47 protein-coding genes and 2 tRNA genes are annotated in these 57,451 nt (G+C 71.9%); 33 read left to right on the forward strand and 16 right to left on the reverse strand.

Annotated elements, in window-relative coordinates; genetic code table 11:
• Together AC529_RS14900 and AC529_RS14905 are read left to right on the forward strand one after the other, a co-directional pair.
• The coding region (locus tag AC529_RS14900) for a CDP-glycerol glycerophosphotransferase family protein (RefSeq protein ID WP_198156443.1) at positions 1 to 1,552 on the forward strand (1,552 nt) is incomplete at its 5' end.
• Positions 1,549 to 2,694: a glycosyltransferase gene (locus AC529_RS14905; RefSeq protein ID WP_068757759.1), complete on the forward strand. Its 1,146-nt coding sequence runs from the start codon at positions 1,549 to 1,551 to the stop codon at positions 2,692 to 2,694. The genes AC529_RS14900 and AC529_RS14905, both read left to right, overlap by 4 nt.
• A 58-nt stretch (positions 2,695 to 2,752) precedes the next feature.
• On the opposite strand, the gene AC529_RS14910 is transcribed toward AC529_RS14905, so the two are convergent.
• Positions 2,753 to 5,650, reverse strand: a complete 2,898-nt coding sequence (locus tag AC529_RS14910) for a glycoside hydrolase family 9 protein (protein ID WP_068757761.1) — start codon at positions 5,648 to 5,650, stop codon at positions 2,753 to 2,755.
• A 557-nt stretch (positions 5,651 to 6,207) separates the two neighbouring features.
• On the opposite strand from AC529_RS14910, the gene AC529_RS14920 reads away from it, so the two are divergent.
• From AC529_RS14920 to AC529_RS14930, 3 genes are all read left to right on the forward strand, one after another.
• Positions 6,208 to 7,464: a glutamate-5-semialdehyde dehydrogenase gene (locus AC529_RS14920; RefSeq protein ID WP_068757765.1), complete on the forward strand. Its 1,257-nt coding sequence runs from the start codon at positions 6,208 to 6,210 to the stop codon at positions 7,462 to 7,464.
• A gap of 80 nt (positions 7,465 to 7,544) precedes the next feature.
• The gene (locus AC529_RS14925) at positions 7,545 to 8,324 is read left to right on the forward strand and encodes an endo alpha-1,4 polygalactosaminidase (protein ID WP_269745551.1); all 780 of its coding nucleotides are present in this window, start codon (positions 7,545 to 7,547) and stop codon (positions 8,322 to 8,324) included.
• A gap of 115 nt (positions 8,325 to 8,439) precedes the next feature.
• Positions 8,440 to 9,039, forward strand: coding sequence for a DUF1349 domain-containing protein (locus tag AC529_RS14930; RefSeq protein WP_068757767.1), 600 nt, complete (start codon positions 8,440 to 8,442; stop codon positions 9,037 to 9,039).
• A gap of 33 nt (positions 9,040 to 9,072) precedes the next feature.
• Here AC529_RS14930 and AC529_RS14935 read toward each other — a convergent pair whose 3' ends face one another.
• The gene (locus AC529_RS14935; RefSeq protein WP_232306760.1) at positions 9,073 to 11,070 is read right to left on the reverse strand and encodes a glycosyltransferase family 2 protein; all 1,998 of its coding nucleotides are present in this window, start codon (positions 11,068 to 11,070) and stop codon (positions 9,073 to 9,075) included.
• A 461-nt stretch (positions 11,071 to 11,531) separates the two neighbouring features.
• Complete coding sequence (locus tag AC529_RS14940; protein ID WP_068757774.1) at positions 11,532 to 12,572, reverse strand: M48 family metallopeptidase; 1,041 nt, start codon at positions 12,570 to 12,572, stop codon at positions 11,532 to 11,534.
• Positions 12,573 to 12,740: 168 nt separating this feature from the next.
• Here AC529_RS14940 and nadD point away from each other — a divergent pair, with 168 nt between their 5' ends.
• The 6 genes from nadD to AC529_RS14970 all read left to right on the forward strand — a co-directional run bounded on the left by nadD (position 12,741) and on the right by AC529_RS14970 (position 17,672).
• On the forward strand, positions 12,741 to 13,400 hold the full coding sequence (gene nadD / locus AC529_RS14945; protein WP_068757776.1) for a nicotinate-nucleotide adenylyltransferase: 660 nt from the start codon (positions 12,741 to 12,743) through the stop codon (positions 13,398 to 13,400).
• A gap of 26 nt (positions 13,401 to 13,426) precedes the next feature.
• Positions 13,427 to 13,822, forward strand: a complete 396-nt coding sequence (rsfS, locus tag AC529_RS14950) for a ribosome silencing factor (protein ID WP_068757777.1) — start codon at positions 13,427 to 13,429, stop codon at positions 13,820 to 13,822.
• A gap of 43 nt (positions 13,823 to 13,865) precedes the next feature.
• Entirely contained in the window at positions 13,866 to 14,492 is a 627-nt protein-coding gene (locus AC529_RS14955; protein WP_068757779.1) for a histidine phosphatase family protein, read from the forward strand.
• 72 nt (positions 14,493 to 14,564) lie between these two features.
• A tRNA-Ala gene (locus AC529_RS14960) sits at positions 14,565 to 14,637 on the forward strand.
• Positions 14,638 to 15,005: 368 nt separating this feature from the next.
• Positions 15,006 to 15,078: transfer RNA gene (locus AC529_RS14965), tRNA-Ala, on the forward strand.
• Positions 15,079 to 15,638: 560 nt separating this feature from the next.
• Positions 15,639 to 17,672 (forward strand): ATP-dependent DNA helicase, encoded by a 2,034-nt coding sequence (locus tag AC529_RS14970; RefSeq protein WP_068757782.1) that lies wholly within the window; start codon positions 15,639 to 15,641, stop codon positions 17,670 to 17,672.
• A 13-nt stretch (positions 17,673 to 17,685) separates the two neighbouring features.
• Here AC529_RS14970 and AC529_RS14975 read toward each other — a convergent pair whose 3' ends face one another.
• From AC529_RS14975 to AC529_RS14985, 3 genes are all read right to left on the reverse strand, one after another.
• Positions 17,686 to 18,207: a DUF6315 family protein gene (locus tag AC529_RS14975; RefSeq protein WP_068757788.1), complete on the reverse strand. Its 522-nt coding sequence runs from the start codon at positions 18,205 to 18,207 to the stop codon at positions 17,686 to 17,688.
• 198 nt (positions 18,208 to 18,405) lie between these two features.
• Entirely contained in the window at positions 18,406 to 19,563 is a 1,158-nt protein-coding gene (locus tag AC529_RS14980) for an AI-2E family transporter (protein WP_068757790.1), read from the reverse strand.
• Between the two features lie 107 nt (positions 19,564 to 19,670).
• On the reverse strand, positions 19,671 to 20,021 hold the full coding sequence (locus tag AC529_RS14985; protein WP_068757792.1) for a hypothetical protein: 351 nt from the start codon (positions 20,019 to 20,021) through the stop codon (positions 19,671 to 19,673).
• Between the two features lie 160 nt (positions 20,022 to 20,181).
• Here AC529_RS14985 and AC529_RS14990 point away from each other — a divergent pair, with 160 nt between their 5' ends.
• Complete coding sequence (locus AC529_RS14990) at positions 20,182 to 21,603, forward strand: hypothetical protein (protein WP_068757794.1); 1,422 nt, start codon at positions 20,182 to 20,184, stop codon at positions 21,601 to 21,603.
• Between the two features lie 3 nt (positions 21,604 to 21,606).
• On the opposite strand, the gene AC529_RS14995 is transcribed toward AC529_RS14990, so the two are convergent.
• Both AC529_RS14995 and AC529_RS15000 read right to left on the reverse strand, forming a co-directional pair.
• Entirely contained in the window at positions 21,607 to 21,882 is a 276-nt protein-coding gene (locus AC529_RS14995) for a VOC family protein (RefSeq protein ID WP_068757795.1), read from the reverse strand.
• A complete protein-coding gene (locus AC529_RS15000) occupies positions 21,879 to 22,649 on the reverse strand; it encodes a glutamate racemase (protein WP_068757797.1) in 771 nt (256 codons plus the stop codon). Before AC529_RS15000 ends, AC529_RS14995 begins: the two co-directional genes overlap by 4 nt.
• A 171-nt stretch (positions 22,650 to 22,820) precedes the next feature.
• Between AC529_RS15000 and AC529_RS15005 the strand changes: the two genes are divergently transcribed.
• From AC529_RS15005 to AC529_RS15020, 4 genes are all read left to right on the forward strand, one after another.
• Positions 22,821 to 24,236 carry an FAD-binding oxidoreductase gene (locus AC529_RS15005; protein ID WP_068757799.1) on the forward strand — a complete coding sequence of 472 codons (1,416 nt, stop codon included), beginning with the start codon at positions 22,821 to 22,823 and terminating at the stop codon, positions 24,234 to 24,236.
• Between the two features lie 15 nt (positions 24,237 to 24,251).
• Positions 24,252 to 25,523 carry an SAM-dependent methyltransferase gene (locus AC529_RS15010; protein ID WP_068757801.1) on the forward strand — a complete coding sequence of 424 codons (1,272 nt, stop codon included), beginning with the start codon at positions 24,252 to 24,254 and terminating at the stop codon, positions 25,521 to 25,523.
• 53 nt (positions 25,524 to 25,576) lie between these two features.
• Positions 25,577 to 26,029, forward strand: a complete 453-nt coding sequence (locus AC529_RS15015; RefSeq protein ID WP_068757803.1) for a hypothetical protein — start codon at positions 25,577 to 25,579, stop codon at positions 26,027 to 26,029.
• 83 nt (positions 26,030 to 26,112) lie between these two features.
• Positions 26,113 to 26,340, forward strand: coding sequence for a hypothetical protein (locus tag AC529_RS15020; RefSeq protein ID WP_068758054.1), 228 nt, complete (start codon positions 26,113 to 26,115; stop codon positions 26,338 to 26,340).
• Positions 26,341 to 26,461: 121 nt separating this feature from the next.
• On the opposite strand, the gene AC529_RS15025 is transcribed toward AC529_RS15020, so the two are convergent.
• Both AC529_RS15025 and AC529_RS15030 read right to left on the reverse strand, forming a co-directional pair.
• The gene (locus AC529_RS15025) at positions 26,462 to 28,009 is read right to left on the reverse strand and encodes a long-chain-fatty-acid--CoA ligase (RefSeq protein WP_068757805.1); all 1,548 of its coding nucleotides are present in this window, start codon (positions 28,007 to 28,009) and stop codon (positions 26,462 to 26,464) included.
• Positions 28,010 to 28,106: 97 nt separating this feature from the next.
• Complete coding sequence (locus AC529_RS15030) at positions 28,107 to 28,502, reverse strand: DUF6406 domain-containing protein (protein WP_232306768.1); 396 nt, start codon at positions 28,500 to 28,502, stop codon at positions 28,107 to 28,109.
• Positions 28,503 to 28,995: 493 nt separating this feature from the next.
• On the opposite strand from AC529_RS15030, the gene leuS reads away from it, so the two are divergent.
• The 4 genes from leuS to AC529_RS15050 all read left to right on the forward strand — a co-directional run bounded on the left by leuS (position 28,996) and on the right by AC529_RS15050 (position 33,928).
• A complete protein-coding gene (gene leuS, locus AC529_RS15035; RefSeq protein WP_068757809.1) occupies positions 28,996 to 31,491 on the forward strand; it encodes a leucine--tRNA ligase in 2,496 nt (831 codons plus the stop codon).
• A 104-nt stretch (positions 31,492 to 31,595) separates the two neighbouring features.
• Entirely contained in the window at positions 31,596 to 32,168 is a 573-nt protein-coding gene (locus AC529_RS15040; protein ID WP_068757811.1) for a hypothetical protein, read from the forward strand.
• 212 nt (positions 32,169 to 32,380) lie between these two features.
• Positions 32,381 to 33,037, forward strand: a complete 657-nt coding sequence (locus AC529_RS15045) for a hypothetical protein (protein WP_068757813.1) — start codon at positions 32,381 to 32,383, stop codon at positions 33,035 to 33,037.
• 93 nt (positions 33,038 to 33,130) lie between these two features.
• The gene (locus AC529_RS15050; protein ID WP_068757815.1) at positions 33,131 to 33,928 is read left to right on the forward strand and encodes a hypothetical protein; all 798 of its coding nucleotides are present in this window, start codon (positions 33,131 to 33,133) and stop codon (positions 33,926 to 33,928) included.
• Between the two features lie 182 nt (positions 33,929 to 34,110).
• Here the strand turns inward: AC529_RS15050 and lexA are convergent, their stop codons facing one another.
• Positions 34,111 to 34,875 (reverse strand): transcriptional repressor LexA, encoded by a 765-nt coding sequence (gene lexA, locus AC529_RS15055; protein ID WP_068757817.1) that lies wholly within the window; start codon positions 34,873 to 34,875, stop codon positions 34,111 to 34,113.
• 251 nt (positions 34,876 to 35,126) lie between these two features.
• Here lexA and AC529_RS15060 point away from each other — a divergent pair, with 251 nt between their 5' ends.
• From AC529_RS15060 to AC529_RS15090, 7 genes are all read left to right on the forward strand, one after another.
• On the forward strand, positions 35,127 to 35,639 hold the full coding sequence (locus AC529_RS15060; protein ID WP_068757819.1) for a LysM peptidoglycan-binding domain-containing protein: 513 nt from the start codon (positions 35,127 to 35,129) through the stop codon (positions 35,637 to 35,639).
• 229 nt (positions 35,640 to 35,868) lie between these two features.
• Positions 35,869 to 36,330, forward strand: a complete 462-nt coding sequence (gene nrdR, locus AC529_RS15065; RefSeq protein ID WP_068757821.1) for a transcriptional regulator NrdR — start codon at positions 35,869 to 35,871, stop codon at positions 36,328 to 36,330.
• 124 nt (positions 36,331 to 36,454) lie between these two features.
• On the forward strand, positions 36,455 to 39,271 hold the full coding sequence (locus AC529_RS15070; RefSeq protein ID WP_068757824.1) for a vitamin B12-dependent ribonucleotide reductase: 2,817 nt from the start codon (positions 36,455 to 36,457) through the stop codon (positions 39,269 to 39,271).
• 140 nt (positions 39,272 to 39,411) lie between these two features.
• Positions 39,412 to 39,819 (forward strand): hypothetical protein, encoded by a 408-nt coding sequence (locus AC529_RS20580; protein WP_068757826.1) that lies wholly within the window; start codon positions 39,412 to 39,414, stop codon positions 39,817 to 39,819.
• On the forward strand, positions 39,801 to 40,235 hold the full coding sequence (locus AC529_RS15080; protein WP_157080222.1) for a type II toxin-antitoxin system VapC family toxin: 435 nt from the start codon (positions 39,801 to 39,803) through the stop codon (positions 40,233 to 40,235). The genes AC529_RS20580 and AC529_RS15080 overlap by 19 nt, the downstream gene beginning before the upstream one ends.
• Before the next feature lie 219 nt (positions 40,236 to 40,454).
• Positions 40,455 to 42,059: an SPFH domain-containing protein gene (locus AC529_RS15085; RefSeq protein ID WP_068757828.1), complete on the forward strand. Its 1,605-nt coding sequence runs from the start codon at positions 40,455 to 40,457 to the stop codon at positions 42,057 to 42,059.
• Positions 42,059 to 43,429, forward strand: a complete 1,371-nt coding sequence (locus AC529_RS15090) for an SPFH domain-containing protein (RefSeq protein WP_068757830.1) — start codon at positions 42,059 to 42,061, stop codon at positions 43,427 to 43,429. The genes AC529_RS15085 and AC529_RS15090 overlap by 1 nt, the downstream gene beginning before the upstream one ends.
• A 79-nt stretch (positions 43,430 to 43,508) precedes the next feature.
• Here the strand turns inward: AC529_RS15090 and AC529_RS15095 are convergent, their stop codons facing one another.
• Entirely contained in the window at positions 43,509 to 44,198 is a 690-nt protein-coding gene (locus AC529_RS15095) for a hypothetical protein (RefSeq protein WP_068757831.1), read from the reverse strand.
• A 185-nt stretch (positions 44,199 to 44,383) separates the two neighbouring features.
• Here AC529_RS15095 and AC529_RS15100 point away from each other — a divergent pair, with 185 nt between their 5' ends.
• The 3 genes from AC529_RS15100 (at position 44,384) to AC529_RS15110 (ending at position 48,420) form a co-directional block, all read left to right on the forward strand.
• Complete coding sequence (locus AC529_RS15100) at positions 44,384 to 45,079, forward strand: ribonuclease HII (protein WP_068757832.1); 696 nt, start codon at positions 44,384 to 44,386, stop codon at positions 45,077 to 45,079.
• 139 nt (positions 45,080 to 45,218) lie between these two features.
• Positions 45,219 to 47,618: an AAA family ATPase gene (locus AC529_RS15105; RefSeq protein ID WP_068757833.1), complete on the forward strand. Its 2,400-nt coding sequence runs from the start codon at positions 45,219 to 45,221 to the stop codon at positions 47,616 to 47,618.
• Between the two features lie 79 nt (positions 47,619 to 47,697).
• On the forward strand, positions 47,698 to 48,420 hold the full coding sequence (locus tag AC529_RS15110; RefSeq protein ID WP_068758058.1) for a nucleotidyltransferase family protein: 723 nt from the start codon (positions 47,698 to 47,700) through the stop codon (positions 48,418 to 48,420).
• 35 nt (positions 48,421 to 48,455) lie between these two features.
• Here the strand turns inward: AC529_RS15110 and AC529_RS15115 are convergent, their stop codons facing one another.
• Entirely contained in the window at positions 48,456 to 50,051 is a 1,596-nt protein-coding gene (locus tag AC529_RS15115) for a hypothetical protein (protein ID WP_232306761.1), read from the reverse strand.
• A 107-nt stretch (positions 50,052 to 50,158) separates the two neighbouring features.
• Positions 50,159 to 50,392 carry a hypothetical protein gene (locus tag AC529_RS15120; protein WP_068757834.1) on the reverse strand — a complete coding sequence of 78 codons (234 nt, stop codon included), beginning with the start codon at positions 50,390 to 50,392 and terminating at the stop codon, positions 50,159 to 50,161.
• A gap of 622 nt (positions 50,393 to 51,014) precedes the next feature.
• Between AC529_RS15120 and AC529_RS15125 the strand changes: the two genes are divergently transcribed.
• Complete coding sequence (locus AC529_RS15125) at positions 51,015 to 53,084, forward strand: SpoIIE family protein phosphatase (protein ID WP_068757836.1); 2,070 nt, start codon at positions 51,015 to 51,017, stop codon at positions 53,082 to 53,084.
• A gap of 385 nt (positions 53,085 to 53,469) precedes the next feature.
• Entirely contained in the window at positions 53,470 to 55,086 is a 1,617-nt protein-coding gene (locus AC529_RS15130; protein ID WP_083948325.1) for an RNA polymerase sigma factor, read from the forward strand.
• A 257-nt stretch (positions 55,087 to 55,343) separates the two neighbouring features.
• On the opposite strand, the gene yaaA is transcribed toward AC529_RS15130, so the two are convergent.
• Positions 55,344 to 56,138, reverse strand: a complete 795-nt coding sequence (gene yaaA / locus AC529_RS15135; RefSeq protein WP_068757838.1) for a peroxide stress protein YaaA — start codon at positions 56,136 to 56,138, stop codon at positions 55,344 to 55,346.
• Between yaaA and AC529_RS15140 the strand changes: the two genes are divergently transcribed.
• Positions 56,131 to 56,919, forward strand: a complete 789-nt coding sequence (locus AC529_RS15140; RefSeq protein ID WP_232306762.1) for a GNAT family N-acetyltransferase — start codon at positions 56,131 to 56,133, stop codon at positions 56,917 to 56,919. The genes yaaA and AC529_RS15140 overlap by 8 nt on opposite strands.
• Before the next feature lie 75 nt (positions 56,920 to 56,994).
• Here AC529_RS15140 and AC529_RS15145 read toward each other — a convergent pair whose 3' ends face one another.
• A complete protein-coding gene (locus AC529_RS15145; RefSeq protein ID WP_068757840.1) occupies positions 56,995 to 57,219 on the reverse strand; it encodes a DUF7455 domain-containing protein in 225 nt (74 codons plus the stop codon).
• Positions 57,220 to 57,451 lie beyond the last annotated feature (232 nt).

The following is a 57,451-nucleotide window of genomic DNA, read 5'->3' on the forward strand; positions in this document are numbered from 1 at the left end:
GCTGCGGCGGCTCGTCCACCGCGGCGACCACCTCGCCTGGACGGCCGAACTGGACCTGGGCCGCCGCTTCCACCCCCTCGGCGTCGTCGACGACGTGTGGGACCTGCGCCTGGTCCTGGACGTCGCCGGGACCCGGGTGCCCACCCGCCTCACCGTGGACCGCCCCTGCCTCGACACCGCCCCGCTGCCGGTACGGCCGCTGCTGCCGGGCGGCGCGGACCGGGCAGCAGCGGAGGTCTCCGCCAGGGGGCACCTCGCCCTGCACGTCACGGCGTCCACCGCCGCCCGGCGCCGCCTGCGCGCGGCCCTGGCCGCGGCCGCGTCCAGCCGGATCGGCCGCCGCGGCCGCGCCCTGCTCTCCGCCGCCCGCCGGGCGCCCCGCACCCTCGCCTCGGAGCGGAACAAGCGGCGGCTCTACCACACCGTGCTGTGCCGGCTGCCGAAACGCCGGGGACTCGTCGTGTTCGAGAGCCACCTGGGGCGCAGCTACGCCGACAGCCCGCGCGCGGTCTACGAGGAGCTGCGCCGCCGCGGCGCCCCCGTCCGGGCCGTGTGGTCCTACGACCGCAGCCCCGACGGCTTCCCCCGCGACGCGGTGCTGGTGCGCCGCTGGAGCCTGCGCTACCTGCTGGCGCTGGCCCGCGCCGAGTACTGGATCGACAACCAGGGCTTCCCCTCCGGACTGCGCAAACCGGCGCACACCACCTACATCCAGACCTGGCACGGCAGCGCGCTCAAACGGATGGGGTTCGACGAGGTCGCGGTGAAGCTGCGCAGCCGGGAGGCCCGGGCCCGGCTCCAGGCGGACCTCGACCGGTTCGACGCGTTCTGCGTGCGCTCCCGGCACGACATGGACACCCTCGTCCGGGCGTTCCGCCTCGACCCGTCGGTGGCGCTGCCCGTGGGGTATCCGCGCAACGACGCCCTGGTGCAGCAGCGGAGGCGGGAGGAGCGGACCGGCCGCCGCGAGCACCCGGTGATCGCCACGGCACCGCACCTGCCCGACGGCAGGGGCGTGCTGCTGTACGCTCCGACCTTCCGCGGCCGCCCCCGGCGGCGCCGGACGCCGGTCCGGCCGCTGTTCGACCTGGCGGCCTTCGCCCGCGAGTTCGGCGACCGCTACGTGCTGCTGGTGCGCGCGCACTACCTGGAGCGCATGGTGCTGCCGCCGTCGGCGGCCGGCACGGTGATCGACGTCTCCGCCGAGCACGACGCCACCCCGCTGCTCGCGGCGGCCGACGGACTCGTCACCGACTACTCCTCGGTGATGTTCGACTACGCGCTGCTGGACCGCCCGATGGTCTTCTACGTGCCCGACCTCGACGACTACGCCCGCACCCGGGGCACCTACCTCGACCTGGCGGAGACGGCCCCCGGCCCGCTGGCCCGCACCGAGGAGGAGCTGTTCGCCGCGCTCCGGGAGCTGAAGGCCGTCGAGGCCGACTACGCCGAGGCCCGCCGCGCCTTCGCCGCGCGCTTCGCCGCCCACGACACCGGGACGGCCGCGCGCGCCGTCGCCGACCGCATCCTGGCACCGGGGAGCCGCGGATGAGCGGCGGACGCGACCTCGTCCTCGTCGCCAACAGCGTCGACGAACTGGGCGGGGTGACGAGCTGGACGCACCGGATGGCGCGCCTGTTCACCGAACGCGGCCACCGGGTCCGCGTGGTGGGCATCGCCCCCGCCCGGACGGCCCAGGAGATCGGGGCGACGCCCTACCCGGTCACCACGCTCTACGCCAGGCGGCCGCCCCCCGCCTGGCGTCCCCGCCGCCTGCGGGACCGGTTCGACGTGGCCGCGCGGCTGCGGCAGGCCCGGTGGGAGGCGGAGCGGCGCGAGCGCGCGCACGCGCTGTCGGGGCTGCTGCGCAGCGCCGCGCCCGGCGGGGTCGTCATCGTCACCCAGGTGTGGGCGATGGAGTGGGTGGCCCTGGCCGACACCGCCGGGCTGCACGTCGTCGGAATGACCCACGAGTCGTTCGAGGAGTCCCGCCGCACCTCCAGGTTCGCCCGGGTCCGGCGGTACTTCCGCGACGTCGACCGGCTGCTCGCCCTCACCCGCGAGGACGCCGACCGGTGGATCAACCAAGGGCTCAACAACCTCGACGTCATGCCCAACCCGCTGCCGTGGCTGCCCGCGCAGACCTCGCCGCGCACCGCGAGGACGGTGGTCAGCATCGGCAGGCTCGACGAGCAGAAGCGCGTCGACCTGCTGCTGGAGGCGTGGGCCGCGGTGGCGCCCCGCTTCCCCGACTGGACGCTGCGCGTCTACGGCACCGGCGCCGAGGAGCAGGAGCTGCGCGCCTACTGCCGCGGAGCAGGGCTGGACTCCTCGGTGGAGTGGCGGGGGACCACCTCCGACGTGCCCGGCGCGCTGCGGGACGCCTCAGTCCTCGTCCAGTCCTCGCGGGGGGAGGGCTTCCCGCTGGTGCTGCTGGAGGCGATGGCCTGCGCGGTGCCGTGCGTGGCCTTCGACTGCGCGCCGGGGGTGCGCGAGATCGTCACCGACGGCGAGGACGGGCTGCTGGCCCCGCCCGGCGACACCTGGGCGCTGGCGGAGCGGCTCGCCCGGGTCATGGCCGACCGGGAACTCCGCGACAGGCTGGGGGAGCAGGCCCGGCGCTCCGTGCTCCGCTACTCCCCCGAGCGGATCGTGCGCCGCTGGGAGGAGCTGTTCGCGTTCCTGGACCGCTAGCGCCGGACACGGCGCCGCGGCCGCCCGCGCACGGCGGACGGCCGCGGCCGTCGGGAGGTCAGGCGGCGTTGCAGCGCTCGCCGTTGAGGGTGAACTCGGTCGGGTGGGGGTTGGAGCCGCTCCAGGAGCCGTTGAAGCCGACCTCGACGGTCGCCCCGGGCGCCAGGGAGCTGTTCCAGGACATCGGGGTGACGGTGACGTCGGCCCCGCTCTGGTTCCACGTGGCGTTCCAGCCGTGGGTGATCTGCTGTCCCGCCGGGAAGGAGAAGGCGAGCCGCCACGAGGAGAGCGTGGAGGTCCCGGTGTTGGTGATCCGGACCGTTCCGGTGAAGCCGCCGGTCCAGTCGTTGGTGCGGTACTCCACCACGCACGAGGAGCTGCTGCCGCTGTCGGCCAGGGTGGTGAAGGAGACGGTGGCCGGACCGGAGCGGTTGCCGTCGTTGTCCCGGGCCTCCACCCGGTAGGTGTAGGCGGTGGCCGCACTCAGGCCGGTCAACCGGTAGCTGGTCTGCGTGGTCGAGCCGACCAGGACCGCCTGGCCGCCGTCCACCCGGTAGACGTCGTACCCGGCCAGTCCGCTGCCGCTGTGGTCGGTGGAGGGGTTCCACGTCAGGACCGCGCCGGTGGCGCTGATGTCCGTGGCGGTCAGGCCGGTCGGGACGCTCGGCGCGTCGGCGGCGTTGGCGGTGCGGAAGGTGACGGAGCGGCTCTGCTCGGAGACGTTGCCCGCGTTGTCCCGGGCCACGACGTAGGCGGTGTAGGTGGTCGCGGGCTCCAGGCCGGTCAACTGGTAGCTGGTCTGCGTGGTCGAGCCGACCAGGACCGCCTGGCCGCCGTCGACCAGGTAGACGTCGTACCCGGCCAGTCCGCTGCCGCCGGAGTCGGTGGACGCCGGCCAGGTCAGCACGGCGCTGGTGGAGGTGGTGTCCTGCACGGTTGGGAAGCCGGGGGCGGTCGGCGGGGTCCGGTCCTCGACGGGCTCGCCCGGGTCCTCGCCGCCCTCCGGGGCGTTGCCCCACACGGGTTCGCCCGCGTCGTAGAGGACGATGTTGGGGGCGGGGGCGAGCTCGGTGCCGATCCCCTGGAAGGACCAGTCGTTGGAGGGGTCCCAGCCCGGTCCGCCGGCGATGCGGAACTGCACCTCGCGGCGGTGCTGGGACTGGCCGCCGGGGAAGATCTTCTCGCCGGTGCAGTCGATCTCCACGTAGTACAGGTCGCCGGAGACGTGGTGGGCGCCGTCGGGGGTCGAGCACTGGTTGTAGGCGGAGGTGACCACGATGTCGTCGGGGCCGACCCCCTCGTCGAGGGTGAACCAGTACCGGAAGGTGCCCTTGTCCAGCATCCGGGCGGGCCAGGCCGACCGGTTGCGGACCATCGCCTTGATCTCGGTGAACGTGGTGCCCGGGGTGTTGATCTGGGCCTCGACGAACATCTCGGGGCCGTCGGGCTCCTCCTCCGGCGGGAAGTTCGCCAGCGGGGTGCCGCCGTACTCGGCGACCAGCATGGCCAGGGCGCTGGAGAACCCGGCGTTGTAGTCGGTGGCGACCTCGTTGGCGATGTAGTCCTGCCGGCTGTCGGTGTAGGCGTCGTTGGCGGAGCCGGGGCCGCCCACCAGGGCTCCGTAGAGCACGTGCCGGTTGTCGGCGGGGGAGGTGATGCTGTCGGTCCAGGAGCCGTGCGCGGTGCGGTGGTGGGGGTTGCGCGGCGGGTTGTTGCCGAAACCCACCACGTAGCTGGAGTTGCGCGGGTTGTCGCCCAGCGCGTAGTTGATCTGGCGGACGCCGAAGTCGTGGTAGCGCTGGCTGCGCACCGGGTCGTCGTCGACCGTCCTGGCGTGCACCAGCGCGGCGAAGGCGGTGTTGGCGGCGTAGCGCAGCGAGCCCCAGGTGTCGAGCACGGCCTGCCCGCCGGGGGAGTAGGGCACCCGCTGGCCGTTCACGCCGACCGTCCAGTAGTCGAGCCACCGGTTGGCGTCGTCGATGTACTTCTGCTTGCCGGTCTCCTGGGCCAGCAGCACGTAGGCGCCGTAGGACTTGTCGTCCCAGGCGATCGTCCAGCGGTAGCTGCGGATGTCGGTCTGCTGCTCGGTGGACAGGAAGTCGTACTCGTACTCGGCCTTGGCCAGGTAGGAGGCGTCCCCGGTGGCCCGGTACAGCCAGTAGGCGCCCCAGACCAGCTCGTCCTGGTAGCCGGACCAGGAGTTGTAGAAGGAGCCGACGGGCACGCAGTCGGAGTACTTGCCGCGGTAGGTGTCGGCGAAGTTGTAGAGCTGCCTGGCGTGCGTCACCAGGGTGGCGGCGTAGGCCGGGTCGTCGTCGGCGAAGACGATGGAGGAGGCGGCCATCGCCGCGGCGGTCTCGGCAGCCACCTCGCTGCCCGGGCAGGAGGGGTCGACCTTGAAGCTGGGGCGCTCCATCGGCATGACCTCGGCCGGACCCCACCACTTGTGGTCGGCGTCGCCGTCGCCGACCTGGACGTAGAGCACGTTGGGGGAGGGGTGGGCCTTGATGAAGTAGTCGTTGACCCAGCGCAGGTTGTCCTTGAGGTAGGGCATCTGGCCGGAGCGCGTGTACCCCTCGGGGCTCTCGATCGCGCCCCAGGCGAGCATGGTGGCGGTGAAGGCCATGGGAAGGCCGAACTTGACGTGGTCGCCCGCGTCGTACCAGCCGCCGGTCAGGTCCAGTCCGACGTCCGCGCCGTCGGTGAGCCCGGAGTCGCCGCGCCAGGAGACCCGGTTGTCCTCGGGGAGCTTCCCGGAGCGCTGGGCCTCGTAGAAGAACATGGACTTCTGTAGCGCCTCGGCGTAGTTGAAGGCCGGTGCGGCGTGCGCGGTTCCGGTGGCCGGCAGGACGGTCAGCGAGCCCGCGAACAGGGCCACGGCGGCGCCCAGCGCGGTGGAGAGGCGGCGCACCGGTCCGCGACGGGGGGATCGGGGCGGGGGGTCGGTGACGGGCATGGGGTCTCCAGACAGGGGGATTTCGAGTCTGTTACTTGGGAGCGCTCCCATTTCTGGGCCGGTTTCCGGCAGGTGACGTCTCAAGAATGGTGCGACGGGGTGACCCCGTGCGTCAATGGGTCAACACAAAGTAGCCGAACCCGCTCTGAAGTGGTCGGACCAGCGGCCCGCCGCCCCGCGGACCGTGCCCGGGGAGGCCGCTGGGAAACCGGCGCGCGGTGTCCGCCGACGGCGGACCGCGCACTACTGTGGAGGCAAGAGCGCGTGGGGCTCCGGAGGCCCGGGAGACTCCGGGGACCCGCCACCGCCCAGCCGGTTCCGAGGAGAGGGACAGTGGACGCCACCGACAGCACGCGGCGGACGGGCAACCGCAGCGGCTCCCGGCGCGGCAACCGTGCCCGGAACGCCGATACCGTTGTTGTGCACGGGGCGGCGGTACGCGACGCGCACGACCGCCGCCCGGGGCGGCCGGACTTCTCCGGACCGGAGTGGACCGCCTCCACCCACGCCGTCCGGTGCGGCGTGATCGACCGATGACTGCAGAAAGCGAAGACACCATGACTGACATCGAGCGGGACGTCCGCGAGGTTGCTGAGCGCGCTCGGGATGCCGCCGCAGACCTCGCCCCGCTCAGCCGGGACGCCAAGGACGAAGCGCTCAACGCCATCGCCGACGCCCTCGTCGCGCGGGCCGAGGAGATCGTCGCGGCCAACGCCGAGGACGTCGCCCGCGCCCGGGAGAACGGCATCAGCGAGGCCATGATTGACCGCCTCACCCTCACCCCCGACCGCATCACCGCGATCGCGGGCGCGGTCCGCGAGGTCGTCGAACTCCCCGACCCGGTGGGCGAGGTCGTCCGCGGCAAGACCCTGCCCAACGGCCTGGAACTGCGCCAGATCCGGGTCCCGCTCGGTGTCGTCGGCATCATCTACGAGGGCCGCCCCAACGTCACCGTCGACGCCGCCGTGCTCTGCCTCAAGAGCGGCAACGCCGCCCTGCTGCGCGGCTCCTCCTCGGCGTACTCCTCCAATACGGTGCTCATCGACGTGATCCGGGGGGCGCTGGCCGGGACCCGGGTGCCGGTGGACGCCGTGCAGATGGTGCCCGGGATGAGCCGCGAGTCGGTCAAGCACCTGATGCGGGCGCGCGGCCTGGTGGACGTGCTGATCCCGCGCGGCGGCGCCTCGCTCATCCAGACCGTGGTGAACGAGTCCACCGTCCCCGTCATCGAGACCGGCACCGGCAACTGCCACGTGTACGTGGACGAGGCGGCCGACCTCGACCGGGCCCTGGACATCGTGCTCAACAGCAAGATCCAGCGGTGCTCGGTGTGCAACGCGGCCGAGACCCTGCTGGTCCACGCGGGGATCGCGGACGCCTTCCTGCCGAAGGCGCTGGCGGCGCTGCACGAGGCAGGGGTCACCGTGCACGGCGACGAGCGGGTCCGCGCCTACAGCGACGACGTCGTCCCCGCCACCGAGGAGGACTGGACCACCGAGTACCTCTCCCTCGACCTGGCCGCCCGCGTCGTCGACTCCCTCGACGAGGCCGTGGCGCACATCCGCGCCTACTCCTCGGCGCACACCGAGGCCATCGTCACCGACTCCCAGTCGGCGGCCCGCCGCTTCGTCTCCCTGGTGGACTCCGCGGCCGTCATGGTCAACGCCTCCACCCGGTTCACCGACGGCGGCGAGTTCGGCTTCGGCGCCGAGATCGGCATCTCCACCCAGAAGCTGCACGCCCGCGGTCCCATGGGCCTGCCGGAGATGACGTCCACCAAGTACGTCGTCACCGGCGAGGGGCACGTCCGCTGACCCGGACGGGAGCGCGGCGGCCCGGCCCCGCAGGGCGGGTACCCGCCGCGCTCCGCGCCGCGCTGGCAGGAAGCGCGCTCCTGGCCGCCGCGTGCACGCCCGCCGCGGGAGGCGGTGCGGCCCCCGCCGCGGCTCCCCCGCCGGTCGGCGCGCGGTTCGACTACCAACTGGGCGGCGCCTACGACCCCGGCGAGGGGGTCGCCGTGGTCGTCCGCGACAGCACCGCGCAACCCGCCCGGGGGCGCTACTCGGTCTGCTACGTCAACGGCTTCCAGACCCAGCCGCAGGAACGCGACCGCTGGCTCCGCGACCACCCCGACCTGCTGCTGCGGGACGGCAGCGGAGAGGTGCTGGTCGACCCGGCCTGGCCCGACGAGATGCTGCTGGACACCTCCACCCCGCAGCGGCGCACCCGCGTCGTCGAGGCCGTCGCCGGGACCGTCGAGGAGTGCGCGGCCAAGGGGTTCGACGCGGTCGAGTTCGACAACCTCGACTCCTACACCCGCTCCGGGGGCGCGCTCACCGCGGAGGACAACGCCGAGACCGCTCGGCGGTACGTGGACCTCGCCCACGGGCTCGGGCTGGCCGCCGCCCAGAAGAACACCGCGGAGCTGGCGGAGGTCGGCCGCACCGAGATCGGTTTCGACTTCGCGATCGTGGAGGAGTGCGCCCGCTACGCCGAGTGCGCGCAGTACACGCGCGTCTACGGCGACCGCGTCCTGGACGTCGAGTACGCCGACGGGCCCGCCCCCTCCTTCGAGGAGGTCTGCGCCGATGCGGACACCCCGGCCTCGACCGTCCTGCGCGACCGGGAACTGCTGCCCGCCGACGCCGCGGGACACGTCCGCGACCACTGCTGAACCGCGCCGGACCGCGGAGGCGGGGCGTCCACCGCCCACCACGGAGGGTCTTGCGCCCCTCACGGAAACCGGGACAGGATCAGGGGGACCAAACGCAGACCCCGAGGAGCCCCCCATGGCCGAACCGATCTCCCTCCCCGCCGTTCCCGCGCCGCTGACCTGGTGGAACACGCCGGTGAGCCACGCGGTGGAACCCCCCGACCGGCTCACCATCGGCGCCGGTCCGGCCACCGACGTGTTCGGCGACCCGGGAGGGACGGCCCGGACCGCCAACGCGCCCGCCCTGCTGGCCGAACTCGCCGGGGACTTCACCCTCGCCGCGCGGGTCGAGCTCGACTTCCGCACCACCTACGACGCCGGGGTGCTGTTCCTCCACGTCGACGGGGACAACCACGCCAAGCTGTGCCTGGAGCTGTCGCCGCAGGGACGGCCGACGATCGTGTCGGTGGTGACCCGCGGCGGGGTCTCCGACGACTGCAACTCCTTCACCGTCGACAGCGGCGCCCGGCTGCGGATCACCCGCATCGGCGGAGCCTACGCCTTCCACGCCGACACCGGGGACGGCTTCTGGCACCTGGTCCGCTACTTCGCGCTGCCCAGCCCCGCACGGGTCGGCTTCCTCGCCCAGTCGCCCCTGGGCGAGGGGCAGACCGTGCGGTTCACGGAGATCGCCCACACCACCGCCCCGCCCGAGGACCTGCGCGGCGGGCAGTGAACCCGAACGGGGCGGAGAGGCGCCGGGACGGGGCTAGCGGCGGAGCCCCACCGCGCGCGCCACGCGGCCCGCGCGACGGCGCAGGGCGCGGTAGACGCGGCCCGCCCGACGGCGCAGGGCGCGGTAGACGCGGCGCGCGAAGGTGCGCAGCCGGGGCGGCCGCTGCACCGTCACGGACCAGCGGACCAGGCCCCGGGAGAGGTGGATGGGCAGCGGGACGGGGTGGTCCGCGGAGCCCACGGCGACCTGCCAGCGGCCCCGCCTGGGGACCGAGGGGATCTCGGCGGTCAGCACCGCGCGGGGCCGGGCGGCGTCGGTCGGCTGCACGCTCCCGGTGCTCTCCACGCTCGTCCCCTCGCTGACCAGCCGCAGCGACAGGCTGTTCTCCTCGCCGCCGGTGTACAGGGAGAGCGGGACGCGCAGCCGCAGGCTGTCGCTCTCCCGCACCAGGGCGGGCCGCTCGTTCCGGGGGACGAGCGAGGCCAGTTCCTTCCAGGAGGGGTCGACCGTGAGGACCAGGTGCTCCTTGCGGTTGTAGGTGGTGGTCGCCAGGACCGACGTCTCCTCGTCCAGGTGCACGAGCGCGGGAACGCAGCCCGCCTCCGCCTCGGGGGAGCGGTTCGGGCCGGGAATCTGGTCGCAACTGATACCGCAGTACTCCACCCGGGAGACGAACCACCAACTGCCCAGCAGCGGCGAGCCCAGGTTGGCGCGGGTCAGGTCGAGCTTGACGGTCCCGGTCAGCCGTATGGTGAACCGGTCCTGCCCCGTCGGCTCCTCGGTGGAGGTGAACGAGGTCGGCACCGTCACGTCCGCGCCGATCTCCTTGCAGCGCGCGAACGTCTGTAGCTTGATCTTCCGGAGCGGGGCGCTGATCTCCGCAGCGGCCCGCACCCGGGAGTCGGCGAGCGCCTCGGAGGGCAGGTCCCAGTAGACCGAGTCACCCGACCGCACGAACTCCAGCGGCTGCTTGGTGCTCTTGCGCACCAGGGCGCTCTCGATGTCCACGTACAGCGTCGTGCCGTCCCACCGGTAGCCGTTCACCGTGACCCGGTGGGTCAGGTCGAGTTCGAACTCGGTGATCTGGCGGATGAGCGCGAAGTTCCCGCTCCGCAGCGCTGCGGCGCGCAGCCGGGCGAAGGGGTTGAGCTTGGCGTCCAGCCGCTCGGGGACGCGGCGCTCCGCCAGCGAGTAGGCCTCGCTGTGCAGGGTGTCGACGGCCTCCGGCGGGAGATTCAGGTACTTGGCGCCCTGGAACTGGCCCAGCACCTTCCCCCGGTACCACTGCGCGATCAGGGCGTCCTGGAACTCGCCGGGCTCGGTCTCGGCCTCGATGATGTCGAAGATCCGCTCGACGCTGCCGAGGTAGTCCTTGAAGTCGGGGGTGGCGAAGGAGATGTTGCCGAAGTTCTTGTGCCGCACCCAGTAGTAGCAGGTGTAGTCGTGCACCACCGAGATCGAGCGGGCGCGCAGGTAGGCGGGGAGCATGAACATGTGGTCCTCGAGACGGACCTTCCCCTCGGGGAAGCGCAGCCCGTTGGCCCGCACGAACTCGGTGCGGAAGAGCTTGTGCACCGTGAGCGTGCTGAGGAGCACGCGGTGGGTGCGGAGGGTGGCGCCGGAGAGGGGCTTCTGGAAGAGCTCCCGGGGCGCCTTGCGGCCGATGCCCGCCATCCGGCCGATGACGATGTCGGCGGAGTCCTCGCGGGCCTTGGCGACCAGGCGCTCCAGGGCTTCGGCGCCGAGGTGGTCGTCGTCGTCCACGAAGAAGAGGAACTCGCCGCGGGCGCGGTCCATGCCGATGTTGCGGGGGCGGCCCGGCCAGCCGGAGTTCTCGATGTGCACCACCGAGAAGTTCTCCTCGTCGGCCAGCTCGGCGTCGAGCAGCGCGCCGGTCTCGTCGGTGGAGCCGTCATCGACGTAGATGACCTCGAAACGGGAGCGCGGCAGGGTCTGGGCGCGCAGCGACTCCAGGCCCTCCAGCACTCCGCGTCCGGTGTTGTGGACCGGAATGATGACGGTCACGTCCATGGGCATTGATCCCTCGATGGGTGTGGTCCGGCGGAATCCGTCGCTGCGAACACGGTGTCGCCGACGGAGATCGGACGGACCGGTCCCCGCGCCGCGTTCGGGCCGCCGCGATCGTCGCCGGGTTCGTGGTTGATCCGGACTACGGCGAGACCGGTCGCGCGGACGCGCGCGGACCGGCTCGTGTGGGCTGCACTGGGGACTGCTGGGAGGCCGGAGAGGGGATGCCCCGAGCGTCTGTCCCCGAAACGGATGGCGGGGTGGTTCAGAACTCTAATGGGAGTACCGAGTAGTTTGTGCCTTAAATACCCATCAATGTGGAGATTCTCACACAGAAAGGAGGGGTGATATTATTTGAATTTTATTTAACTGATTCTTAGAGTTCTATTTTTTGGGCAAAATGGGCAGCCGGACGGCGGAGGACCGCTGCCCGCCCGTCGGACAGCCCTGGACGGGGCGGCGCCTCAGCCCGAGCGGCGGGCCGACGAGCCGTTCCGCCACCGCTCGGCCACCGTGTCGAAGATCTTGCCGCCGGTGCTCGCCGCGGTTCCCACGACGTCGCGCAGCGTGCCCACCAGGGGGTCGGAGGTGCGCTCCCACGCCTCGCGGTAGGACTGGGCGGCCCTGCGGGCCTCCTCGCCGATCCGGGCGTCGGTGTCGGTGTCGCGGCGCGGGTAGTCCCCGTCGAGGATGCGCCGGTAGTCGCCGTCGCTGATCCAGCGGTCCAGCTCGGCGAGCCGGATCACCGCGAACGGATGGGTGTGCCCCTGGGTGATGAGGAGCTTGAGGAAGCCGTCGCGCACGTCCTCGGCCGCGTCGTACTCCCGGGCCTGCTCCAGGAACGCGTCGACGTTCATCTCGGCCAGGCGCGAGCCCCCGGCCATCTTCATCAGCGCCCGCTTGGCGGCCTCCGGGTTCTGCGAGGCCAGCAGCCCGGCGCGGTCGCAGGAGAGCTCGGACTTGCGGTACCACTCCTCCAGCGCGGCGACGATCGCGCGCAGGCCGACGTAGCCCAGCGGGATCCACGCGACCCGCGCGGCCAGCCGGATCAGCGCCAGCAGCATCGTGCGGTACACGGCGTGCCCGGACAGGATGTGGCCCACCTCGTGGCCCACGACGAACCGCTGCTCCTCGGCGTCGAGCAGGTCGAACAGCCCGGTGGTCATGACGATGAAGGGGCGGCTGCTGCCGATCGCCATGGCGTTGGGCTGCGGGTTCATCTGGATGTACAGCTCGGGCACCCGGTCGAGGTCCAGGACGTAGGCGGCGTCGCGCACGTAGTCGTGGACGTCGGGGAACTGGCGCTCGTTCACCCGCACGGCGCCGGCGAGGAACATCAGCCGCAGCGCCCGCTCGTTGAACAGGCCGGACAGGCGCTTGAAGACCTCGTCGAAGCCCCGCAGCGACCGCAACGCGACCAGTGCACCGCGATCCGCCGGGTGCTCGTAGGCTCGGGAGGAGATGCTGCGGAGTCGGATGCGGGCACGGTCCGGAGTAGTCGACATGTCTGCATGCTATGTGCGGCCATCCCGCAAATCCACGCCTTGTGCGTGAGCCGGTGCGACGCGCCCTTCGGAAGGGCCGCACGCGGCGGCCGGATCCGCGCCGACTACTCTCGAAACCGGAAGGACCCGCCCCGACCGCGGGGCCGAGCCGAGACGAGAGCCTGGACCGTGCCCGAGGAGAAGAGCACCACGTGGGGAAGGGTGCTGCGGCGCCCCTCCTCGCCGCGCCGTATCGGCATCATGGGCGGCACCTTCGATCCCATCCACCACGGACACCTGGTGGCCGGCAGCGAGGTCGCCCACCTGTTCAACCTCGACGAAGTCATCTTCGTCCCCGCCGGGCACCCCTGGCAGAAGCAGCGGAAGGGGGCCCGGGTCACCCCGGCCGAGCACCGCTACCTGATGACCGTGATCGCCACCGCGGAGAACCCCCAGTTCCGGGTGAGCCGGATCGAGATCGACCGGGAAGGCCCCACCTACACCATCGACACCCTGCGTCAGATGCGCCGGCAGTACGGCCCTGACGTGGAGTTGTTCTTCATCACCGGAGCGGACGCGCTGGGCGCTATTCTGAGCTGGCACAACGCGGATGAACTCTTCGAACTTGCGCATTTCGTAGGCTGTAACCGACCGGGGCACCAGCTCGCCGACCCCGGTCTGCCCGAGGGCAAGGTCTCCCTGGTGGAGATCCCGGCCCTGGCCATCTCCTCGACCGAGTGTCGGGAGCGTGTCCGCAAGGGCGAGCCCATCTGGTACCTGGTGCCCGATGGCATTGTCCGCTACATCAACAAGACCGGGCTCTACCTCGATGATCAGGAGGCGGGGTAGCGGCCCACGAGAGGCAGCTAGCACCTGTGACCGCTACGGACCGGACTGTTGAACTCGTCAACATCGCTGCCGCTGCCGCGGCCGACAAACTGGCCCGGGACATCGTCGCCTACGATGTCAGCGACCAGCTCGTGATCACCGACGCCTTCCTGCTGTGCTCCGCGCCCAACGACCGCCAGGTCAGGGCGATCGTCGACGAGGTCGAGGAGCGGCTGCTGCGCCAGGCCGGCGCCAAGCCGGTGCGCCGCGAGGGCGAACGCGACGGTCGCTGGGTCCTGCTGGACTACGTCGACCTCGTCGTGCACATCCAGCACGAGGAGGAGCGCAGCTACTACGGTTTGGAACGGCTGTGGAAGGACTGCCCGGAGATCGCGCTTCCGGAGGGCGCCCGGGGAGTCGAGCACGTGGCAGACGGCACCTGACCGTCCCCGGTTTGCCGCCCTTTCCCCGGACAGGAGTGACCCTGTGACCGAGACCCGCCGTGTGATCTGCTGGCGTCACGGACAGACCGACTGGAACGTCGAGAACCGCTTCCAGGGGCAGCTCGACATCCCCCTGAACACGACGGGCGTCGCCCAGGCCGAACGGGCAGCCCGACTGCTGGCCCAACTGCGACCCGATGCGATCATCGCCTCCGACCTGCAACGGGCCTCCGACACCGCGCACGCCCTGGCCCGGCTCACCGGGCTGACGGTGACCCACGACCCGGCCCTGCGCGAACGCTTCGGCGGCCCGTGGGAGGGCCTGTCCCACGCCGAGATCGCGGCGGGCTGGCCCGAACAGTTGAAGACTATGGACATCCCCGGCGGCGAGGACATGCCCACCGTCGGGGCGCGGGTGGCCGAGGCCATCGCCCGCGGTCTGGAGAAGGTGCCCGAAGGAGGCACGCTCGTCGTCGCCAGCCACGGGGCGGCCCTGCGTGCGGGCATCCACACCATGCTCGGCCTGCCCCCGGAGCACCTGGAGGCCCTGGGCTCGCTGAGCAACTGCTGCTGGTCGGTGCTCGGCCCCCGACGCCTCGGCGGCTGGCGGCTGCTGGAACACAACGCCGGCAGCCTCCCCGAGGACCGGGTGCTGGGCGACGACCGCTGAACCGTTTCGACTAACGCGTCGTTTTCCGCTATCGTTCTGGGAGTCGGCGGGCAGCGCCCGCAGGCTCCACACGGGGCTATGGCGCAGTTGGTAGCGCGCTTCCATGGCATGGAAGAGGTCTGGGGTTCGAATCCCCATAGCTCCACCGGAAAGAAACCGCCCCGCCAGCAGGCGGGGCGGTTCTGTGTTCACGGCCTGTTGCTGCCCGCGGGGACCGGAAGGCGCCGGGAGGCCCGCAGACCGGTGCCGATCCGGGACGGCCGCACGGCGCCGCCTCTGGTCGGGAACCGGCGCACACCCCGGACGGCACGGCGGTCGGCCCTCCCCCTCCGACGACCGGTGCGCTGCGGTGGGAACCGCGGCGGCCCCGCCGGGGGAGCCGACGGCGTCAGAAAGCGTTTTCATGGGTTTGCGGTGGAGATCGGTGCACCGGACGGCGGCCCCCTGACGCCCCGGCCGGGGCGGGATGTACGGAGCACCCCCCAAGATCCGGTAGAGTTGTTCCTGCCGCAAGGGGCTATGGCGCAGTTGGTAGCGCGCTTCCATGGCATGGAAGAGGTCTGGGGTTCGAATCCCCATAGCTCCACGCCGGGGCCCGCAGGGCGAGGACCTCTCCTCACCTGCGGGCCCGTTCCTTTTCCGGGGTGCGCCCGCCGTGCCGCCTGGAGCCGCGGAGCACTCCGGTCCCCGCGCCGCGGCGTCGGTCCGGAAGCGGACTGGGCTGCGGGCAGGACCCGCGGACGGTGCGCAGATCCTGCCCGACCCCTCCGCCCGTCCCCGGCTGCGGTGTCCGGATGCGACGGGGGCACGAGGTGCGGCCGGGCGCCCCGCCCCGGATGCGCGTCCGGGGCGGACCCCTGGAGTGGAAATCGCTTTCCCAGGGGCCTCGGTGCTTGTCCTCTGCTTCCCCGGCCCGAACGGCACCCCGCGGGTCGCGGATCCCGGAACCTGTGCCCACTGGCCGCCGGACGACGGCGACACCGGAACGGCCCGCCGGAGCGGGAACGTGACCGGACCCCTGCCAGGGGCAGCCCTGGAGGGCCGACCGCCGGGGCCGCCTCCGCGTCCGGCAGGCCGACGGCCTCCCCGGCCCCCGCTGTGGACAACCGGCGGTGCCGAACGCGGGAGACCGGTACTGTCGGGTGCGTGTCTGATCTTCCCGACGTCGAAACCCTTCTCGACGCCGCCGTGCGCGCGCTCAACGGCACCCGGCGCGACGGCCAGGTGGCGATGGCCCGGGCGGTGGCCGAGGCGGTCGAGTCCGGCGAACACCTCGTCGTGCAGGCCGGCACCGGGACCGGAAAGTCCCTCGGCTACCTGGTCCCGGCGCTGCGCCACGCCGTCGCCGAGAACGCCACGGTCGTGGTCTCCACCGCCACGATCGCCCTGCAGAACCAGCTCATCGGACGCGACCTGCCCCGCCTGACCGAGGCCCTGGAGCCGCTGCTGGGCCGCAGGCCCTCCTTCGCCATCCTCAAGGGGCGGCGCAACTACCTGTGCCGGCACCGGCTGGAGGGGGCCGCGGCAGACCCCGACGAGGCCGAGCTGTTCGACCCGCACGTGCTGTCCTCGCTCGGCCGCCAGGTGCGCCGCCTGCACGAGTGGGCCGAGGAGACCCTCACCGGCGACCGCGACGACCTGGTCCCGGGAGTCAGCGACCTGGCCTGGCGGCAGGTGTCCGTGGGCGCGAACGAGTGCATGGGGGCGCAGATGTGCCCCTTCGGCGACGACTGCTTCGCCGAACTCGCGCGCGCCGAGACCGTCGGGGCCGACGTGGTCGTCACCAACCACGCCCTGCTGGCCATCGACGCGGTCCAGGGCTACCGTCTGCTGCCCGAGCACGACCTGCTGCTCGTCGACGAGGCCCACGAACTCGTCGACCGGGTCACCTCGGTGGCCACCGGGGTCCTCAGCGTCCGGGCCGTCAGCGTCGCGGCGCGGCGGGCCGCCCGGCTCTGCGACGTCGACCTCACCGAGCGGCTTGCCGAGACCGCCGACGGGCTGGCGCTGATGGTCGACGACACCCCGCCCGGCCGGCTCGACCACCTCCCCGACGCGCTGGCCACCGCCGTCGCCGCGGTCCGGGACGCCGCGCACGCCTGCCTCTCCGCCCTGGCCGAGCGCCCCAAGGACGACGACGCTGGTGCGCGCAGGCTCGCGCTGGCCGCGCTGGAGGAGGTGCACCGCACCGCCGAGCGGATCCTCGCCTGCGCACAGCAGCCCCTCCGCGAACGGCAGGACGTGGTCTGGCTCGCCCGGGGAGCCCGGCAGACCCCCGGGCTGCGCGTCGCCCCGCTCGCCGTCAACCGGGTGCTGCGCCAGGCGCTGTTCACCGACCGCACCACCATGCTCACCTCCGCCACCCTGGCGCTCGGCGGCTCCTTCGACCTCATGGCGCAGCAGTGGGGGCTCGACCTTCCCGCCGGGACGGACGCCGACGCGCCCCCGGAGGGGACCGGGGCGCCCGCCGAGCAGGCGGCGGAGGAGGGAGAACGGCCGCGCTGGCGCGCCCTCGACGTGGGGTCGCCGTTCGACCACGCGCGCAGCGGGATCCTGTACGTCGCCAAGCACCTGCCCCCGCCCGGACGCGACGGCCTGCACCCCGCCTACCTCGACGAGCTCGCCGAACTCATCGACGCCGCCGGAGGGCGCACCCTCGGCCTGTTCTCCTCCACCCGCGCGGCCGTCCAGGCCGCCGAGGAGCTGCGAGAGCGGCTGGACCACCCGATCCTGTGCCAGGGAGACGACGCCACCGGACAACTGGTCAAGGAGTTCGCCGAGAACGAGGCCGCCTGCCTGTTCGGCACGCTCTCGCTGTGGCAGGGGGTCGACGTCCCGGGGCCGTCGCTGCAACTGGTCGTCGTCGACCGCATCCCCTTCCCGCGTCCCGACGACCCGCTGGCCTCGGCCCGCCAGCGCGCGATCGGCGCGGAGGGCGGGAACGGGTTCCTCGCGGTCGCGGCCACCCACGCGGCGCTGCTGCTGGCCCAGGGGGCCGGGCGGCTGCTGCGCTCCGTGCACGACAGGGGGGTGGTGGCGGTGCTCGACCCGCGGCTGGCCACCGCCCGCTACGGCGCGTTCCTGCGGGCCTCGCTGCCGCCGTACTGGGGGACCACCGATCCGGAGGTGGTCCGCGCGGCCCTGCGCCGACTGGACCGGGCGGCGTCGCAGGCGGCCTGAGGCCGCGCCGCGGTCAGCGCGACGAGCGGAAGCCGAACAGCCGGACCGCGTAGTCCGGGCCGTCGTCGGAGGAGTGGACGTACCAGCGGTCGCCGTGCTCGCCGGTGGTCAGCTCGTACCACGCCAGGTCGATGAGCTTGAGCCGGGCCACGACCGAGGAGTGGGGGTCCAGCACGACGGAGTACAGCCGGTCGCTCAGGCGCTGGGTGAGCATGCCGACGGGCTGGCCGTCCCAGATCGCGGGAACGGGGGCGTGGGCGACCTCCACACCGCACCGGCGCAACTGCTCGACCTCCTCGTCCAGCGCCTCGGCGGCCAGCGCGTCGTCCAGCCGCAGCGCGTCCTCCAGCTCGTCGCGGTCCTCGTCGTTGCGCATGTAGGCGTGGTAGGTCCGCCGACCGCAGGAGCGGCACAGCCGCCACACCACGCACCGGGCCGTGCCGTAGGCGGACTGGGCCTCACCGATGCCCCGGTGCGCGCTGACCCGGCGGATCGCTCCGCAGTCGCAGCACAGGGCGGTCAACTCCTGTTTCATCCTCACGATCCCCCCTCCCACGAGTGAGTATGCGTCGCGCCTTCACCACGGGGGAACCGATTTCACCGGGGGTTTTCTCCAAACTGTCCTCACCGGTGCCCAAAGATTCCCTCTCGTCCCCAATGTCGGGTTGTTGGGCTTGCACCACGGTGCCGCGGAGAGTAGATTGCCGCCCCTCCGCGCGCCGCCCGGCAGCGGTCACTCCGGTTCGTCCCGGTCCGCGCCGGAGGCGGAGGAGCCGCCCTCCGGGCCCGGCGCCCCGGCGGCCGGGGCCGGAGCGGGCCGCACTTCCTCCGCGGGCTCCGTGCCGCCCAGCAGCGGGTGCTCGGCCACCTCGTAGCGCTTGATGTAGAGGCCGAGGAAGGTCTGTAGGCTCGCCCCGGCGGGCAGGGCCAGCAGCGCTCCGGGAGCGCCCAGGATCGCAGCACCCGCGAGCACCGACCCGAACGCCACGGCCGGATGCATGTCCAGGGTCCTGGCGGTGATCCGCGGTTGCAGGAGGTAGTTCTCGAACTGCTGGTAGACGGTGACGAACAGCAGCACCCACACCGCCGGCCACAGCCCGTCGAGCAGGGCCACCAGCACCGGGAGCGCCCCGCCGATGTAGGTGCCGACCGTCGGGATGAACTGCGACAGCACCCCGATCCACAGGGCCAGCGCGAACGCGAACGGGATGTCCAGCGCCACCAGCAGCACGTAGTGGGCGAAGGCGCAGATGAGCGCGAGCAGCGCCCGGGAGTAGATGTAGCCGCCGGTCTTCTCGATGGCGATCTCCCAGGCGCGCAGCACCTCCCGCTGCGTGTGCGGGGGCAGCACCGAGCAGATCGTGCGCCGGAACCGGGGGCCGTCGGCGCACAGGTAGAAGGTGAACAGTGTGACCGTCAGCCCGTCGAACAGCAGCGCCAGCACCGTGGAGCCGGCCCCCACCACGTTGCCCGCGAGCTGCGAGAGGTAGTCCTCCGCCAGCCCGCTGACGCTCGTCAGCTCGCTCAGCAGCGTCGTGGGGGAGAAGTCGGTCCGGAAGGTGCTGTTGGCCCAGGCCAGCAGCGACCGGATCATCCGGGGCAGCTCCGTGACGAACGCGGCGACCTGGCCGACCAGCATCGACCCCAGCACCGTCAGGAACAGCCCCAGCAGCCCGGCGGCCACCAGCATCACCGTGCCGGTGGCCAGCCCGCGCGGCCAGCGGTGCCGGTGCAGCCAGTTCACCGCGGGCTCCAGCGCCAGCGCCAGGAACAGCGAGATCAGCAGCAGGAGCAGCAGCCCCTGCAACTGCACGAACAGCCACCACGCGAGGGCGGCGAGCGTCACCACCCACGCCGCCATCAGCAGCGCGCGCAGCAGCCACGACGGCATCGGTACCTCGGAACGAGGGGCCGTCCCGGGGGGACCGGGCCGTACGGGTCCGGGCTCGGAGGCACTCATCGGGTGACGCCATCCTCCGTTTCACAGAGTGGGGGAGGCTAGTCCTCGAGGGACAGCCGACGCTTGTTGCGGGCGGTCCACTCCCGCATGCGCTTGGGATAACCGACGATGTTCACGTCGTAGGCGGGAAGAGCGAGCCGGTGCGCGACTCTGCGGATCACCTCGGGCGAACCGACGCGGCGGCGGATCCACTCCCCGTCGTGGGCCACCGCCACGGCCGTGGTCCCGGTGGCGAAGGTCTCGGGCTCGACGTAGAACTCCACTCCCGTGCGGCTCTTCGCGAACTCGATCAGCGCCTTGACGTCGGAATCCTCAGCCAGGCGGTCGTACCGCGCCTTCCTGCCCCGGCGCTGCGCCTTGCGCAGTCCGAAGCGGTCCAGCCAACCCATACCGTACTTCTCCCGTCGGTGTCTGCGACAACTTTCCCCGAACTCCCCCCACGTTCCAGTGCTGTCGACTCTACAAGGACACTGTCAAGCCCCTCCGTGTCCACCGGGATCCACGGTGGCCGCGCTGCTACTTTCGGTGACGACGGGGAGGGAGTACCGCATGACACTGTGGGTATGGGCGGAGGAGACCGCTGACAAGGCGCGGGCGGACGGGCACGGCAGGCTGGCCGCCGCTCTGGTACGGCTGCCGGAGCTGGCCGTACTGGGCGACGCCGACCGTATCGCCGCCGAACTGCCCGAGGCGCTGCGCGCCGCCGCAGAACCCGGACCGCCTCCCTGGGTCGCGCCCTACCTGCGGCACTGGCACCTCACCGCCCGGGTCGTCCACCGGCAGGAGGGGACGAGCGCGCTGCCCGAGGCCGTCGAGCTGGCCCGCGCCGCGCACGCCTCCCCTGGCCACTGCCCGCCGGGCGCCTGCCCCTCGGTGACCGCGGCCGCCTGCTACGCCAACGTCGACGGCCCCGGCCACACCGTGGAACGCGAGCTGCTGCTCACCGTGGCGTCGGAGCACGTCCGCCCCGGCACCCCCGCGCACCCGCCGCTGGTCGCGGCCTTCGCCGACCTGCTCGTGGACCTGGGCCGCCCCCGCGAGGCCCTCGACCACCTGGACGCCCAGGACCAGCGGGTGCGCTCCGCACCGGAGTGCCTCCTGGCGCGGGTGCGCGTGCTGCGCCGCCTGGACCGCGACGAGGAGGCGCTGGCCGTACTGGACCGGCTGGACGCCGAGGCCACCGTCCTGTGCGGCCCCGAGACGGCCCGGGAGGAGATGCGCACCCGGGTCCGCTTCGAGCAGGCCAGGCTGCTCGCCTGGCTGGCCCGTGCCGGGCGCCGCCCCGTGGACGCCGCCGCGGCGGCCCTGCCGCCGCCCGAGCAGGCCCAGGCCCGCCCGTCCCTGCGGCCGCTGTGGGCGGAGGCGGTCGAGGACCTCGACGCGGTGGGGGCGGCGGGCAACGACTGGCGGCTCGGCGTCCGGCTCACCGGCTGGGTCCGCCACCTGGAGCGGACCGGAGCGCACCGCCCCCGGGCGGAACTGGCGCTGCGCGCGGCCCGGCTGGCACTGCGCCGCGGCGCCCGCTGGATCGCGCTCGGCATGGTGGCGCAGGCCCAGGCGGCAGCGGCGCACCTGCGCGACGACGACGAACTGGCGGCCGACCTGGCCGAGGTCCGCGGCGGCGTCCGCGCCCTCGGCGTCCCGGTCCCCCCGGTCCCCGCGCCGCGGCTGGGCTCCTGGCTGTGGACCGAGCAGGGAAGGGAGCTCGACCCGGAGCGGCGGGCGGACCTGGTCCTGGCCGCGCTGGAGGAGTCCCCGCACGACACGGTGCTCCTCGACGACCTGGGCCGACTGGGGCGGCAGCTCGACTTCGCCCGCAGCGCGGCCCGGGAGCAGTGGGCCAGGGTGCGCGTCCGGCCCGCCGACCGCGACGCGGCCCTGGGACTGCTGGAGTCGCTGCTGCACTCCGGGGACGCCGAGGGCGTGCGGGAGCTGGTCCGCCTCCTGGCCGACACGGCGGCGGACGCCTGAGCGTCAGACGCCGTTGACCACCACGGTGCGCCCGTCCGGGTCGCGCACGGTCCGCGACTGCGCCCCCGCGACGGAGAGCCCCAGGCGGAGCCGACCGGTCGGCGGGCGGTCCCCGGCCGGGTAGAACTCGATGACGGCGCCGTCGGCGAGGACCGCCGCGTAGTGCTCGGGGCCGTCGCCGTGCTTCTCCGCGACCAGGTCCAGCCCCAGCTCCGAGTAGAAGTCGCGGCACTCCGCCAGGCGGTCGGTGTAGACCACCAGCAGGTTCAGCGCGGTCATGCCGCCACACCCTCCGCCAGCAGCGCACCGGCCCGGTAGGACAGCGCCGCCTCCGGAAGCTGCGCGGGCCGGCCGCTGGCGTACACCCGCAGCACTCCGGTCCGGGGCGCGTCGGGACGGGGAGCCTCCCCCAGCCGCCGCAGGGCCTGCGCGGCGACCGCGTCGGCGGCGGTGAACAGCGTCACCTGCTCGCCCAGCGCCGCCGTGACGGCCTCGCTCACCAGGTCGTAGTGGGTGCAGCCGAGCACGACCGCCGACACGTCGGAGGGGGTGCGCGCGGCGGCACGGCCCACGGCCTCCTCCACCGCGTCCCGGTCGGCGCGCTCCACCGCGTCGGCCAGCCCTGGGCAGGCCACCGGGGTCACCGCGACCCCGCGCGCGAACCGGTCGATGAGGTCGCGCTGGTAGGGACTGCCGGTGGTGGCCGGGGTCGCCCAGATCGCGAACGGCGCGCCCCGGTCCGCGGCGGGTTTGACCGCCGGGACGGTGCCGACCACGGGAATACGCGGCTCCAGTTCGTCGCGCAGCGGCTGGAGCGCGTGCACCGACGCGGTGTTGCACGCCACCACGACCGCGTCGGGGCCCTCGTCGAGCACCGCCCGCGCTCCCGCCAGCGCCCGCGCGACGATCTCCGGCACGCTGCGCGGCCCCCACGGCATGTGGTCGGGGTCCATGGAGAGGATCAGGTCCGCGTCCGGGCGGAGCCTCCGCAGCGCGGCTGCGGTGGAGAGCAGACCGATCCCCGAGTCGACTAATGCGATGCGCACGCCAGCCGATGATATGCGCAAAATCGGGAAACGCCGTGCAATGTCCCTGATGCCGCCGTGGCGCGGGGCTAGGGTTGCCCCCAGACCGGCGCCACGGACGCCGCGGGGCGGGCCGGAGCCCGGACCGCACGGTTTCCCGCGGGCAGGCGGGTGAGAAGTGGGTGAACAGCGATGCGTCAGCCTTCCGTGTCCAACCTCGCCGACCACATGAAGGCGGTGCACGAACTGCGCCGCGCCTACACGGCCCTGCCGGAGGACGTGCCGGTACGCCTGGCCAAACCGACCTCCAACCTCTTCCGCTTCGGCCGCGGCGGCAACGCCCACCGGCTCGACGTCAGTGCCTTCACCTCGGTGATCAGCATCGACCCCGACGCCCGGACCGCCGAGGTCGGGGGCATGACCACCTACGAGGACCTGGTCGCCGTCACCCTGCGGCATGGGCTCATGCCGCTGGTGGTGCCGCAGTTGCGCACCATCACCCTGGGCGGGGCCGTCACCGGCCTGGGCATCGAGTCCTCGTCCTTCCGCAACGGGCTGCCGCACGAGTCGGTGGAGGAGATGGAGATCCTCACCGGCAACGGCGAGGTGGTGGTGGCCCGGCGCGACAACGAGCACCGCGACCTGTTCCGCGGCTTCCCCAACTCCTACGGCACCCTCGGCTACGCCCTGCGGCTGCGCATCCGACTCGAACCGGTCCTCCCCTACGTCCACCTCCGCCACCTGCGCTTCGGCAGCGCCGAGGAGGCCATGGCGGCCCTGGAGCGGATCTGCGCGGAGCAGCGCTACGAGGACGAGGCGGTCGACTTCGTCGACGGGGTGGTCTTCGGGCGCGACGAGCTGTACCTGACGCTGGCGTCCTTCGCCGACCGCGCCCCCTGGACCAGCGACTACGGCGGGTCCGACATCTACTACCGGTCGATCCCCCGCTACGCGGGACCCGGCCCCGGCGACTACCTGACCGTGCACGACTACCTGTGGCGGTGGGACACCGACTGGTTCTGGTGCTCGGCCGCCTTCGGGGTGCAGCACCCGGTGGTGCGCCGGCTGTGGCCGCGCTCCCTGAAGCGCTCCGACGTCTACCGCAGGCTCGTCGCCCTGGACCGGCGCACCGACTTCAGCCGCCTGCTCGCCTACTACCGGGGGCAGCTCCCCAGGGAGCCGGTGATCCAGGACATCGAGGTCGAGGTGGGCCGCGGCGCGGAGTTCCTCGACTTCTTCCACTCCGAGATCGGCATGTCCCCGGTGTGGCTGTGCCCGCTGCGGCTGCGTGAGGCCCCGGGCGGGGAGGGGGACGCGGAGCCGGTCTGGCCGCTCTACCCCCTCAGGGCCGGGCGCCTGTATGTCAACTTCGGCTTCTGGGGCATGGTTCCCGTCCGCCCCGGAAAGGGCAGGAACTACCACAACCGAGCGGTCGAGCAGGAGGTGACCCGCCTGGGCGGCCACAAGTCGCTCTACTCGGACGCCTTCTACAGCGAGGACGAGTTCTGGCGGCTCTACAACGGCGAGGCCTACCGCAAGCTCAAGGCCGCCTACGACCCGGACCACCGGCTGCTCGACCTGTACGCCAAGTGCGTCGGCAACAGGTGAGATGAGGGGAGAGCCATGCGACTGGCGGAGATGTTCGAGCGGCTCGCCGGAGCCGACGCGCCCGTCCGGTTCCGCGCCTACGACGGCAGCACCGCGGGGGACCCCGACAGCGAGGTCGCCGTGGTCGTCCGCCATCCCGCGGCGCTGAACCACATCGCCCAGGCGCCCGGGGCCCTCGGGCTGACCCGGGCGTACGTGGCCGGGTACATCGACGTGGAGGGCGACATGTACACCGCCCTGCGCGCCCTGGCCGACCTGGTGCTCAGCGACAGGCCCACGCTCTCCGCCGGGGAGATGCTGCGGATCGTCCGGGACATCGGCTGGGTCAAGTTCGTCAACCGGCTGCCGCCCCCGCCGCAGGAGGTGCGCCGTTCCCGGCTCGCCTCCCTGGGGCTGCGCCACTCCAGGAAGCGCGACGCCGAGGCCATCCACCACCACTACGACGTCTCCAACGCCTTCTACGAACTGGTGCTGGGCGAGTCGATGACCTACACCTGTGCGGTCTACCCGACCCCGCAGGCCACCCTGGAGCAGGCCCAGTTCCACAAGCACGAGCTGGTCGCCCGCAAGCTCGGGCTCGCCCCGGGCAAGCGGCTGCTGGACGTGGGCTGCGGCTGGGGCGGCATGGTCATCCACGCGGCCCGGGAGCACGGCGTCAAGGCCCTGGGCGTGACCCTGTCCAAGGAGCAGGCCGAGTGGGCGCAGAAGCGGATCGCCCAGGAGGGGCTGGGCGACCTGGCCGAGGTGCGCCACATGGACTACCGCGACGTGCCCGACGGGGAGTACGACGCGATCAGCTCGATCGGGCTGACCGAGCACGTCGGCAAGAAGAACGTCCCCGCCTACTTCGCGGCGCTGTACGACAAGCTCGTCCCGGGCGGGCGGCTGCTCAACCACTGCATCACCCGGCCCCGCAACGACCTGCCGCCGTTCAAGCACAACGGGGTCATCAACCGCTACGTCTTCCCCGACGGGGAACTGGAGGGGCCCGGCTGGTTGCAGACGGCGATGAACGACGCCGGGTTCGAGATCCGCCACCAGGAGAACCTGCGGGAGCACTACGCGCGGACGCTGCGGGACTGGTCGGCCAACCTGGACCGCAACTGGGACGCCGCGGTGCGGGAGGTCGGCGAGGGCACCGCCCGGGTGTGGCGGCTCTACATGGCGGGATGCGTGCTGGGCTTCGAGCGGAACGTGGTGCAGTTGCACCAGATCCTGGGGGTGAAGCTCGACGGGACCGACGCGCACATGCCGCTGCGGCCCGACTTCGAGCCTCCCGCCCTCTGAACCGGACGGCGCGGCCGGGGTGTGGACTCCGACCGGTGGGCATGATGAGGGGCATGGCTGCGACAGACGACACCCGGCACCACAAGGCCGTCGCCCTCGACCTCATCGACGCGTACGCGCACGCCGACCGCCGACTGGTCCGCGAGCGCTCCGCGGGGATCAGCACCGAGGCGGGGGAGCGGATCGCCTCCGAACTGAAGGTGTTCGCGGCCTTCCTCTCCCGCCGGGTGCAGGACACCGGGGTGCCGTGGCGTCCCGCCGACACGCGGGAGGCGGTCTCCCGGACCGTCGCGGACCTGCTGGACCCCGAGGTGGAGCTGGCGGTCGTCACGACCTGGGAGGCGTACGCGGTGGGGGAGCACGAGGCCGCCCGTGTCCGGGCCCAGGGCGACCCGCTGGTCTTCGTGCACATGCTGGCCGCGTTCTCCGCGGCCGTCGGGACGGCCGTCTACGGCAGGGAGGAGCTGCTGCCCACCCTGCGCGCGGCCGCGGAGCTCTCCGACTGACACGCCCCGCGGCGCGGAAACCGCCCCGGCCGGGGCGGCCCCGGCCTAGAGTGGACGGAACCACCGGCCGCGGGGAGGCAGTGATGGACCACCAGGCGGACGACCACCTCGTCGAACCGGACGACCCCTGGCCGCCCAGTCCGACCGGCGTGCCGATCCGCTGCAACGTGTGCCTGGACGTGCGGGTCTTCGAGGACCGGCACGCCCTGCACCTCGACGAGTTCGGGCCCGGGCCGTACTGCCGCACCTGCGGCAAGCCCATCGAGTTCCGCTGCACGGTCTGCGACGGGCAGTGGCAGCCGTCGCCCTGAGCCGACCGCCCCGGTCCACTGGGCGGACCGCCGTCGAGCGCCCCGCGCGTCCGCCGGGCGGGAGGGGCCTGCCCGTGCCGGGCCGCGGGCACCGCCCGGCACGGGCGCTCCGGACGGCGCGTCAGCGCAGTTCGCGCTTGAGGATCTTGCCGGTGGCGGTCATCGGCAGTTCGGAGCGGAACTCCACCAGCCGGGGGTACTTGTAGGCGGCCAGCCGCTCCTTGGACCAGTCGATCAGCTCCTGCTCGGTGATCGTGGCGTCCTCGGTGGGGATCACGAACGCCTTGATCTCCTCGCCGTGCGTGTCGTGTGGGACGCCCACGACGGCGGCCAGGCTCACCTGGGGGTGCGTCATCAGCACCTCCTCGATCTCCCGCGGGTAGACGTTGTAGCCGCCGCGGATGATCATGTCCTTGGAGCGGTCGATGATGAAGTAGAAGCCCTCCTCGTCGCGGCGGGCGATGTCGCCGGTGCGGAACCAGCCGTCGCGCATGGCCTGTGCGTTGGCCTCGGGACGGTTGTGGTAGCCCTTCATCACGCAGTGGCCGCGCACCGCGATCTCCCCCGGCCCCTCGCCCTCGACGGTCTCGAAGTTCTCGTCGACGAGCTTCATCTCCACACCCCAGATCGGCAGGCCGATCGAGCCCGGCTTGGCCTTGCGCTTGGGGTTGTTGAAGGACACCACCGGGGAGGTCTCGGACAGGCCGTAGCCCTCCAGGATGCCGATGCCGAACTTCTCCCTGATCCGGCGGGAGACCTCGGCGGGCAGGGGCGCGCCGCCGGACACCGCGGTGTGCAGGGTGCGGGAGATCTTCTCGATGTCGTGCTCGCCCCTGGCGTTGAGCAGCCCCCAGTACATGGTCGGCACCCCGGCGAAGAGGGTGACGCCCTCCCGCTCCATCAGCGACAGCGCCTCGTCGCCGTCGAAGCGCGGCATCAGCACCATCGTGCCGTGCCGGTACAGCGCGGCGTTCATCATCGTGGTCTGCCCGAAGATGTGGAACAGCGGCAGCACGGTGAGGAACACGTCGTGCCCGTCGGGGGCCTGGTCGAACATCGCGCTGGAGGAGACCGCGTTGAACAGCAGGTTGTTGTGGGTGAGCTGGGCACCCTTGGGCTGGCCGGTGGTGCCGCTGGTGTAGATGATCACCGCGGTGTCGTCCGCCTCGGTGCGCACCGACTCGAACTCGCCGGGCTGGCCGGCCAGTGCGGCCCAGAAGGTCTCGGCGCCCTCGATCGCGGACTCGGTGGCCCCGGCCGTGGCGGGCAGGTCGACGTACACCTCGCACTCGGCGACCTCGTGGAACGCCTTCCACGCGCGTTCGCCCAGCGGCAGTTCCGGGGTGCCGGTGAAGGCGAACAGCGCCTTGGCCCCGGAGTCGCGCAGGTGGTACTCGATCTCCCGCGGGGTGAGCAGGACGTTCAGCGGGACCACGACCGCGCCCGCCTTGAGCGCACCGAAGTAGACGAAGGGAAAGTACGGGACGTTGGGACAGGCGATCGCGACTCTGTCCCCCGGCCGGACACCCCGGGACACCAGCAGGTTGGCCACCTGGTTGGCGATCATGTCGACCAGGGCGTAGTTCAGCCGCATGTCGCCGAAGACGATCGCGTCGCGCTCGGGCTGGTTGCGTGCGCCGTCCTCCAGCAGAACCGAGAGATTGAGCATCCTGCCTCCTCCGGAAATGTCGCCCATAGTGTCCTACTGCACAGTAACTTATGGGAGGAGGCAGCGACCAGGAGCCCTCTGCCCAGGAAGCGGGCGGTTATTCCGCCCTGGTGAGCGTCACCGAGCCGGGCATCGACTCGCTGAAGCCCAGCTCCGAGACGTGCCAGGAGACTCCGCCCACCTCCAGCTCCTCGCCGAGCTCCAGGGACTGCTCCTCGCCCCGGCCCCCGTCCGGGGTCACGCTGATGACCACGCTCGGCTTCGCGTCGTCGTACCCGGTGATCTCCAGGACGAAGGAGTCGCCCTCCTCGGTCGTGAGGGTGTAGGGGGTCCCTTCGACCAGTTGGATGCGGTTGTCGTAGTCGCCCAGCACCGGGGCCTGGCTCTGCTCGGCCACCGTCTCGGCGGGGACCTCCTCGCCCTGCGTCGAACAGGCGGCCAGCGCCGCGCCCGCGGCGACGGCCAGCACGGTGGACAGCAGCGTCCGGAACACAGTGCGCAAACGGGACAGGGTCATCTCGATCGGTCTCTCCACTGAACAGACAGCCGCGCGCCGGTGGCCTCGCACCGCACGCGCCTTCGGACGGCGGGCCCGGCCCTCGCGGAGGGCTGCTCCCTCCGGCGCCTCGGCGCCGGTGTGGGGCCGGGCGCCGGCGCACCGGCGGGGCGACGCCCGGGGGACCGGAGCCTTCCCGCGTGGCATCCACGGTAGTGGGTTACCGTACCGTCACGTGGGGTCCGAGGTTTTCCGCGCGGGCCGCACGGCCCGTCGCCCGCCCCCCGACCAGCCCGGGCGCCCCCCGTGGCGGTGCCCGCCGAACGGATGGCGCCGCGGGCGTGTCGCCGCGCGCTAACCTTGAGAGACAGGCACTCGGAGCGGCGGCCCCAGGGACCGCCGACGAGCCGGGAGCGGCTGGTCCACCAGCAGCAGGGCGCCAGATCGGAACCTGTCCCCAGGGCAACACCGGTAGAGGAACCATCCAACGATGACAGCGGTTAGCGGCGAGCAGACGACGAGCGACTCCTACGACGCCCGGGCACTGCAGGAGAAGTGGCAGGCCCGGTGGGCGAAGGAGAACCCCTTCACCGCCAGTGAGGACCCGGCCGACACCCGTCCCCGGCGCTATGTGCTCGACATGTTCCCCTACCCCTCGGGCGACCTCCACATGGGCCACGCCGAGGCGTTCGCGATCGGCGACGTCATCGCGCGCTACCACTTCGCGCGCGGGGAGAACGTGCTGCACCCGATCGGCTGGGACTCCTTCGGACTGCCCGCGGAGAACGCCGCCATCAAGCGCGACTCCCACCCCGCCGAGTGGACCTACGCCAACATCGAGACCCAGGCCGAGTCCTTCCGGCGCTACGGCATCTCCCTGGACTGGTCCCGTCGCCTGCACACCAGCGACCCCGAGTACTACCGCTGGAACCAGTGGTTCTTCCTCCGGTTCTACGAACGCGGCCTGGCCTACCGCAAGGACGGCCTGGTCAACTGGTGCCCGCAGGACCAGACCGTGCTCGCCAACGAGCAGGTCGTGCAGGGCAGGTGTGAGCGCTGCCACACCGAGGTCGAGCGGCGCGCGCTCAACCAGTGGTACTTCAAGATCACCGACTACGCCCAGCGGCTGCTGGACGACATGGAGCAGTTGGAGGGCGGCTGGCCGGAGCGCGTGCTCACCATGCAGCGCAACTGGATCGGCCGCTCCGAGGGCGCCGACGTCGACTTCGTGATCGAGGGCCGCGACGAGCCGGTCACCGTCTTCACCACCCGTCCCGACACCCTGTACGGGGCCACCTTCTTCGTGGTGGCCGCCGACGCCCCGCTGGCCGACGAGCTGTGCGCGCCCGAGCAGCGCGAGGCGTTCGAGGCCTACCGCGTCCAGGTCAGCAAGCTCAGCGACATCGAGCGCCAGTCCACCGAACGGGAGAAGACCGGCGTCTTCCTGGGGCGCTACGCGATCAACCCGGTCAACGGCGAGCGCATCCCGGTGTGGGCCGCCGACTACGTGCTGGCCGACTACGGTCACGGCGCGATCATGGCGGTGCCCGCCCACGACCAGCGTGACCTGGACTTCGCCCGCACCTTCGGCCTGCCGGTGCGGGTCGTGGTCGACACCGGCGAACCCGACCCGGCCGAGACCGGGATCGCCACCCCCGGCGAGGGCGTCCTGGTCAACTCCGGCCCGCTGAACGGGCTGAGCAAGAGCGAGGCCATCCCGCGCATCATCGAGATCCTCACCGAGCGCGGCACCGGCAAGGCCGCCGTCAACTACCGGCTGCGCGACTGGCTGCTGTCCCGCCAGCGCTACTGGGGCACCCCCATCCCGATCATCCACTGCCCCGACTGCGGCGAGGTCCCCGTCCCCGACTCCGACCTGCCGGTGCGGCTGCCCGAGAACCTGCGCGGCGCCGACCTGGCCCCCAAGGGGATCTCCCCGCTGGCCGCGGCCACCGACTGGGTCAACGTGTCCTGCCCCCGCTGCGGCGGGGCCGCCAAGCGGGACACCGACACCATGGACACCTTCGTCGACTCCTCCTGGTACTACCTGCGGTACTGCTCGCCGAACCTGGACACCGCGCCGTTCGACGTGGAGAAGGTCGAGAAGTGGGGGCCCATCGACCAGTACGTCGGCGGCGTCGAGCACGCGATCCTGCACCTGCTGTACAGCCGCTTCTTCACCAAGGTGCTCTACGACATGGGCCTGGTGTCCTTCACCGAGCCCTTCGTCCGGCTGCTCAACCAGGGCCAGGTCATCAACCAGGGCAAGGCGATGTCCAAGTCGCTGGGCAACGGCGTGGACCTGGGCAAGGAGATCGACCGCTACGGCGTCGACGCGGTCCGGCTGACCGTGGTCTTCGCCGGCCCGCCGGAGGAGGACATCGACTGGGCCGACGTCTCCCCGGGCGCCTCCCTGAAGTTCCTCAACCGCGCCTACCGGGTGATGGCCCAGGCCGGAGCCGCCTCCGCGCCGGGCGTCGACCCGGCGACCGGCGACCAGGCCCTGCGCCGGGTCACCCACCAGACCCTGGCGAAGGTGACCGACGCCATCGAGGCGCAGCGGTTCAATGTGGCGATCGCGCGCATCATGGAGCTGGTCACCGCGACCCGCCGGGCGATCGACTCCGGCCCCGGCGCCGCCGACCCGGCCGTGCGCGAGGCCGCCGAGGTCATCGCGATCACGCTCGGGCTGTTCGCGCCCTACGTCGCGGAGGAGGGCTGGGAGCTGCTCGGCCACTCCGGCTCGGTGGCCGTGGGCACCTGGCGCGAGCCCGACCCCGCGCTGCTGGTGCAGGAGAGCGTGACCTGCGTGGTCCAGGTGGCCAGCAAGGTCCGCGACAAGCTGGAGGTGTCGCCGGACATCTCCGCGGAGGAGCTGGAGAGGCTGGCCCTGGCCTCGCAGAAGGTGCAGGGCTTCATCGCCGGGCGCGAGATCCGCAAGATCGTCGTGCGCGAACCCAAACTGGTCAACATCGTGGTCGCCTAGCGGTTCTGCCCGCCGACCCCCGCGGGGCCGCGGCTCGACCGGCCGCGGCCCCGCGGTGTGCGGGGAACAGCCGGGCGTCGCGGCGGAGGAGAGAGGCTGCGGACATGGGCGAGGCGAGACGGCGGACGCTGCTGCGCTGGGTCGCCGCGGTGGGCGGGGTCGCCGTGGTGAGCACCGGGGCCGTCGTCGGCGGGCTGCTGTGGGACGCGCGCGGTCCCGCGGTCGAGGCCACGGAGGCGGACACCTACCCGCAGCCGCCCGACTGCGCGTCGGTGCCGACTACGGCGGTGGAGGCCGTGGTCCCCTCGGCGGTGCTGGAGAGCGACACGGCCGGGCCGCTGTCCCAGTCCGCCGAGCGGTCGTGCGTGTGGTCCTCCCTGGACGCGTCCGGTGCCGACGCCCGGGTCCTCGTCGTCTCCTTCCGCGCCCACTTCGGGGACGGCGACGGTTCGGTGAGCGGGGCGGACCGGGCCGCGGCGGAGCTGGAGGCGCTGAGCGGCGACGCCGCGGAGCCCGTCGAGGAAGCAGTGGTGCGCGCGGCGTCCGTCGGCGACGGCGCCGAGGCGGTCCTGCGGGCCGACAACCTCACGGTCCGGGTCTGGTACGGCGGAGTGCCCGCGCAGGAGGCCCGCAGCGCAGCGGCCACGGTGGCCGCGGAGGTGGCCGCGGCCCTGTGACGGCATCCCGGCGCCGACGCCGGGGCGCGGGCCGGGCCGCCGGGAAAAAGGTCTTCGATCATCGCGAACTTTGTGGCGGGAAGCGGCTTCTCACTCGGTAGAACGGGACGACCGGACCACCTGACGCCGCCACCGGCCGGGTGGCTCCCGACTAGTAGCGTTGGCACGTCGTACCACCCCCGCCCCGGTCCGGGACAGACGAAGGGAAGCCCATGGTCCAGCCGCCCCCCTACGGCGGATTCGCCCCCCAGCAGGAGACGCCGCCCAAGAGCGGCCGCGGTTGCGCGACGGTGCTCCTGGCCGGTGCGGTGCTGGGCCTGGCACTGCTGGTCCTCGGAGGGATCGGCTTCCTCGTCTGGCTGCGTGGGCCGGGTGGGGACTACGAGGCGGCCCCCGAGTGCGCCGTGGTGGAGGAGAGCGGGGTGCTCGACCGCTTCGTCAAGGGACACGTGGCCGACCTCGACAGCCCGATCGACACCGGGGACGCCGACTGGTGGGACGGCACCCAGTGCCGCTGGACGACCACGGAGGACTCCTCCGGGCTGCCCGCCAGCGTGAGCGTGGCGTTCATCCGCAGCGGCAACCGCCTCGGCTACGGCGGAGAGGCGTCGGCCCGGGCCGACCTGAGGAGCGAACCCGGGGGGAACACCGCGGTCGCCGTGGACGACCTCGGCGACGAGGCGGTCCGGTGGTACGACGCCACCACGCTGCACGGGTGTGTGGCGGTACGGAAGTCCAACCTCATGATCTCCACCTGCTACGAGTCCAGCACCGATTTCGCGGCCAGTCGGGAGATCTCCGCGGCGGAAGCCATGGAGGGCGCCCTGACCGTGGCCAGGGAGATCGTCGCCGAACTCGAAGCGGAATAGACCCCCAGGGACCGGGCAGGCGCTCTGCGCCGACACCGGTCGTCCCCATCCCCGATCACGCGGATCACCCGCCAGTACTCAGCGAGGAACCTGATGACGCAGCCGCCTCCCAACGGACCGCAACCTCCCTACGGCCAGCCCTACGGGACTCCCCAGCCCTCCTACGGCCAGCAGTTCACCCCCCAGTACGGGGCCGGATACCCGACGCCTCCGCAGCGGAAGAGCAACGGCTGTCTGATCGCCGGCGTGCTCGTGGGCGCGTTCGTGGTCCTGGCCGTGGCGGGGATCATCGTGTTCTTCGCCCTGAGCGGCGGCAACGAGGCGCCGTCGGCCGGTGGTTCGGGCAACGTGGCCGAGAGCCCCCAGTCCGGCGGGGAGGAGCCCCAGGGGCCCGACGAGACGCCTTCGCCGCAGGGGGAGTTCGTCGTACTGCCGGCCTGTGAGGAGATCGCTCCCGACGAACTGGACACGCTCATGCCCGGGTACAGCCTGGAGGTCGAGGACGTCGACACCGGTGCCCAGGAGTGGTGGGAGGGCTACCACTGCTCCTGGAACAACGCCGTCACCTGGGAGGAGGGGAGCTACTACTTCCTCACGGTCGTGCTCAACGACCCCGAGGAGGCGTACGACACCGCCGACGACCTGGAGCTGTACGCCGAGGACTACGACACGACCCCGGTGAGCGGGCTCGGCGAGGGCGCCCTGTCCTGGTACGACTCCACCAACGAGGTCGGCTGCGTGGCCACCTACGTGGAGAACCTGTCGTTCTCGGCCTGCTACGACGAGATGAGCGGCGGAGAGCCGCTGCCCGAGGACGAGGCGATCGCGCAGGCCGAGGAGCTGGCCCACTCCACCCTGGCGAAGATCGAGAGCGGCGACTACCGCGAATAGCGGAGCCCGGGCGGCGCTCCGCAGCGGGAGCGTCGCCCCCGTGCCGCCCGGGGCGGTCGTGTCTTTCCGGCACGGGAGACCGCGCGGACGGCGGCGGAGGCGTCCACGGCGGGGGCGGAGACGGGGTGCGGGGCCGTCAGGAGGCGCGGATTACGGCGCCGTACCGAAACGACGCGGAGTTGTTACACCTTACGGAGAACGGTGACCACCTTGCCCAGAATGGTCGCGGAATCGCCGTTGATCGGCTCGTAGGCGCTGTTTCTGGGCAGTAGCCAAACGTGTTCTCCGTCACGTTTGAACACCTTCACCGTGGCCTCGTCACCCAGCAGCGCGGCCACGATGTCGCCGTTGTTGGCGTCGGGCTGCTGGCGGACAACCACCAGGTCACCATCGGTGATGGCGGCGTCGACCATGGAGTCGCCCACGACGGTGAGCATGAACAGAGTGCCTTCGCCGACGAGCTGTCGGGGGAGGGTGAAGACGTCCTCGACGTACTCCTCGGCCAGGATCGGGCCGCCCGCCGCGATACGGCCCAGGAGGGGGATGCCGACCGTGGCGGGAGAGTCCGCTGCCCCCGTGTGACCAGGGGTTTTCTGCGGAAAGGTGGGCATTTCGCCGGGAATGCGAATTTCCACCGCTCTTGGGCGATTCTGGTCCCGGTGGAGGTAGCCCTTGCGTTGCAACACCTTCAACTGGTGCGCGACACTTGAGGGGCTGGACAGTCCTACCGCGTCACCGATCTCCCGGATCGACGGCGGGTACCCCCGCTCACGGACGTAGCGGTGGATGACGTTCAGGACACTCCGCTGGCGGTCGGTGAGTGTCGGAGCGGCCTCCGCCCCCCCGGTGGGGGTCGCAGCGGAGTCATCCGTGCGGACCGGGCGGAGTGCGGAGACGGCACTCTCCTCCGCACGGGGCTGCCGCCCTCCGTTGTTCTCCTCCGGCACGTCCGGCCTCCTCGGCGGTCGGTGTCCTGGGTCGTGGACTGTCGGCTGTGTGGCATCGGTGCTTGTTCCGGATGGCCGAGGGTGGCGGTGTGACACGACCGACGCCGACGCTCTACCGGAACGAAACACATTCCACGTTAGTCCCTGCACAAGGCGAGATCAAACAAACGTTCGAGATGGTGCTGAAAAATTTCCCGGAATGCGGTAGTAGTCGAACGCCAGTTCTAGCCGGTGGAGGTAAGGAGACGACGATGTCCCAGACCGCGCTGCCGCGCGCCGCGCAGGCCGCCGACCGTGTCCTCCGCCGTGCGGCCCGCGACGACCGCGCTCCCGGTCTCTACGACTGGTCCCGCGAGGTGCCGGAGTGGGCCGGCGCCGTGGAGCCGCACCGACATCTCCAGGCCGCCGGGAGCCGTCGCAGCACCCGTCCCGTCCCCGCCGGGCCGCCCCGGCTGACCAGGCGCGGCCGGATCGTCCTGTACAGCCTGCTCGGCACGGCTGCCGCGGCGGGCTGCGGACTCCTCTCCGTGGCCTTCGTGGCCCTGAGCGCCACCACCGCCGACGCCTCCACCGAGAGCCTCATGGACCTGCCCGAGCGGTCGCACACCCTCATCGTCAACGAGGGGGACACGCTCTGGGAGATCGCCGAGCGGATCCGCCCCGCGGAGGACCCGCGCAAGACGGTGGACGAGCTCGTCGAGATCAACAACCTGACCGGACCGGTCCTCACGCCGGGCCAGGAGCTCGTGCTGCCCTCCCACTGACCCCGAACCCCGCTCCCGCCGCCTGCCCGCACCAGGCGGACGCCCGCGGCTGCGCCGTGCCCGCGGGACGGCTGGGGTGTGTGCCACGACACTTCCGGGAGACGGACCGGCGAGTTGCGCCCGGGGACGGTGAGGTCTAGGTTATCGACCACTAAATCTTGTACCCGCGTGGGTGAAAGCATCCACAAGTTGTGGTCCTTCGGCGTTGACCTGGGAAGGAAGAGGACTGGTGCGCTGCCCCTTCTGCCAGAACCAGGACACCCGGGTGATCGACAGCCGCGCCGCAGAGGAGGGGGCCGCGATCCGGCGCCGCCGCTCCTGCCCGGCCTGCGAGAGGAGATTCACCACCCAGGAGACCGTGCTGCTCATGGTCGCCAAGCGGTCGGGCGTCACCGAGCCCTTCTCCCGCAGCAAGATCATCGCTGGAGTCCGACGGGCCTGCCAGGGCCGCCCGGTCAGCGAGGACGCCCTCGCCCTCCTCGGCCAGCGGGTCGAGGAGACCATCCGCGCCCGCGGGGCCGCCGAGGTCCCCTCCCACGAGATCGGGCTCGCCATCCTCGGGCCGCTGCGCGACCTGGACGAGGTCGCCTACCTGCGCTTCGCGAGCGTCTACCGCAGCTTCGAGTCCCTGGAGGACTTCGAGAACGAGATCGCGGAGCTGAGAGCGGAGCGTGCCGCGCCGCAGGACTGACCCACCCGACGCCCCACAGCGTCCAGCAGACCAGAGAACACGCACGGTGCCGCCGTGCCGCGACGGGACCGGGCGGCAGGCACCGACCGGGTACACCTCTTCACAGATGGGGGAGCAAAGCGACATGACCGAGACGGCGAGCGGCTCTGCTACACGCAAGGGCAGGAAAGCCCGGGGAGGACTGAAGATCCGGCGGGTCTTCACCACTCCCGGAGTCCACCCCTACGACACCGTGGAGTGGGAACGCCGCGACGTCGTCATGACCAACTGGCGGGACGGCTCGATCAACTTCCAGCAGAACGGGGTCGAGTTCCCCAAGAGCTGGTCGATGAACGCCACCCAGATCGTGGCCAGCAAGTACTTCCGCGGCGCGCTGGGCACCCCGCAGCGCGAGTGGAGCCTCAAGCAGCTCGTCGACCGGGTCGTCAACACCTACACCGCGACCGGCCGCGAGCACGGCTACTTCGCCTCCGACGAGGACGCCGAGATCTTCGACCACGAGCTCAAGTACGCCCTCGTCCACCAGATGTTCAGCTTCAACTCCCCGGTCTGGTTCAACGTCGGCACCTCGTCGAAGGCCCAGGTCTCCGCCTGCTTCATCCTGTCGGTCGAGGACACCATGGAGTCGATCCTCGACTGGTACAAGGAGGAGGGGGTCATCTTCAAGGGCGGCTCGGGCGCGGGCGTGAACCTCTCGCGCATCCGCTCCAGCAAGGAGCTGCTCTCCTCCGGCGGCACCGCCTCCGGCCCGGTCTCCTTCATGCGCGGCGCCGACGCCTCCGCCGGGACGATCAAGTCCGGCGGCGCGACCCGGCGGGCCGCCAAGATGGTCGTCCTCGACGTGGACCACCCCGACATCGAGGAGTTCATCGAGTGCAAGGCCCGTGAGGAGCACAAGATCCGCGCGCTGCGCGACGCGGGCTTCGACGTCGACCTGGGCGGCGCCGACATCGTCAGCATCCAGTACCAGAACGCCAACAACTCGGTGCGCGTCTCCGACGAGTTCATGCGGGCCGTGGAGCAGGACGCCGAGTTCGGCCTAGTCGCCCGCACCACCGGCGAGGTCATCGAGAAGGTCAAGGCCAAGGAGCTGTTCCGCAAGATGGCCCGGGCCGCCTGGGAGTGCGCCGACCCGGGCATCCAGTACGACGACACCATCAACGACTGGCACACCACGCCCGAGAGCGGCCGGATCACCGCCAGCAACCCCTGCTCGGAGTACGTCCACCTGGACAACTCCTCCTGCAACCTGGCCTCCATCAACCTGATGAAGTTCCTCGACGACGACGGCTCCTTCCGCGTCGAGGAGTTCGAGCGGCTCGTCGAGCTGGTCATCACGGCGATGGACATCTCCATCACCTTCGCCGACTTCCCCACCGAGAAGATCGCCGAGACCACGCGGGCCTTCCGCCAACTGGGCATCGGCTACACCAACCTCGGCGCGCTGCTGATGGCCACCGGCCACGCCTACGACTCCGACGGCGGACGCGCCGTGGCCGCCGCCATCACCTCGCTCATGACCGGCGCCGCCTACCGGCGCAGCGCCGAGCTGGCCGGGGTGGTCGGCGCCTACGACGGCTACGCCAAGAACGCCGAGTCCCACAAGCGCGTCATGCGCAAGCACGCCGCCGCCAACGACGCCCTCAAGACCGTCGGCGAGCTGGAGAAGCCGATCCACGCCGCCGCCACCCGGGCGTGGCGGGAGTGCCTGGAGATCGGCGAGAAGAACGGCTGGCGCAACGCCCAGGCGAGCCTGCTCGCGCCGACCGGCACCATCTCCTTCATGCTGGACTGCGACACCACCGGCATCGAGCCCGACTTCTCCCTGGTCAAGTTCAAGAAGCTGGTGGGCGGCGGGTCCATGCAGATCGTCAACCAGGGCATCCCCCGGGCGCTGCGGACCCTCGGCTACCAGGAGGAGCAGATCGAGGCCATCGTCGCCTACGTCGCCGAGCACGGGCACGTGGTCGACGCGCCCGGTCTCAAGCCCGAGCACTACGAGATCTTCGACTGCGCCACGGGGCGGCGCTACATCCGGCCCATGGGGCACGTGGACATGATGGCGGCGGTCCAGCCGTTCCTGTCCGGCGCGGTCTCCAAGACCGTCAACGTCCCGGAGGAGGCCACCGTCGAGGACTTCGAGCGCCTCTACTACGAGGGCTGGAAGAAGGGCCTCAAGGCGCTGGCGGTCTACCGGGACAACTGCAAGGTCGGCCAGCCGCTGTCCACCGCCAAGAAGGAGGAGAAGGAGAAGGCCGAGCAGGCCCCCCGCACCGTCGAGGTGCGGCGCCCGGTGCGGCGCAGGCTGCCCAAGCGGCGTCCCAGCCAGACCGTCTCCTTCACCGTCGGCGGAGCCGAGGGCTACATCACCGCGGGCTCCTACCCCGACGACGGCCTGGGCGAGGTGTTCCTCAAGCTCGGCAAGCAGGGCTCCACCCTGGCCGGGATCATGGACGCCTTCTCCATCGCGATCTCCATCGCCCTCCAGTACGGGGTGCCGCTGGAGACCTACGTGGAGAAGTTCACCAACATGCGCTTCGAGCCGGCCGGGATGACCGACGACCCCGACATCCGGATGGCGCAGTCGGTGGTGGACTACATCTTCCGCCGTCTGGCCCTGGACTACCTGCCCTACGAGGAGCGCGCGGCGCTGGGCGTGCTCTCCGCCGAGGAGCGCGCCGCCCAGGCCGCCGGGGAGGACCCCGCGCAGGTCGCCGCCCAGGTGGTCACCTACGCCCAGTCGGCGCCGGTGGCCGAGGCGGGCGACCCGCTGCTCGAGGCTCCCCGGACCACCGGGGTCCGCGGGACGGTGGAGGCGGCCGAGGCCCGGCAGGGCTTCAGCGCCGACGCCCCGCTCTGCGTGAGCTGCGGCACCAAGATGCGGCCGTCCGGGAGCTGCTACGTCTGCGAGGGCTGCGGCTCCACCAGCGGTTGCAGTTGATCCCGGCGCGTTGGCGCACACGTCCCACGGGGGCGGCCCACCGGCCGCCCCCGTTCGCTGTCTCGGGGCGGTGAGCGCGGCGGAGGAGCGGGTATGACGGTAATACCATTGGTAGCATCGCGGTTGTGAGAGTTGACTCGATGGACACTGAACACGGCACCCCCTCGGAGGTGTCCGCCGAACTCGTCAGAGCTCTGCGGTCGGGGCAGGTCGACCCTCTCACGGTGATCACCGCGCTCCACGACAGCGGGAAGCTCCCCCACCGCGGGGAGACGGCACGGTGGCACGTCGGAGAGCGGGGGCGCTTCTCCTCCGGCTCCGCAAGCCGGACCCGCAAGATCAGCATCTCCATGCCGGAGGACCTCAGCTCCGCCGTCCACGAACGCGTCGGACGCGGCGAGTTCAGCCGCTACGTGACCGAGGCGGTCAGCCGACAGTTGGAACTGGACCTGCTGGCCGAACTCGCCGACCTGCTGGAGAACGAGTACGGGCCGGTCTCCGAACAGAGCCTGGCGGAGGCGGAGGCGGCGTGGCCGGACGCCGACTGACCGGAGGAGGCACCCTCGTCCTCGACAGCGAGGGCCTGTCCAAGATCGCGGACGGCGACGAACGCGCACGGGCGCACCTGGAGGTCGCCCACCGCCGCCGGGCCCGTGTGGTGGTCAGCGCGGTCACCCTCGCGGAGGTGCTCCGCGGCGGCCCCCGGGACGCCGCGATCCACCGCGTGCTCTCCCGGATCTCGGTGCTCGCGGTCACCCCCGAGATCGCCCGCGGCGCCGGTGAGCTGCTGGGGAGGACCGGCCTGACCGGCCACCGCTGCGCGATCGACTCGGTGGTGGCGGTGACCGCGCTCGGCCAGGAACGCCCGGTGGTGCTGCTGACCAGCGACCCCGACGACCTCAGCCGGCTCGTCGAGGAGCCGGACCGGCCCAAGCACCAGCGGGTCGCCGTGGTCCACGTATGAACGTCCGCGGCCGGATCGGAGGGCGTCGGCGCCGCGTGCCCCGGCGCACGCCCCCGCAGCGGACCGCGATGCCGTTATCGGACCGTCGTTCCACCGCGCCCCGGTGGACCGCAACCCCGCGGCAGGATTGCGACCCCGCAGGCAGCACAGTGGAACCGTCGAAAGGTGTATTACGTCCGAAAACACACCCCCCCAACTGAGCGAAAGGAGCCCTCGCCCATGTCCTTCGCGCAAACAGTGCGCGGAGCCGCGAGCGCGATAGCCCAAGGGGCTGATCCGCGCACGGCGCTCGGCGACGCTGTCAACCGGGCAGCGGACCAGTTCGGACTCGATCCAGGCGACTTCCTGGCGGCACGCGACCACGGCGCCTCCGTGGGCACCCGGATCGAACAGCAGACCACCTCGCTGGCCAACGCGGGGGAGGCCCTCAACCGCAGCAGGTACGAGCCCGGCCCCGAAGGCCCGGTCCACGTCATCTGCCCGATGGTGATCCCGCGCGGTCGCACCGCGGGCGCGATGCTGCCCGTGATCCTGCTCGCCGTGCTCGGTCTCGTGGGCACCCTGCTCACCCTGGCCGTCCCGGGCGCCACCATGGTCTTCTTCGGCCCGCACTACTGGCTGCTGGTCGTCGCCATCGGCGCCTTCGGCTGGTGGCGCCAGGGCATGGTCATGGTCCCCGACGGCTGTGTGGCGCTGATCAGCAAGTTCGGAAAGCTGGAGCAGGTCGTCGGCCCTGGCCGGGTCACCCTGTTCAACCCGTGGAAGCGCGTCTCCTACATCGTCAACACGACCCGGGAGTACCCCTTCAACGCCCCGATCCGCGAGGCCCCCACCAAGAGCGGCGTCAAGGCGTCGGTCGACCTGTTCCTCCAGTTCCGCATCGAGGACCCCGTCGAGTTCGTCTTCACCCTGGGCGCGGTCCAGGGCTTCCAGGACAAGCTCAACAACGCCATCAGCGAGACCACCCGCAGCCTCATCTACGAGCAGCAGGCCGCGGAGATCTACGACCTGGTCGGCGAGAACACCGCCCGCCTGCTGGACCAGCTCAACCAGCAGTTCCTGCCCGCGGTGCGGCTGACCAACGCCAACATCACCCACGCCGAGCCGTCCAGCCAGGAGTACCGCATGGACCTGGCCGCCCCCGAGATGGTGCGGGTGGCCAAGGAGGCGTACACCTACGAGTACCAGCTCCAACTGCGCAAGGAGCAGAACGAGGGCGATCTCAACAAGGAGCTCGCCTCCCTCAACGAGACCCTCTCCGCGATCCAGGCCGAGATCGCGCAGTACCAGGCACAGATGGACACCGCCCTGGAGCGGGAGACCAACCGGGCCCGCGCCCTGGCCCGCCAGCGGTTCGTCGAGGCCGAGAGCGCCGCCCAGGCCAACGCGGCACTGCTGGAGGCCCAGGCCCTGGACATCCGCGCGGTCAGCGCGGCCGAGGCGCCCGAGATCCTCAACTACCGCTTCCAGCAGGACCTGCTGGACAAGCTGGAGGCGGTCGCCGACAGCCTGCCGCAACTGGTGCAGATCGGGGACGGCGACGCCGCCATCGACTTCCTCCAGGTGGCCCAGCAGCTCATCGGCGGCGCCGACCAGGTGCTCTTCTCCGACGAGGACATCGCGGCCATCCGCGAGCGCCTCTCCGAGATCGAGGAGCGCATCGCCGCCCGCGAACCCGAGATCGCCGCGCTCCTGGGTGAGAGGGCCTCCGCCCCCGTCGCCGGGGAGGCCGTGGCGGAGGCCGGACAGGCCGCGGAGGGCGACCTGCCCGGTGCCGGGCCGAACACGGACCAGTCCGAGCTCTACCAGCGGGGAGGCCAGTGATGAGCCAACCGACCGGCCGCGGCAACTCCACCATCCGGGAGTCGCTCGCCTCCTGGGGCGACATCGCCCGCCTGCTGCGCGGCGGCGACCAGGGTGCCCTGGTCCCCGTCGTCATCCCCCGCGACAGCCGGGGACTGAAGTGGATGACCCTGGTGTGGGTCGGCCTCTACCTGATCCTGACGGCGCTCGTGTCGGCGGTGGCCGTCGGCGGAGTGGTCGGGACCGTCATCGCGGTTCCCGCCCTGTTCTTCGGGGTCGTCTCGGTGGTGCTCGCCCTGCTGTGGTGGTGGCGCTCCTCCATCGTGGAGATCGAGCAGGGCACCACCGGCGTGCTCACCAGGTTCGGGGCCATCGTCGCCGAACTGGGGCCGGGCCGCCACTACCTGTGGCACCCCTGGACCCGGGTCGACTTCGTCGTGGACACCTCCACCGAGATCCCCTACAACGCGCCCGTGCTCGCCTGCCCCACCCAGGAGAACGTGCCGCTCAAGTCGATCGAGTTCTTCCTGAAGTTCCGCATCACCAACGCGGTCGCGTTCGTGCGCACCATCGGCGCCAGCAACTTCGACCTGGTGCTGTCCAACGCGGTGCAGGACGCCATCCGCCAGCGCAGCCGCCGGGTGCAGACCGAGAACGCCTACGACCTGCGCGGCTCCGACGTGGCGGACATGCAGGAGCTGCTGAACCACCAGCTCAGCCGGTACGGCGTGCAGATCATGGGGTGCAACATCCCCGACGTGCAACTGCCCAACCAGTACCAGCAGCACCTGTCCACCCGGGAGCGGGTCGCCAAGGAGCTGATCGCCTACGAGCAGGAGTGGGAGCTGACCCGCAAGCGCCGTATCGACACGCTCCTGATGGACATCGAGCGTTCCAAGAAGGCCCGGGACGCCAAGATCGTCGAGGTCAAGGCGGCGCTGAACCGGGCGCGCAAGGACGTCGCGCAGATGCTGGAGGAACAGGAGACCGAGGCGCAGCGCGTGCGCTACGAGATCGAGACGCGCGGCCGCACCAACCTGGTGGCGGCCGTCAACGAGGCCACCGCCCAGCGGCGGCTGGCCACCGCCTACCGGGACAACCGCGCGATGCTCCGCTACGAGCTGGCCCGCCGCCGCCTGGACGTGGGGGCCAAACTCGCCGAGCAGGCGCCCAAGCCGGTGGTGGTGCGCACCGACTCCGCGTCGGGGGACACCTCGGCGCTGTCCACGCTCCTGCTCGCCCAGCTCCTGCCGGGAATCGCCGACAACCGCCGACCGCGCGGCCTGGGCGGGTCCTCGCCGGTCGCGGCGGCCGGAGAGGCGGACCCGTTGCAGCAGGTGCAGGGCGCGGCCGCCGAAGCGGCCCGGCTGCGGGAGCAGTGGCAGGTCTGACCGACTCCGGCAGACAACGGCAGGGGGGCCGTCCCGACGGACGGCCCCCCTGGTCACGTCGCGGCCCGCTCGCGGCGGATCAGTAGTCGGTCCAGGAGTACCAGTTGCCCTTGACGTGCTCGTAGACCACGTTGCCGTGGCCGGGGAGGAACACGTCGGTTTCCAGTGCCTTGGGGCTGTAGGCCAGCCCCGACTTCTTGAGGAGCCCGGCCCCCTCCACCGTGAACAGCGTCACGCCCTCACGCTCGCTGACCTCGCTGATGGGGTAGAAGCCCGTCCACCGCTCCTCGGGCAGGACCACCCCGGAGGAACCGGTGGTCTCCCGCAGGTGCAGCAGGTCGGCGGCCGACGCGTCGACCCGGGCCTGCAACGGGACGTCGGCCAGGGACAGCGCGACGGCCGCGAGCGCGATCAGCGGCGGAGTGATCCAGCGCAGCCAGTAGTAGCGGATCATGGGCCGGGCCACGGTCATCGCGATGCCCAGGCGCAGCGCTCCCATGGTGGCGAGGACCGCGCCCCCGCCCAGACCGAGGACGAAGCTGGTCAGGTGGCCGCCGGGAACGCTGTCCTCGTACAGCAGCACCAGCGCGACGATGACGCAACTGGGCAGGTAGAGCTTGCCCGGAGGGCGGGAGGCCCAGGAGATGAGCCGCTGCGCGAGAGTGGGTCTGGGTGCGATGGAGATCAGTTTGGCGACCGATTCCTCCCCGGTCCCTGGCTGTCCACCCTGCGGTGCGGGTCCGGTGGGCTCGGGAATGGCGGCGGACATGAGGAGGCAGCCCCCAACGAACGAAGAGAAGTGGCAAGGGACGTGCGGGCCCGACACACCCGCGGGTACGGCCGCCGGACGGCGGTCCGCGCGGCGCGGCCCGTAACATTCCCAGAATAGGGGAGCCGAGGACAGCAGAAGCGCGATACCGCACGGTAGCGCGGAATCCCGCTACCCTGGGGCGAATGGCGAAGGCATCGGCACCCGTTCCCCCGCCCACCTACGACCTGGAGCGCGAGCTCGCCGCGGAGGGCGCGGCGGTGGTCGCCGGGGTCGACGAGGTGGGACGGGGCGCCTGGGCCGGACCCGTGCTGGTGTGCGCGGCGGTCACCGACGGCTCGCCGCCCCCCGAGGGGCTCACCGACTCCAAACGGCTCTCCCCCCGGCGCCGCACCGCAATGGCCCAGCAGGTCCGCGACTGGGTCCGCGACCACGCGTTCGGCCAGGCGTCCCCGGCCGAGATCGACGAGCTCGGCATGACCGAGGCGCTGCGCCTGGCGGCCAACCGGGCGCTGGAGGCCCTGTCCGTCCGCCCCGACGCGGTCCTCCTCGACGGCAAGCACGACTACCTCGGCGCCCCCTGGACGGTCCGTACCCGTGTCAAGGCCGACCTGACCTGCGTCAGTGTCGCCGCGGCCTCGGTGCTGGCCAAGGTGCACCGGGACGCGCTGATGGCCGAACTGGACACCGAGTACCCCGGATACGGTTTCGCCACCGGCGCGGGCTACCCCTCACCGGCCCACCGGGCCGCGCTCGCCGAGCGCGGCCCCACCCCGCACCACCGGATGACCTGGTCCTACCTGGACCGCCTGCCCCGCTGGCGGCACCTGCGCCGGGTGCGGCCCGGCGCAGCGGACGGCCAGTTGAGCCTCCTGGACTGACCCCGCGCGCGGCGTCCGGAGCCGCGACACGCGCGGCGCTCCTTACGCAGCGCCCACGGGAAGCGGCAGTATGGAACGCGACCCGGTACGAGTGTCCGCGAAGCAGGGCGCACAGGGGCATATCGCGAAAGGGGCAGCGATGGGGCGCCAGACCGAACCCCGAGCCGCGCAGCGACCCGGAACCGCCTCCGTGGAACGCCTCCGTTCCGTCTACCGCCGTGTTCCGGTGCGCACCCGGCTCCTCGTCGGGCTGGGCGCGGTCACCGTGGCCGCGGTCACGGCGTTCCTCGCGCAGGTCCCGGTGTGGGCGGCCGTCGTCGGCACGGTCCTGCTGCTCGGGCTGTTCGCCGCGCTGATGCACTCCGCCGCGGCGGTGGCCACCACCGCGGTCTGCGTGGGCTGGACCCTGCTCGCCCACACGCTGCTGTCCATCCCGCTGCACGGCGAACCCGTCCTGCTGCTGGTGCCGCTGCTGCCGCCGCTGACCGCCCTCGCCGCCGCCCGCATCACCGCGTTCCCGGTGTGGCACACCACGCTGCTGGCCCTGCTGGGCGGGCTGATCGCCGGCTTCGGCGTCGCACTGGCCCACATGATCGTCCCGGCGGTCCCGGTGTGGGCGGGGATCGCGGCGCTGGCCCTGGCGACCGGCGCGGCCCTGCTGTGGCGGGTCGCGGCCGCGCGTCGGCTCACCAGGGAGCTGAACCGCTACCGGCCGGAGCGGCCCGCACCCCCCGCGGCACCCGCACCCGGCAAGCGGTCGCGCGCCCGCGGCGGGCGCGGCTCCGCGGGGAGCGGGCAGGCCGCCGCGGAGGAGCCGATGCCGGTGAGCGAGGCGCTGGCCCGCCTGGAGGGCATGATCGGCCTGGAACCGGTCAAGCAGCAGGTCCGCGCGCTCGCCGCCGCCATCGAGGCGGCCCGGCTGCGCGCCGACGCCGGCTACAGCGTCGAGCGGCCGCTGCGCCACCTGGTGTTCTCCGGACCGCCCGGGACCGGCAAGACCACGGTCGCCCGCGCCCTGGCAGCGATCTTCCACTCCTTCGGCCTGCTGCCCACGGCGCGCGTGGTGGAGGCCCAGCGCGCCGACCTGGTGGGGGAGTACCTGGGCGCCACCGCCATCAAGACCAACGAGCTGGTGGACCGGGCGCTGGGCGGGGTGCTCTTCATCGACGAGGCGTACTCGCTGGTCAACGAGGGGGACGGGCAGCCCGACCGGTTCGGCGCCGAGGCCGTGCAGACCCTGCTCAAGCGGGCCGAGGACGACCGCGACCAACTGGTGATCATCCTCGCCGGCTACGAGGCCGAGATGGACCGCTTCCTGGCCTCCAACCCGGGCCTGGCCTCCCGGTTCGCCACCCGCATCAGCTTCCCCAGCTACACCGCCGACGAACTGTGCCGCATCGCCGAGTCCCTGTTCGCCCGGCGCGGCGACGTCCTGGACGCCTCCGCCGCCGCGGAGCTGCGCAGCAGGATGGACCAGGTGGTCCGGCACGGGGTCGTCGACGAGCTCGGCAACGGCCGCTTCGCCCGCTCCCTGGTGGAGAAGGCCGCCGAGGCCCGCGACGTGCGGGTGGTCACCCGGGAGTCCTCCGGCAGGCGGCCCGAGCCCGAGGAACTGGTCACGGTGCGCGCCGCCGACATCGCCGCCGCCTGCACCGCGCTGACCGAGCGGCTGCCCGGCTTCGCCCCGCCCCCCGACCTCGCCGAGGCGCTGGCCGAACTGGACGCGATGGTCGGCCTGGAGCCGGTCAAACGGCAGGTCCGCGCGATCGCCGCGCAGCTTCAGGTGGCCCGGCTGCGCGAGGGGCAGGGGCTGCGCACCCAGCCCCCGATGCGGCACTTCGTCTTCGTGGGGCCGCCCGGGACGGGCAAGACCACGGTCGCCCGCATCCTCGGCCGCGTCTTCGCCGCCCTGGGCCTGCTCAACCGGGCCGAGGTGGTCGAGGCCGGCCGCGTCGACCTGGTCGGCGAGCACCTGGGCGCCACCGCGGTCAAGACCAACAAGCTGGTGGACCGGGCGCTGGGCGGGGTGCTCTTCATCGACGAGGCGTACTCGCTGGTCAACCCGGGCTACAGCGGCGGCGACGCGTTCGGCGCCGAGGCCGTGCAGACCCTGCTCAAGCGGGCCGAGGACGACCGCGACCGGCTGGTCGTCGTGCTGGCGGGGTACCCGGCGGACATGGACCGCTTCCTCAGCAGCAACGCCGGCCTGTCCTCGCGGTTCAACGTGCGGGTGGCCTTCCCCAGCTACACCCCGGCCGAACTCTCCGAGATCGCGGAGCGCATGGCCGCGCGCACCGGCGACTCCTTCGACGACGAGGCCCGCGCCGACCTGGAGCGCATCTTCGGCTACGTGTGCGAGACGGGCTGGATCGACGAGCTCGGCAACGGCCGCTTCGCCCGGTCGCTGTTCGAGAAGGCGTGCTCCCAGCGCGACCTGAGGGTCGCGGAGAGCCTGGGGGAGAACGCCGACGCCGCCGCCCTGACCACGATCACCAGCGCCGACCTGCGCGCCGCCTACGCGGAGATCACCCAGCGCTGAACGGCGCCGCACGGAGTGCGGCGAGACGGGGCGGAATCCTCTCCCGGCGGGCGGCGGAGGCCCTGCTATGGTCCCGCTCATGAGTCGTTCCAGCGAACCCATCCGACAGGCCGTCATCCTCGCCGGAGGGCAGGCCACCCGGTTGCGCCCCTACACCGACACCCGCCCCAAGGCCATGGTCGAGGTCGCCGACAGGCCGATCATCGACTACCAACTGGAATGGCTGGCCCGGCACGGGGTCGAGCACGTGGTGGTCTCCTGCGGCTACAAGGCCGAGGTGCTGCGCGACCACCTCTCCGGGCGGACCCGCCCCGCGATCAGCATCCTGGTGGAGGACGAGCCGCTGGGCCGCGGCGGCGCGCTGCGCTTCGCGGCCTCCGGTCTCAAGGACGCCGACGCCCCCTACTTCGCGCTCAACGGCGACGTGCTGACCTGGTTCCCCCTGGACGAGTTCACCGCCTACCACCGCGCCCGGGGCGGCCTCATCACCCTGGCGCTGGCCCAGTACCGCACCAGTTGGGGCATCGTCGACGTCACCGACGACGGCCTCATCGAGGGGTTCACGCAGAGCCCGCTGCTGCCGTTCTGGATCAACGCCGGCGTCTACGCCTTCGAGCCGGAGGCCACCGCCCTGCTGCCGGTCAAGGGCGACCACGAGTCCAGCACCTTCCCCGACCTGGCCCGGCAGGGACGGCTCTACGGCTACCGGATCAACGGCTTCTGGCGGGGGGTGGACACGGTCAAGGACGTCAAGGAGGCCAGCGAGCAGATCCCCGGCCTGCTCGGCGGCTCCGCGGACTGACGCGCGGCCGCGGGAGGGCGCGCCGGCGGGCCGCCCTAGAGCTCGTCCAGGATCTTGACGAGGGCGGACTCCTCCTCCGCCCCACTCAACGCGACCAGCAGCGTCTCCAGGACCGCGGAGCGGGGCAGGCCGCGGTCGAGCAGCCGCTGTGCTGCGGGCCACAGGTTGGGCGGGTCGCCCCGCCACAGCCGGTCGGCCAGCCGCTCGTGTGCGTCCAGCGCCTCCTCGTCCAACCGGTCGAGGGGGCGGTGCGGCTCCTCGGAGACGGCGCTGTGCCGCCCCCGTGGCGCCTTCGGCGGGTCGTAGGAGCCGAAGTGGTCCAGGCGCAGCAGTGCGCGCCGTCCGGCCCGGGTCGCCGGGTCGAACTCCTCCTCGTCCAGCTCGGTCACCAGCGGGAAGGCGAACATCCGGCGGGGCAGGGCGGACAGGTCGCCGTCGGGCAGCAGCCGGTTCACGGCCTCCCGCCGCAGCCCGAAGGTGGACGAGGGGTCCCAGTAGGACCGGGTGAACACCGCCGTGGCCTCCCACACCGCGTCGATGGTGGCGTGCAGCGCGATCTCGGGCAGCCCCTGGAAGGGGCCGGCCCAGCGGACCCACGCCGCCAGGACGTGCGGCATGGCCTCCTGCTCCTCGGGCAGCAGCAGCACCCGCCGCGGCAGCCACTCCAGCAGGAACGTCTCCACCTTGCGGGGGCTGACCCGCAGCGGGCGGCCGAAGTCGGCGTCGCAGCCGTAGTCGATGATGTGCTCGGCGCAGCGCCCGGCGGCGTAGCTGTCGGACAGGTCGGCCGCCGCGTCGGAGGCGAGGAAGCGCGCGGCGAGGGTGGCGCGCCGGTCGCGCCGCCACGGGGTCGCCCGGACGGGCGGCTCCGGGGGCAGGACGCGCGTGCGCGCCCGGACGAACCCCAGGAGTTCGGTGACGGAGCGGCTGGGTCGGAAGGCGGGCTGCTCCCCGGCGGCCATCAGGCGGAGGGTCCGCCCGAGCGCCGAGGACAGCATGCTGCGCGCACGTCCCGGGGAGACCGCGGTGAAGGAGGCCAGGGGGTCCCGTTCGGCCTGCTCGGCGCAGTGCCGCAGCAGCCGCTCGACCTTGGTGCTGACCCACGCGTCGCGCAGCACGCCGCCCGAGTTGTGGTCGATGACGGCGACCAGCGCGTGCTCGTCCCCCTCCGGCTGCCCGTCGACCTCGTGGCGGTAGACGCACACGAGTTCGTCCACGTCGCCGAAGAGCGACCGGGACACGTAGGTCCCGACGGGGCGGACGGTGACGGGCACGGAGGCCCAGTGGGGGCCGGGGACTCCCAGGGCGGCCAGTTCCCGGGCGCCCCGCCGGGCCAGCAGCCGGTGCCGGGCGGAGACGCCCACCGAGGAGACCCCGGTGAGCAGGGCCAGGGCGGCGGGCGTGGCGGCGCGGCGCGCGTAGTCGAGCAGGCCCTCCCCGACGAGGCGGTCCGGGTCGATCCCCCGTGACCGCATCTCCTGCCAGGAGCCGAGCAGTTCGCTCACGGTGAGCTCGGCGTCGAGGGGATGGCGCAACGACAGCAGCGCCCGGGCGCCGCGCAGCAGTTCCGCGAACACCTCGTCGGGCGGTGGGGGTGCGTCGGAGCGGGGTGAAGAGGGCGGGTTGGACACTCAACGAGAGTATGACAGGCGGGGGAGGTCCAGGGCGGTTCGACCCGGTTCTGCGGTGCGGCCGGCTGTCGGGCGCGCGGGGACGGCCCCGGCGCCCGCGACCGGGGTCAGTCCGGGCGGCCGCCTCCGGCCGGGTGGGGAGTGGAGTTGACCATGGCGCGCAGGTGCTCCCTGGCGACGCGTTCGACGAGACGGGGCGTGGCCCGGAAGCCGAGGTGCTCGGCGCGGCGCCAGACGTCGGCGACGCAGCGTTCCACCGACCGTTGTGGCAGAATCTGGAACTCACTGCGCAGCCGTGCGGTGACCTGCTGCACAGCAGACGGTTGACCGGTCCTGAGCATCCGCGCCCCCTCATGGCGTCGGGCCTGACGGTGACCACTTCCATTCCACAACGCAGGAACGGTCTGTCAAGCCTCGACGTCCCGGGTATTGCCCATGCTTTGGAGCTTTCTGGGGATGTCTGTGGTGGTTCGTCCCTGTGGGGTAAGGGTGCCGGGAGAGGAGGGTGAGGCCTGACGGCCGGTTTTCGGACTGGTTCCCTCCGTTTACCTGGTGGGGATGTGAAGCCGGTGACCACGGCCTTTGCGGATGGTTTCCGAAAAGGAGCGACCGAAACGGCGGTACTTACCGCACCTTATTCCGGTAATGTATATTATTTACTCTCCGCGATTGCTGTCGGTCGGTCCTGCGGGTGGACCGACAGGTCCGGGCCGTGGTGTCCTATGCTGAGGCGGTGCGGTGACAGGCGAAATCGCGGTCGGGTACGGTTTCCGGAACCGGAGGGACCTTTTCTCCGGGAGGACCGCGCGGCGAGGGGGTGGGCGCTGTGGAAGCCGTTCACGGTCCTGCCCGTCCGGGCGCGCCCCGTATTCTCGGCAAGGGCGGCCGAACGACGCACCGGCCGCTCCCGAAAGTCACCAGTCCTATTCTGACCACGGGGGAAGGGTCCCGGAGGTGGCGCCGATGAGCACCGAGACGTCCGTCCCGTTTCTCCGCGTTTCCCCCATGAACCCGGTTGATGCCGCGCTGCTGGACACACTTCTCAAAGAAGCTCCCATCGGTTTTGCCTTCCTGACCCCCGACCTGTGCTTCCAGAGGGTCAACCGTACCCTGGCGGCCATTTACGGCCGCTCCGCCCAGGACTGCCAGGGCCGCACCCCCTCCGAGGTGCTCTGCCCCTCGGACGCGGAGGAGCACAAACGGGCGCTCACCGCGGTCCTGTCCGGCGAGTCCGTGGTCTACAGCGACCACCACCTCATCGGCGGCACCCCGAGCCAGCCCGACGAGGAGCGCCACTGGGCGCTGTCCTGGTTCCCCGCCCGCGACAGCGAGGGCGAGATCAGCGGGGTCGCGCTGATCGCGGTGGACATCAGCGAGCGCCACAAGGCGGAGCTGGCCCTGCGGCGCAGCGAGGAGCGCTACCGCGCGCTGATGCAGGCGGGCAACCAGATCGTCTGGGCCGCCGCACGCGACGGCCGGGTCGACGAGGACTGCCCCGAGTGGCGCAACCTGACCGGCCAGACCGAGGAGGAGTACCTGGCCGAGGGCTGGCTCGCGGCGGTGCACCCCGACGACCGGGAGCGCACCCGGCTGGCCTGGGAGGACGCCATCGAGGACGCCGCGATCTTCGAGGCCGACTTCCGGGTCCGCATGCGCAGCGGCGAGTACCGGCACTACCGCTCCCGTGCGGTCCCCCTGCGCCGCGACGGCCAGGTGGTCGAGTGGGTCGGCACGCACGTCGACGTCACCGCCACCGCTGAGGTGCGCCAGCGGCTCACCCAGCAGTTGGAGAAGGCCGCGATGCGCACGGCCCGGTTGCAGAAGGCCACCGCCGATCTCGCCGAGGCGCTCACCGTCGACCAGGTGGTGCACGTGATGGCCGAGATCGGCAACACCGCAGTGGGGGTGTACCGCACCGCCGTGGCCCAGCTCAACCGTGAGCGGCTCCGGCTGCAATTGCTCAACGCCGACGGCATCCCCGACGTCCCCGGCGCTCCGCCCCGCGAGATGGGGCTGGAGGACCTCAGCATGATGACCCTGGCGGTCCGCGAGAGCCGCACCGTCGTCGCCGAGTCGCCCGAGGCGCTGCGGGAGGTCATGAAGGACCACGCGGACACCGTCGCCTATCTGGAGCACACCGACGAGCGCGCGTGGATCGCGCTGCCCATGATGAGCGCGGGCCGCCCCATCGGGGCGCTGCGCTTCTCCTTCCGGGAGCCCCGCGAGATCGCCGAGGAGGAGCGGGCGTTCCTGGAGGCGCTGGCCGGGCAGTGCGCGCTCGCCCTGGAGCGGGCCACCCTCTACGAGCGGGAGCACAGCACCGCCGAGGCCCTCCAGAAGAGCCTGCTGCCCGAGGAGCTCCCCGAGGTGCGCGGCATCCGGCTGGGCAAGCTCTACAACCCCGGCACCAAGTACGTGCAGGTCGGCGGGGACTGGTACGACGCCTTCCGGCTCACCGACGGCCGGGTGGCCGGAGTGCTGGGCGACGTCATGGGCAAAGGGCTCAAAGCGGCCACCGGAATGAGCCGGGTGCGCAACGCGCTGCGCGCGCTCGCCTTCAGCATGCCCGAACCGGCCGACGTGCTCACAGGGCTGGACAACCTGTTCAGCGCCACCGAGAGCAACGACCAGATCACCACCCTGATCTACTTCGTCCTGGACCCGGAGAGCGGACACGGCCACATCGCCAACGCGGGCCACCTGCCGCCGCTGCTCATCCCCCAGGACGGGCCGCCCCGGCTGCTGGAGACCGAGCCGTCGACCCCGCTCGGCATCCCGGTGCCGAGAGAGCAGCACAAATTTTTTGTCCCACCCGGTAACACCATCGTCCTCTACTCCGATGGACTAGTAGAGAACCGCAGACGTGCCGCAGGAGCGGGTCTCGAAGAACTCGTCACCGTAGCTTCCCGAGCACCGGCGGAGGTGGTGGGCGATCCACAGAACATCCTGAAGTACCTTGTGGAAAGGATGCTTGCGGGGCATGAGCAGGATGATGACGTAACCTTGCTTGCCGTCCACGTTCCCGCAACGTGAGACCGGGTCGCGCGAGCAGCCAGCGGCGAACCACCCGTCCGCCCACCTAAGGTGGGAGATGAAGATCCACAAGTGGCCCCGCGCCAGCGGGGATGATCCGAGCCCGACCACCGAAGCATCCGCCGCGCACCAGCCGGGTCCGCGGTGGAAAAGATCTTACTTGGCTGATGTGCCGGAACACCAGAGAAGGCACAGCGGTCCGGTGTGACGGTGGTCCCCGCGCCAGCGGGGGACAGGGGTCGAGCCGGGAAACGGACACAGTCCCCCCGACTCGCCGGATCGCCGAGTCCGACAATCTCGCCACACGTCCGTTCGAGAGGTGTTTGTGTCACCTGCCAGTTCGACCCGCTCTAAGCAGCAGCCGGAGGCGCTGCAAGAGCCAGTCATCCAGCAGCTGATCGAGCGTGGGCGGTCCCAGGGGTACCTTGAGCCCGAGGACGTGCGCCGTGCCTTTGAAGAGGCCGAAATCCCGATGTCGCAGGCTCAGGCCGTGCTCCGCACCCTGACCAAGGAGGGGGTCACCCTCATCGTGGGGGCGGCCGAGTCCGCACCGCCTCGACGCAAGTCCACACGGCGCAAGACGACCACCGCCTCTCGGGCGGCGGCTCAGACCGGCACCACTCGGACCAAACGCGCTGCGGCAGCGCAGGAGAAGCCCGAGACCGTGACCGCCGCGGTCGGCTCCGAGGACGCGGAGGAGGCCAAGGCCGCGCCCAAGAAGCGCACCACCAAGGCCGCCGCCAAGTCCAAGACCACGACCGCCAAGCGCAGCACTGCGAAGAAGACCACGACCAAGTCGACGGCGAAGAAGACCACCAAGGCCGCCGCCAAGAAGACCGCCGACCCCGCCCTGGAGCCCGGTGAGGACGCCCTGGAGCTGGAGGCGACCGACCTCCTCGAGGACGACTTCGAGGACACCGGCGCGGACCTGGAGCTGGTCGACGACACCGACGACGCCGAGGTGGTCGAGGCCGCCCCGGCCAAGTCCAGGCGCAGCCTCCCGGAGAAGGCGGACTCCGCCGAGGACGAGTCCTTCGTCCTCTACGACGACGATGACGACGCCCCGGCGGCGCAGGTCGTCGCGGCCGGCGCGACCGCCGACCCGGTCAAGGACTACCTCAAGCAGATCGGCAAGGTCCCCCTCCTCAACGCCGAGCAGGAGGTGGAGCTCGCCAAGCGCATCGAGGCCGGGCTGTTCGCCGAGGAGAAGCTGTCCGAGCAGGGCCACTTGCTCACCCCCGAGGAGCGGGAGGAGCTGGAGTGGATCGCCGAGGACGGCAGCCGGGCCAAGAAGCACCTGCTGGAGGCGAACCTGCGCCTGGTGGTGTCGCTGGCCAAGCGCTACACCGGTCGCGGTATGCTCTTCCTCGACCTCATCCAGGAGGGCAACCTCGGTCTCATCCGCGCGGTCGAGAAGTTCGACTACACCAAGGGCTACAAGTTCTCCACCTACGCCACCTGGTGGATCCGGCAGGCCATCACCCGCGCGATGGCCGACCAGGCGCGGACCATCCGCATCCCGGTCCACATGGTCGAGGTCATCAACAAGCTCGCCCGCGTGCAGCGCCAGATGCTCCAGGACCTGGGACGCGAACCCACCCCGGAGGAGCTCGCCAAGGAGCTCGACATGACCCCGGAGAAGGTCGTCGAGGTCCAGAAGTACGGGCGCGAGCCGATCTCCCTGCACACCCCGCTGGGAGAGGACGGCGACAGCGAGTTCGGCGACCTCATCGAGGACTCCGAGGCGATCCAGCCGGGGGAGGCGGTCAGCTTCACCCTGTTGCAGGAGCAGCTCCACTCGGTGCTCGACACCCTGTCCGAACGCGAGGCCGGCGTGGTGTCGATGCGCTTCGGACTCACCGACGGCCAGCCCAAGACCCTGGACGAGATCGGCAAGGTCTACGGCGTGACCCGGGAACGGATCCGCCAGATCGAGTCCAAGACCATGTCCAAGCTGCGCCACCCGTCGCGCTCCCAGGTGCTGCGCGACTACCTGGACTGAGTCACCGGGCCGGTCTCCTCGGAGGGGACCGGCCCACTCGCGACACGTTCCGGCGGCCGTGTCCCGTCGGCGCGGTGTGGCGAGGTCCGCGGACGGCACCACCGGAGTCTTCCTGCCTGATGATCCCCTGCACCGGGCATCTCCGATGATGCCTCCGGCCGGATATGGGGAGGATAAAAACCGAGACAGCCCCGTGATCCGGAGGCCGCTCCGACAGGGCGCGGACCGCGCCCCGTCGGCGTGTGCACGCTGCCGACTCAGTCGGACACGATGACGTTCAGCACGTGCGGGCCGCCGCGGGCCGGAGCGGTGAGCTCGACGCGGTGGCCCAGGTCGGCCAGGACCTCCACCAGCTCCCCCGGGCTCTGCGGGGCCGCCCCCGAGGCCAGCAGGGAGTGCGCCACCGCGCCGCGGGCCGCCTTGGCCAGGTGGCTCACCACCGACCGGCGGACCACTCCGTCCACCACGGTCTGCCGCAGCACCCGCACGGTCACCGTGCGCTCCGCGACGTCGGGGCCGGGGCGGAACGCGGCGGCGTAGGCGGCCGACCGGCAGTCCACCACCAGGTGCCCCTCCGCCAGCTTGGTCAGCGCCTCGGTGAGCTGGGAGCGCCAGAACGCCCCGAGGGGACCCAGCGGCGGCAGCGAGACCCCCATGGACAGGCGGTAGGGGGGAACCGGGTCGGTGGGCCGCAGCACCCCCCACAGGCCGGAGAAGACCAGTACGGTCTCCTCCACCCGCCCCGCCGACGGCCCGGCCAGCAGTTCCGGGAGCCGCAGGACGTCGTAGAGGACGCCGGTGTACAGGTCGGCTGCGCGCAGCGTCGCGGCGGTGCGCAGCTCCCGGTTCCGCTGCACGGCGTCGGCCTGGCGCGGACCCAGGCCGAGGACGGTGCGCGCCTCGTCCACCGGACGCGCGCACACCTCCTCCAGCGCGGCCAGGACCGACTCTCGCGCGGGAGTGAGCTCGGGCAGGCTGAGCGACGCCGGGTCCAGGGCGGGACCGTCGCCCGACGACGCTTTTCCTTCGGACGGAGGGAGCAGGATGAGCATGGGGCCTTCGGAGATCTCGGAGCTGGGCGACCCGGCAGATCGTACCAAGCGGAGGCTGCGGGAGGGCCGGGGCGGCACCGACGGAGGGTGGTGGGCCCGCACGGTGGCGCGGGACTGGCCCGCGCTCGAGGTCGTGGAGCGCTCCGGCTGGCGGCTGGGCTACAGCCACGGGGTCACCAAGCGCGCGAACTCGGCGGTCGCGGTGGACGCGGACGCCGACCCCGACGAGCCGGGGCGCTTCTACCGGGAGCGGGGACTGCGCCCCGTCGTCCAGGTGTGGCCCGGCCAGGAGGAGATCGACGCGCTGCTGGCCGAGCGGGGCTACCGCGTGATGGCGCCGTGCCTGGTCCTGGTCAGGGCGCTGGAGCAGCGGCCGAAGCCCTCGGCCGAGGTCGTGGTGGACCGGGTGCCGCCCGCGGGCTGGGCGGAGGCCGTTCGCGGCCCGGGAGGGCCGGGACCGCACGAGGCCGCAGTCGAGGCGCAGATCATGGCCCGGCGCGGCATGGTCCACGCGGTGCACGCGCAGGGCCGGGCCCGCGGCTGTGCGGCGTTGACCGGGGACCTGGTCGGCGTCTACGGGATGGCCACCCGGGCCGACTCCCGCAGGCGCGGATGCGCCACCCGGGTCCTCGACTCCCTGCTCGCCTGGGCCTACGACCGCGGCGCGCGCCGCGCCTACCTGCTCGTGGTGGCGGACAACACGGCTGCCCGCACCCTGTACGAGCGGGCGGGCTTCACCGAGGCCTCCCGGTACCACTACCGGGTCGCCGACACCGGCTGACGGAGCAAAGAGCGGCGACAGACACCGGCGGCGGCCCCCTCCGGGGACCGCCGCCGCACGTCTTTCGGGTGAGGGCTAACGCTCGGCGGCACCGGCCTTGGGGGAGAGGAGACGGTCGGTCTCGTCGTGGATCTCCACCGCGACCTTGCGGACGGATTCCCCGTGCTGCCGCATGTGGTGGGCGCAGAACAGCAGTTCACCACCGGAGTTGAGAACCACTCGGACATACGCCTGGGCGCCGCAGCGGTCGCAACGGTCTCCGGCTGTCAGCGGCCTGGTGGGGGCAAGAGTTCCAGTCACTTCGCCTTCCTCAGTTCTCGGCGTTAGTCACTCGGGACAACATCTAACCGGACGAAGAGCTTCCCGACCAGCCCTTCTGTACGCCGACAGCGGAATTGACCCGCTTCGTGGCCTATCTCTCTACCTCGTTCCTCGCTGGTTGTCTGACCCAGGTTCTACCCTGCGACACGCCGTGTTATCCCAGTGGTCCAGAATGCGGACCACGGTGACTGCGGCTACCCTCAGACCGAAC

The sequence above is a fragment of the Thermobifida cellulosilytica TB100 genome, from assembly GCF_001517975.1.
In the GTDB taxonomy this organism is placed as follows: domain Bacteria; phylum Actinomycetota; class Actinomycetes; order Streptosporangiales; family Streptosporangiaceae; genus Thermobifida; species Thermobifida cellulosilytica.

What these genes read in the sequence shown, in the direction of transcription:
- AC529_RS14910 (WP_068757761.1), bottom strand. Translation starts at nt 5,650, where the DNA reads ATGCCCGTCACCGACCCCCCGCCCCGATCCCCCCGTCGCGGACCGGTG.
- AC529_RS15140 (WP_232306762.1), top strand. Translation starts at nt 56,131, where the DNA reads ATGAGCATGGGGCCTTCGGAGATCTCGGAGCTGGGCGACCCGGCAGAT.
- yaaA (WP_068757838.1), bottom strand. Translation starts at nt 56,138, where the DNA reads ATGCTCATCCTGCTCCCTCCGTCCGAAGGAAAAGCGTCGTCGGGCGAC.
- AC529_RS15120 (WP_068757834.1), bottom strand. Translation starts at nt 50,392, where the DNA reads ATGCTCAGGACCGGTCAACCGTCTGCTGTGCAGCAGGTCACCGCACGG.
- AC529_RS15010 (WP_068757801.1), top strand. Translation starts at nt 24,252, where the DNA reads ATGCGACTGGCGGAGATGTTCGAGCGGCTCGCCGGAGCCGACGCGCCC.
- AC529_RS14985 (WP_068757792.1), bottom strand. Translation starts at nt 20,021, where the DNA reads ATGGGTTGGCTGGACCGCTTCGGACTGCGCAAGGCGCAGCGCCGGGGC.
- AC529_RS14940 (WP_068757774.1), bottom strand. Translation starts at nt 12,572, where the DNA reads ATGTCGACTACTCCGGACCGTGCCCGCATCCGACTCCGCAGCATCTCC.
- AC529_RS14975 (WP_068757788.1), bottom strand. Translation starts at nt 18,207, where the DNA reads ATGAAACAGGAGTTGACCGCCCTGTGCTGCGACTGCGGAGCGATCCGC.
- AC529_RS15045 (WP_068757813.1), top strand. Translation starts at nt 32,381, where the DNA reads ATGGTCCAGCCGCCCCCCTACGGCGGATTCGCCCCCCAGCAGGAGACG.
- AC529_RS15040 (WP_068757811.1), top strand. Translation starts at nt 31,596, where the DNA reads ATGGGCGAGGCGAGACGGCGGACGCTGCTGCGCTGGGTCGCCGCGGTG.
- AC529_RS15085 (WP_068757828.1), top strand. Translation starts at nt 40,455, where the DNA reads ATGTCCTTCGCGCAAACAGTGCGCGGAGCCGCGAGCGCGATAGCCCAA.
- AC529_RS14905 (WP_068757759.1), top strand. Translation starts at nt 1,549, where the DNA reads ATGAGCGGCGGACGCGACCTCGTCCTCGTCGCCAACAGCGTCGACGAA.
- AC529_RS15060 (WP_068757819.1), top strand. Translation starts at nt 35,127, where the DNA reads ATGTCCCAGACCGCGCTGCCGCGCGCCGCGCAGGCCGCCGACCGTGTC.
- AC529_RS14930 (WP_068757767.1), top strand. Translation starts at nt 8,440, where the DNA reads ATGGCCGAACCGATCTCCCTCCCCGCCGTTCCCGCGCCGCTGACCTGG.
- AC529_RS14995 (WP_068757795.1), bottom strand. Translation starts at nt 21,882, where the DNA reads ATGACCGCGCTGAACCTGCTGGTGGTCTACACCGACCGCCTGGCGGAG.
- AC529_RS14990 (WP_068757794.1), top strand. Translation starts at nt 20,182, where the DNA reads ATGACACTGTGGGTATGGGCGGAGGAGACCGCTGACAAGGCGCGGGCG.
- AC529_RS15015 (WP_068757803.1), top strand. Translation starts at nt 25,577, where the DNA reads ATGGCTGCGACAGACGACACCCGGCACCACAAGGCCGTCGCCCTCGAC.
- AC529_RS15025 (WP_068757805.1), bottom strand. Translation starts at nt 28,009, where the DNA reads ATGCTCAATCTCTCGGTTCTGCTGGAGGACGGCGCACGCAACCAGCCC.
- AC529_RS15020 (WP_068758054.1), top strand. Translation starts at nt 26,113, where the DNA reads ATGGACCACCAGGCGGACGACCACCTCGTCGAACCGGACGACCCCTGG.
- AC529_RS15005 (WP_068757799.1), top strand. Translation starts at nt 22,821, where the DNA reads ATGCGTCAGCCTTCCGTGTCCAACCTCGCCGACCACATGAAGGCGGTG.
- AC529_RS14920 (WP_068757765.1), top strand. Translation starts at nt 6,208, where the DNA reads ATGACTGACATCGAGCGGGACGTCCGCGAGGTTGCTGAGCGCGCTCGG.
- AC529_RS15105 (WP_068757833.1), top strand. Translation starts at nt 45,219, where the DNA reads ATGGGGCGCCAGACCGAACCCCGAGCCGCGCAGCGACCCGGAACCGCC.
- leuS (WP_068757809.1), top strand. Translation starts at nt 28,996, where the DNA reads ATGACAGCGGTTAGCGGCGAGCAGACGACGAGCGACTCCTACGACGCC.
- AC529_RS15070 (WP_068757824.1), top strand. Translation starts at nt 36,455, where the DNA reads ATGACCGAGACGGCGAGCGGCTCTGCTACACGCAAGGGCAGGAAAGCC.
- AC529_RS15050 (WP_068757815.1), top strand. Translation starts at nt 33,131, where the DNA reads ATGACGCAGCCGCCTCCCAACGGACCGCAACCTCCCTACGGCCAGCCC.
- AC529_RS15125 (WP_068757836.1), top strand. Translation starts at nt 51,015, where the DNA reads ATGAGCACCGAGACGTCCGTCCCGTTTCTCCGCGTTTCCCCCATGAAC.
- AC529_RS15110 (WP_068758058.1), top strand. Translation starts at nt 47,698, where the DNA reads ATGAGTCGTTCCAGCGAACCCATCCGACAGGCCGTCATCCTCGCCGGA.
- AC529_RS14980 (WP_068757790.1), bottom strand. Translation starts at nt 19,563, where the DNA reads ATGCCGTCGTGGCTGCTGCGCGCGCTGCTGATGGCGGCGTGGGTGGTG.
- AC529_RS14935 (WP_232306760.1), bottom strand. Translation starts at nt 11,070, where the DNA reads ATGGACGTGACCGTCATCATTCCGGTCCACAACACCGGACGCGGAGTG.
- AC529_RS15095 (WP_068757831.1), bottom strand. Translation starts at nt 44,198, where the DNA reads ATGTCCGCCGCCATTCCCGAGCCCACCGGACCCGCACCGCAGGGTGGA.
- AC529_RS15100 (WP_068757832.1), top strand. Translation starts at nt 44,384, where the DNA reads ATGGCGAAGGCATCGGCACCCGTTCCCCCGCCCACCTACGACCTGGAG.
- AC529_RS15090 (WP_068757830.1), top strand. Translation starts at nt 42,059, where the DNA reads ATGAGCCAACCGACCGGCCGCGGCAACTCCACCATCCGGGAGTCGCTC.
- AC529_RS20580 (WP_068757826.1), top strand. Translation starts at nt 39,412, where the DNA reads ATGGACACTGAACACGGCACCCCCTCGGAGGTGTCCGCCGAACTCGTC.